The organism is Candidatus Hydrogenedens sp., from assembly GCA_035361075.1.
Classification (GTDB): domain Bacteria; phylum Hydrogenedentota; class Hydrogenedentia; order Hydrogenedentales; family Hydrogenedentaceae; genus Hydrogenedens.
Map to the genome: position 1 here is coordinate 57,672 of DAOSBX010000006.1, position 50,821 is coordinate 108,492.

50 protein-coding genes (1 of these 50 running past the window's edge) are annotated in these 50,821 nt (G+C 34.5%); 26 read left to right on the top strand and 24 right to left on the bottom strand.

What is annotated here, in order from left to right; genetic code table 11:
- The 3 genes in view from alaS to PLJ10_03155 are tightly spaced (at most 15 nt apart) and all read left to right on the top strand, a layout consistent with a single transcriptional unit that may run on beyond the window.
- Positions 1-1,823, top strand: partial view of an alanine--tRNA ligase gene (gene alaS, locus PLJ10_03145; protein ID HOK08636.1) — the 3' portion only. It extends 826 nt beyond the left edge of the window; 1,823 of the gene's 2,649 nt are visible here — the last part of the coding sequence; its start codon lies off the left edge, out of view; its stop codon occupies positions 1,821-1,823.
- Positions 1,777-2,712: a glycerophosphodiester phosphodiesterase family protein gene (locus PLJ10_03150; GenBank protein HOK08637.1), complete on the top strand. Its 936-nt coding sequence runs from the start codon at positions 1,777-1,779 to the stop codon at positions 2,710-2,712. Before alaS ends, PLJ10_03150 begins: the two co-directional genes overlap by 47 nt.
- Before the next feature lie 15 nt (positions 2,713-2,727).
- Positions 2,728-3,837: a hypothetical protein gene (locus PLJ10_03155; GenBank protein ID HOK08638.1), complete on the top strand. Its 1,110-nt coding sequence runs from the start codon at positions 2,728-2,730 to the stop codon at positions 3,835-3,837.
- 305 nt (positions 3,838-4,142) lie between these two features.
- Here the strand turns inward: PLJ10_03155 and zapA are convergent, their stop codons facing one another.
- From zapA to queG, 17 genes are all read right to left on the bottom strand, one after another.
- Complete coding sequence (zapA, locus tag PLJ10_03160) at positions 4,143-4,460, bottom strand: cell division protein ZapA (protein ID HOK08639.1); 318 nt, start codon at positions 4,458-4,460, stop codon at positions 4,143-4,145.
- A gap of 1 nt (position 4,461) precedes the next feature.
- Positions 4,462-4,752, bottom strand: coding sequence for a hypothetical protein (locus PLJ10_03165; protein HOK08640.1), 291 nt, complete (start codon positions 4,750-4,752; stop codon positions 4,462-4,464).
- Positions 4,753-4,758: 6 nt separating this feature from the next.
- On the bottom strand, positions 4,759-7,152 hold the full coding sequence (gene pheT / locus PLJ10_03170) for a phenylalanine--tRNA ligase subunit beta (GenBank protein HOK08641.1): 2,394 nt from the start codon (positions 7,150-7,152) through the stop codon (positions 4,759-4,761).
- Position 7,153: 1 nt separating this feature from the next.
- Entirely contained in the window at positions 7,154-8,170 is a 1,017-nt protein-coding gene (pheS, locus tag PLJ10_03175; GenBank protein HOK08642.1) for a phenylalanine--tRNA ligase subunit alpha, read from the bottom strand.
- A gap of 29 nt (positions 8,171-8,199) precedes the next feature.
- Positions 8,200-8,874: a YggS family pyridoxal phosphate-dependent enzyme gene (locus PLJ10_03180; GenBank protein HOK08643.1), complete on the bottom strand. Its 675-nt coding sequence runs from the start codon at positions 8,872-8,874 to the stop codon at positions 8,200-8,202.
- Between the two features lie 10 nt (positions 8,875-8,884).
- On the bottom strand, positions 8,885-10,321 hold the full coding sequence (locus tag PLJ10_03185) for a hypothetical protein (GenBank protein HOK08644.1): 1,437 nt from the start codon (positions 10,319-10,321) through the stop codon (positions 8,885-8,887).
- A gap of 14 nt (positions 10,322-10,335) precedes the next feature.
- Complete coding sequence (locus PLJ10_03190; GenBank protein ID HOK08645.1) at positions 10,336-11,178, bottom strand: ABC transporter permease; 843 nt, start codon at positions 11,176-11,178, stop codon at positions 10,336-10,338.
- Positions 11,162-12,133: an ABC transporter ATP-binding protein gene (locus PLJ10_03195; GenBank protein ID HOK08646.1), complete on the bottom strand. Its 972-nt coding sequence runs from the start codon at positions 12,131-12,133 to the stop codon at positions 11,162-11,164. The genes PLJ10_03190 and PLJ10_03195 overlap by 17 nt, the downstream gene beginning before the upstream one ends.
- A 119-nt stretch (positions 12,134-12,252) precedes the next feature.
- Positions 12,253-13,230, bottom strand: a complete 978-nt coding sequence (locus PLJ10_03200; protein ID HOK08647.1) for a hypothetical protein — start codon at positions 13,228-13,230, stop codon at positions 12,253-12,255.
- Positions 13,231-13,273: 43 nt separating this feature from the next.
- The gene (gene pssA / locus PLJ10_03205; GenBank protein ID HOK08648.1) at positions 13,274-14,155 is read right to left on the bottom strand and encodes a CDP-diacylglycerol--serine O-phosphatidyltransferase; all 882 of its coding nucleotides are present in this window, start codon (positions 14,153-14,155) and stop codon (positions 13,274-13,276) included.
- Entirely contained in the window at positions 14,152-14,814 is a 663-nt protein-coding gene (locus PLJ10_03210) for a phosphatidylserine decarboxylase family protein (GenBank protein ID HOK08649.1), read from the bottom strand. The genes pssA and PLJ10_03210 overlap by 4 nt, the downstream gene beginning before the upstream one ends.
- On the bottom strand, positions 14,811-15,515 hold the full coding sequence (radC, locus tag PLJ10_03215) for a DNA repair protein RadC (protein ID HOK08650.1): 705 nt from the start codon (positions 15,513-15,515) through the stop codon (positions 14,811-14,813). Before radC ends, PLJ10_03210 begins: the two co-directional genes overlap by 4 nt.
- Positions 15,516-15,537: 22 nt before the next feature.
- On the bottom strand, positions 15,538-16,386 hold the full coding sequence (gene prmC, locus PLJ10_03220) for a peptide chain release factor N(5)-glutamine methyltransferase (protein ID HOK08651.1): 849 nt from the start codon (positions 16,384-16,386) through the stop codon (positions 15,538-15,540).
- 8 nt (positions 16,387-16,394) lie between these two features.
- Entirely contained in the window at positions 16,395-17,486 is a 1,092-nt protein-coding gene (prfA, locus tag PLJ10_03225; protein ID HOK08652.1) for a peptide chain release factor 1, read from the bottom strand.
- 32 nt (positions 17,487-17,518) lie between these two features.
- Complete coding sequence (gene rpmE / locus PLJ10_03230) at positions 17,519-17,743, bottom strand: 50S ribosomal protein L31 (protein HOK08653.1); 225 nt, start codon at positions 17,741-17,743, stop codon at positions 17,519-17,521.
- A gap of 90 nt (positions 17,744-17,833) precedes the next feature.
- Positions 17,834-19,354 (bottom strand): 2-isopropylmalate synthase, encoded by a 1,521-nt coding sequence (locus PLJ10_03235; GenBank protein HOK08654.1) that lies wholly within the window; start codon positions 19,352-19,354, stop codon positions 17,834-17,836.
- 133 nt (positions 19,355-19,487) lie between these two features.
- A complete protein-coding gene (queG, locus tag PLJ10_03240) occupies positions 19,488-20,411 on the bottom strand; it encodes a tRNA epoxyqueuosine(34) reductase QueG (protein ID HOK08655.1) in 924 nt (307 codons plus the stop codon).
- A 79-nt stretch (positions 20,412-20,490) separates the two neighbouring features.
- Here queG and PLJ10_03245 point away from each other — a divergent pair, with 79 nt between their 5' ends.
- From PLJ10_03245 to PLJ10_03295, 11 genes are all read left to right on the top strand, one after another.
- Positions 20,491-20,874, top strand: coding sequence for a DCC1-like thiol-disulfide oxidoreductase family protein (locus PLJ10_03245; GenBank protein HOK08656.1), 384 nt, complete (start codon positions 20,491-20,493; stop codon positions 20,872-20,874).
- Positions 20,875-20,956: 82 nt separating this feature from the next.
- On the top strand, positions 20,957-21,430 hold the full coding sequence (locus PLJ10_03250) for a PaaI family thioesterase (GenBank protein HOK08657.1): 474 nt from the start codon (positions 20,957-20,959) through the stop codon (positions 21,428-21,430).
- Positions 21,431-21,452: 22 nt separating this feature from the next.
- Positions 21,453-22,502 (top strand): S-methyl-5-thioribose-1-phosphate isomerase, encoded by a 1,050-nt coding sequence (mtnA, locus tag PLJ10_03255; GenBank protein HOK08658.1) that lies wholly within the window; start codon positions 21,453-21,455, stop codon positions 22,500-22,502.
- A gap of 42 nt (positions 22,503-22,544) precedes the next feature.
- Positions 22,545-22,781, top strand: a complete 237-nt coding sequence (locus PLJ10_03260) for a hypothetical protein (GenBank protein ID HOK08659.1) — start codon at positions 22,545-22,547, stop codon at positions 22,779-22,781.
- Between the two features lie 137 nt (positions 22,782-22,918).
- Complete coding sequence (gene cmk / locus PLJ10_03265) at positions 22,919-23,620, top strand: (d)CMP kinase (GenBank protein HOK08660.1); 702 nt, start codon at positions 22,919-22,921, stop codon at positions 23,618-23,620.
- Complete coding sequence (gene recJ, locus PLJ10_03270) at positions 23,617-25,314, top strand: single-stranded-DNA-specific exonuclease RecJ (protein HOK08661.1); 1,698 nt, start codon at positions 23,617-23,619, stop codon at positions 25,312-25,314. Before cmk ends, recJ begins: the two co-directional genes overlap by 4 nt.
- 156 nt (positions 25,315-25,470) lie before the next feature.
- The gene (locus PLJ10_03275; GenBank protein ID HOK08662.1) at positions 25,471-25,848 is read left to right on the top strand and encodes a response regulator; all 378 of its coding nucleotides are present in this window, start codon (positions 25,471-25,473) and stop codon (positions 25,846-25,848) included.
- 102 nt (positions 25,849-25,950) lie between these two features.
- The gene (locus tag PLJ10_03280) at positions 25,951-26,523 is read left to right on the top strand and encodes a CDP-alcohol phosphatidyltransferase family protein (protein ID HOK08663.1); all 573 of its coding nucleotides are present in this window, start codon (positions 25,951-25,953) and stop codon (positions 26,521-26,523) included.
- Positions 26,504-27,859, top strand: coding sequence for a ribosome biogenesis GTPase Der (gene der / locus PLJ10_03285; GenBank protein ID HOK08664.1), 1,356 nt, complete (start codon positions 26,504-26,506; stop codon positions 27,857-27,859). Before PLJ10_03280 ends, der begins: the two co-directional genes overlap by 20 nt.
- A complete protein-coding gene (gene plsY / locus PLJ10_03290; protein ID HOK08665.1) occupies positions 27,856-28,464 on the top strand; it encodes a glycerol-3-phosphate 1-O-acyltransferase PlsY in 609 nt (202 codons plus the stop codon). The genes der and plsY overlap by 4 nt, the downstream gene beginning before the upstream one ends.
- A complete protein-coding gene (locus PLJ10_03295) occupies positions 28,442-30,352 on the top strand; it encodes a DUF2723 domain-containing protein (protein HOK08666.1) in 1,911 nt (636 codons plus the stop codon). The genes plsY and PLJ10_03295 overlap by 23 nt, the downstream gene beginning before the upstream one ends.
- A gap of 74 nt (positions 30,353-30,426) precedes the next feature.
- On the opposite strand, the gene PLJ10_03300 is transcribed toward PLJ10_03295, so the two are convergent.
- The 3 genes from PLJ10_03300 to PLJ10_03310 form a co-directional block, all read right to left on the bottom strand.
- On the bottom strand, positions 30,427-30,894 hold the full coding sequence (locus PLJ10_03300; GenBank protein HOK08667.1) for a hypothetical protein: 468 nt from the start codon (positions 30,892-30,894) through the stop codon (positions 30,427-30,429).
- A 125-nt stretch (positions 30,895-31,019) separates the two neighbouring features.
- Complete coding sequence (locus tag PLJ10_03305; GenBank protein HOK08668.1) at positions 31,020-34,457, bottom strand: MFS transporter; 3,438 nt, start codon at positions 34,455-34,457, stop codon at positions 31,020-31,022.
- 44 nt (positions 34,458-34,501) lie between these two features.
- Positions 34,502-34,993, bottom strand: coding sequence for a MarR family transcriptional regulator (locus tag PLJ10_03310; protein ID HOK08669.1), 492 nt, complete (start codon positions 34,991-34,993; stop codon positions 34,502-34,504).
- Positions 34,994-35,114: 121 nt separating this feature from the next.
- Between PLJ10_03310 and PLJ10_03315 the strand changes: the two genes are divergently transcribed.
- On the top strand, positions 35,115-36,020 hold the full coding sequence (locus tag PLJ10_03315; GenBank protein HOK08670.1) for a TIGR01777 family oxidoreductase: 906 nt from the start codon (positions 35,115-35,117) through the stop codon (positions 36,018-36,020).
- Here the strand turns inward: PLJ10_03315 and PLJ10_03320 are convergent.
- The 4 genes from PLJ10_03320 to PLJ10_03335 form a co-directional block, all read right to left on the bottom strand.
- On the bottom strand, positions 36,015-36,689 hold the full coding sequence (locus PLJ10_03320) for a hypothetical protein (protein HOK08671.1): 675 nt from the start codon (positions 36,687-36,689) through the stop codon (positions 36,015-36,017). The genes PLJ10_03315 and PLJ10_03320 overlap by 6 nt on opposite strands.
- A 24-nt stretch (positions 36,690-36,713) precedes the next feature.
- Positions 36,714-38,630 carry a redoxin domain-containing protein gene (locus tag PLJ10_03325; protein ID HOK08672.1) on the bottom strand — a complete coding sequence of 639 codons (1,917 nt, stop codon included), beginning with the start codon at positions 38,628-38,630 and terminating at the stop codon, positions 36,714-36,716.
- Between the two features lie 64 nt (positions 38,631-38,694).
- Positions 38,695-40,158, bottom strand: coding sequence for a serine/threonine-protein kinase (locus tag PLJ10_03330; protein ID HOK08673.1), 1,464 nt, complete (start codon positions 40,156-40,158; stop codon positions 38,695-38,697).
- The gene (locus tag PLJ10_03335) at positions 40,119-41,411 is read right to left on the bottom strand and encodes a tetratricopeptide repeat protein (GenBank protein HOK08674.1); all 1,293 of its coding nucleotides are present in this window, start codon (positions 41,409-41,411) and stop codon (positions 40,119-40,121) included. The genes PLJ10_03330 and PLJ10_03335 overlap by 40 nt, the downstream gene beginning before the upstream one ends.
- Before the next feature lie 718 nt (positions 41,412-42,129).
- On the opposite strand from PLJ10_03335, the gene PLJ10_03340 reads away from it, so the two are divergent.
- The 11 genes from PLJ10_03340 to PLJ10_03390 all read left to right on the top strand — a co-directional run.
- On the top strand, positions 42,130-42,891 hold the full coding sequence (locus PLJ10_03340; protein ID HOK08675.1) for a F0F1 ATP synthase subunit A: 762 nt from the start codon (positions 42,130-42,132) through the stop codon (positions 42,889-42,891).
- 25 nt (positions 42,892-42,916) lie between these two features.
- Entirely contained in the window at positions 42,917-43,243 is a 327-nt protein-coding gene (gene atpE / locus PLJ10_03345; GenBank protein HOK08676.1) for an ATP synthase F0 subunit C, read from the top strand.
- 9 nt (positions 43,244-43,252) lie between these two features.
- Entirely contained in the window at positions 43,253-43,684 is a 432-nt protein-coding gene (locus PLJ10_03350) for an ATP synthase F0 subunit B (GenBank protein HOK08677.1), read from the top strand.
- Complete coding sequence (locus PLJ10_03355) at positions 43,654-44,439, top strand: hypothetical protein (GenBank protein ID HOK08678.1); 786 nt, start codon at positions 43,654-43,656, stop codon at positions 44,437-44,439. The genes PLJ10_03350 and PLJ10_03355 overlap by 31 nt, the downstream gene beginning before the upstream one ends.
- Positions 44,440-44,448: 9 nt before the next feature.
- Positions 44,449-45,021, top strand: a complete 573-nt coding sequence (atpH, locus tag PLJ10_03360) for an ATP synthase F1 subunit delta (protein ID HOK08679.1) — start codon at positions 44,449-44,451, stop codon at positions 45,019-45,021.
- The gene (gene atpA, locus PLJ10_03365; GenBank protein ID HOK08680.1) at positions 45,011-46,531 is read left to right on the top strand and encodes a F0F1 ATP synthase subunit alpha; all 1,521 of its coding nucleotides are present in this window, start codon (positions 45,011-45,013) and stop codon (positions 46,529-46,531) included. The genes atpH and atpA overlap by 11 nt, the downstream gene beginning before the upstream one ends.
- Positions 46,532-46,549: 18 nt before the next feature.
- Positions 46,550-47,425, top strand: a complete 876-nt coding sequence (atpG, locus tag PLJ10_03370) for an ATP synthase F1 subunit gamma (protein HOK08681.1) — start codon at positions 46,550-46,552, stop codon at positions 47,423-47,425.
- A gap of 7 nt (positions 47,426-47,432) precedes the next feature.
- Positions 47,433-48,833, top strand: a complete 1,401-nt coding sequence (gene atpD, locus PLJ10_03375) for a F0F1 ATP synthase subunit beta (GenBank protein ID HOK08682.1) — start codon at positions 47,433-47,435, stop codon at positions 48,831-48,833.
- A complete protein-coding gene (locus PLJ10_03380) occupies positions 48,830-49,252 on the top strand; it encodes a F0F1 ATP synthase subunit epsilon (GenBank protein ID HOK08683.1) in 423 nt (140 codons plus the stop codon). The genes atpD and PLJ10_03380 overlap by 4 nt, the downstream gene beginning before the upstream one ends.
- Positions 49,245-50,375: a class I SAM-dependent rRNA methyltransferase gene (locus tag PLJ10_03385; GenBank protein ID HOK08684.1), complete on the top strand. Its 1,131-nt coding sequence runs from the start codon at positions 49,245-49,247 to the stop codon at positions 50,373-50,375. The genes PLJ10_03380 and PLJ10_03385 overlap by 8 nt, the downstream gene beginning before the upstream one ends.
- Before the next feature lie 255 nt (positions 50,376-50,630).
- The coding region (locus tag PLJ10_03390; GenBank protein HOK08685.1) for a hypothetical protein at positions 50,631-50,821 on the top strand (191 nt) is incomplete at its 3' end.

The following is a 50,821-nucleotide window of genomic DNA, read 5'->3' on the forward strand; positions in this document are numbered from 1 at the left end:
ACCACATTAGAGCATTGTCCTTTATGACTGCTGACGGAATTCTACCTGCAAATGAGGGGAGAGGTTACGTATGGAGAAGAATATTGAGACGAGCTGCACGCTTCGGCAGAGAGATTGGACTGACAAAACCGTTCTTATTCCAGATTTCAAAAGTTGTAGTAGAAAATATGGGAAAATACTATCCTGAGCTAATTGAAACCCAAACGCAAATTGAGAAAATCATTCACCTCGAAGAAGAACGATTTGGAAGTACTCTTGCAAGGGGAATGGATTTATTAAGAGAGCTGTTCGAAGACATGAATAGCAAAGGAGAAAAGCAAATAGCTGGAGACATTCTTTTTAAACTTCACGATACATACGGTTTTCCACTTGATATTGTTAAAGATATGGCAGAAGAACAAGGTTTTGAATTAGATGAAAAAGGTTATATAGACGCTAAAGAGAAACAACGCGAATTAACCCGCAAAACATGGGTAGGAAGTGGTCAACAAGAAATTTCTCCTATTTATCATCAAATTTTAACCCAATACGGCGAAACAGAATTTATAGGTTATCAACAACATACAAACGTTAGTACTATTGTAGCCATAATTAAGGAAAACAAAATTGTAGATGAAATACAAGAAGGGGAGGAAGCATACATTATTCTCAACAAAACCCCATTCTATGCAGAAAGTGGAGGACAGGTAGGTGATACGGGCTCTTTGACAGGGTTGGACGGGAAAACATTGATTGACATAACCGATACAAAAAAAGTGTTAGATAAATTATTTGTACACTATGGAAAAGTTATAAATGGTAATTTAAAAGTTGGACAGGAAGTGAATGCAATTATAAACATAAAAAGACGGCTTACCATACAAAACCATCACACCGCCACACATCTCCTTCAGGCAAGTTTGAGGGATATTTTAGGAGAACATGTCCATCAATGTGGTTCTTTAGTATCTGAAGAACGGTTACGTTTTGATTTTACCCATTTTGAAGCAGTAGGTTATGAACGACTTTTAGATATTGAAAAATGGGTCAATGAAAAAATACAGGCAGATTATGACGTTGAAATTTTATACCTTCCTATAGAAGAAGCTAAAAAATTGGGGGCTATGGCACTATTCGGAGAGAAATATGGAGACATTGTACGTGTTGTCAAAATTAACGAAATTAGTACCGAATTTTGTGGAGGATGCCATGTCCCAAAGACAGGTGTTATTGGAGGATTTAAAATCATATCAGAATCATCCGTCTCCGCAGGGGTTAGGAGAATAGAGGCTATATGTGGTGAGCCTTTTATACAATGGATACAAAAAACAGAACGAACAATAAAAGAGTTGGCAGAATCATTAAATACCACTCCTGAGCTACTATATGATAGAGTTTTTCAAATCATTGATGAAAATAAAAAAATAACAAAAGAATTAGAGAAATGGAAGCGTCAAGCTCTGTTAGGTGAGGGGAGAGATATATTGAAAAATCTTCGCACTATCGATGGCATAAATTACATCACCTTACAGATGGAGAATGAAGATATAGACCAGGCACGTTCCCTTGTAGACCACTTAAAAGATAAAATCAAATCAGGCATTGTAGTTATAGGAATAAAATATGAAGATAAAGCCACGTTTTGTGTCGGTGTAACAAAAGATTTAACGAATAGATTTAGTTCGTCAGAAATAGTAAATCAATTAGCCCAAATTGTAGGAGGTAAAGGTGGCGGTAGAAAAGATTTCGCCCAGGCAGGCGGTAAAAATATAGAAAAATTCAATGAGGCAATAGAAAATGTCCCTAAAATTATTAGCATCTATGCAAAACAAAATAAGTCTTAGTTTTGTTGCTATTATCTTATGTAACCTTGTACTGTTTCATATTTCCTTCAGCGAAACTTATGTATGTGCACATAGGGGAGACGTTAAAAATGCCCCAGAAAATACAATCCCAGCCTTTAAATCAGCAATAAAAAAAGGGGCACACATGATTGAGTTTGATGTAAGAATGACAAAAGATGGGCATTTAGTTCTAATGCACGATGCAACAGTAGACAGAACTACGAATGGGAGTGGTAAAGTCTCTGAACTTACAAGTGAAGAAATCTATAAGTTAGATGCAGGAATTAAATTCAATCCCTCTTTCGCAGGCACGAAAATACCTTCTATGGCAGAAGCAGTAAACGAAATACCTTATGGAACTCTTTGTAATGTTCACGTATATGGCGATGATTTTGTGACAGAAGTAGTTGCAATAACATTAAAACAAATGGGGCATTTAGGGCATTGCTTTATAGCATGTAATAATGAAGAACAAGTGCATTCCGCACGTAATAAAGTAGAAGACATAAAAACATGTTTAATACCAAAACCGAACGAGAAACGCAGTGATTTCATTGAAAGAGCAATTAAACTAAAAGTAAATTATGTGCAAATCAATATAGTTCAGGGGTTTGATGGATTAAAAGAAGATGTGGAAAAAGCACATAATAACAACATCAAGGTTAACTTTTTTAGTGCCCAAGATGAGCCAAACATCCGAAAACTTGCAGAAGCAGGTGTTGACTATATTCTTACAGATAATATCGATTTATGTTTTGAAGTATTAAAGAGTTATGGTACAAAACCGTTAATAATCGATAATGAAAAATCTAATAATAGTGCCCCTACTTTAGTGCCAACTCTCTCTTTTTTGAAATATTATCCTTTATATAAAATCAATGAAAAGTAAGAAGAGGTATTTAGTATGCCATATCCACAATTTGATAGGTTTAAGATTCATTTCAAGCCACTTAAAGAAAGAAAGGATAAAGTTTTTATTGAAAAAGACGCTGTTTATCCCGATAGCGACCCCAAAACACCATTAAATGAATTGTCATCAAAAATAATTAATCAAACCATTGACCGATTAATTAAAGCGAAGGAAGAAAACAAATCAAGAATGCTTGTTTTCGGAGCCCATACCATAAAAAATGGACTATCACCAGTAATTATGTGGCTATTAGAACATAACTGGGTTACTCACATCGCAACAAACGGTGCAGGTATCATCCATGATTGGGAATTTAGCTATCAAGGGCATAGTAGTGAAGACGTTAGAACAAATGTTAGTAGGGGAGAGTTCGGTATCTGGCAGGAAACTGGTTTTTTATTGAACCTATCTATTGTTGTTGGTGCATGCGAAGGTAAAGGTTATGGTGAGTCTGTAGGGGCATTTGTTGAAAACGAAGGATTATATATTCCATCAAAAGAAGAATTAAAAGCAATAATTTTAAATAATATTGATAGAAATCCTGATATTTGTGCTTCCGCATCAGACCTCTTATCAAAAATAAACGAGTTCTCAATCCAATCAGGTTTCATGAAAATACCTCATCAATATAAAAAATACGGCTTACAGGCATGTGCTTATCGGTTAAATATACCTTTTACTGCCCATCCTATGATTGGTCATGATATTATATATACTCACCCTATGAATACCTGCTCTGCTATTGGTAGAGCATCTCAAAGAGATTTTCTTACTTTTGCTCATTCCGTATCTAATTTAGAAAATGGGGTCTATTTAAGTATTGGTTCAGCGGTTATGTCACCAATGGTATTTGAAAAATCCCTTTCTATGTCTCAAAATGTTTCTATTCAAAAAGGTAAACCAATAACAAATCATTTCATTGTTGTTGTAGATTTACAAGAATCAAAATGGGATTGGTCTCAAGGTGAACCACCTATGGACAGACCCGAATACTATCTCAGATTCAATAAATCCTTCTCAAGAATGGGGGGGACCTTCCGCTATTTAACCATGGATAATCGCGATTTCCTACTTCATTTAGTTCATAAACTGAAAGAAAAATAGAAAATTCTTATTTCTGAAAACAGACAATGTCGATTAAGTACAAAACGTATTTAAATTGAGCATGATTTTTTATAATCCAAAAATATAAAAAATAAACCATAACAAACATTATAATATTTGTAAGTAATTGTTATCAAGTAGTTTATAATAATAATATAATATTATTATTTATATATTATATTGACATAAATAGGAATTTATAAAGAATGTCATGTTTTATTTAATTTGTTATAAATGAAACATAATATATATTATCAGACATTATTTATACCATAAAAATTAACATTTTATCATTCTTTTTCTCTTTAATCTTGGTCCTTTCCCATCCTCTCTTTAATTTTGTCTATAATCTCCGATGTTTTATCTGTCATTTCGTTCATAATATTTTCAATTTGTTTTTCATAACTTTTTATTTTCTCTTTTTGTTTTTCTAATTCTACCAAATATTCATAGGCAATTCTTAAAGCAAACATTTGAGTTCTTGTTAATTTATAATACGTTTTTAACTCCTCCATTCTATTTTCAATAGTTTTAATAAGCTCATTTGTTTTTTCTATATTTTTATAAACTGGAATTTCCACATCATTGTTATATATCTTTACTTTTATTAAATCTTCTTTCATATTAGTCTTTGAACTCCATCTCTAAAGTCTTTAAGATTCCGTCTATATTATTCAATTTTAATATAATATCTTTACAATGGTCAAAAATTAACTGTAATTCTTCATTTTTTTGAGAAAGTTGGTCAAGATTCGTTTTAAGTACATTTATTTCACTTTTAGCAGACCATAGGTTTTTCATCAAATCGGCATATTTTGATTGTAAATCTTCATAATCACGTAAAAGTAAATCAATTAGAGATGCAAGGTCAGAAAAATTATTGTAAAAATTATTTATAGAATCTTCTAAGGACATAAAAAATTAACGAATTTGAGCGTTTAATTTACTTTCTAACTGTTGTATTATTGTCTGCATTAATTGGTCAATTTCATTGTCAGTTAGTGTTCGTTCATCACTACAAAAGGTAAAACCTAATGCAATACTCTTTTTGCCTTGCGGTACCTGTTCACCCATATAAACATCAAAAATTTCTACTTTTCTTAATATCCCCTCCCCTACCGATTTAACAGTATTGATTATTTCTGAAGAAGATAAAGAACGGTCAACTAAAATTGCCAAATCACGGGATGTTGACGGAAACTCTGACACTGGTTTATATATCTTTCTTTTGGATGGAACCATAAATAATTTATCTAAACAAAATTCTGCAATATATGTATTCTCATTTATTTCAAGTTCGTGAGCAATTTTAGGGTTGATTTTACCTAAATGCCCTACATCCTCATTCTGAATAATATATTTCAATGCTTGTCCTGGATGAAAAATAGGAAAATCTGTTCTTTCAATACGATATGTTAAACATAATTCATTAAAAATGTCGTCAAAAATACCCTTTAAATCATAAAAATCATATAATTTGCGGTTTTGAAAACACCATAGACGGGGTTGAGCCATTCCAGATAATAAAATAGATAACATTTGTGGCTCTTTGGGTAATAGTTCATTTTCATGTGGTAAGAATACGGGACCTATCTCAAATACTGATAAACTCTCTTCTAAATGATTTTTCTGAGCAGTTAGTAGTAAATTAGGAATAATAGAGGTTCTAATAGTTGATAAATTTTTAGATAATGGATTTTGTAGTTCTATCATATTTAAATAATAGTCAGGAAATTTTAACTGAATCATGAGTTCAGGGTTTGAAAATGTCCAAGAAAAGCATTCCGTTAAACCTTTATGAACCAAAAGTGTCCTTATTTCATGTATTTTCTTAAAAGTAATATCAAATACTGCATCTGATTGCCGTATCTTAGGTAATGTGCTTGGAATTATGTCATACCCATAAAATCTTGCTATTTCCTCAATAAGGTCTTCTTCACGGGAAACATCATGTCGCCATGTTGGGACTTTTAGTTCGATTTTTTCATTAGTTTCACTTATTTTTTCAAAACCCAGGTCAATTAGTGTTGTCTTCTGATATTCCTTATCTATATCAACACCTAACCTTTTTTGGGTTTTTATATATCGAAGTCCAACTGATTTTTTTACTATCTTCTTTGGGTATTCGTCTAATATACCTTTTAATATTTCACCACCTGCCAAATCTTGTATAAGTTCTGAAGCTCTATCAATAGCCCAAATTACCATTTCGGGGTCTGCACCTCGTTGAAAATGTTGTGCCGCTTCTGTAAGAAGATTATGAGCACGAGCAGTTTTTCTTATGGACACAGGGTCAAAATAGGCACTTTCTAAAAATACATCGACTGTATTATCATCCACTTCACTGTCTGCACCTCCCATTATTCCTGCTAATGCTTGTGGATTATGAGCGTCTGCAATAACCATTTGAGAGGAATTTAATTGCCTTAACTCTCCATCCAAAGTCCGTATGGATTCATTATCTTTTGCAAGTCTAACAACTATTCGTCTTTCACTAAGTTTGTTTAAGTCAAAAGCATGTAGGGGATGTCCCGTTTCCAATAATACAAAGTTTGTTATGTCTACTACATTATTAATAGGTCTTTGTCCTGCACTTGTCAGTTTTCGAACTAACCAATCTGGAGAAGGTGCTATCTTTACATTTCTGATAACTCTTCCTGCATATCTCGGGCAAATATCGGGACATTCAATTGTTACACTTGAAACAGTTTTTACATCAATATCCGTTTCTCTTATATTTAACTTTGGTCGATTTACGGGAATTTTGTAATAGGCTGATAATTCCCGAGCCAAACCTAAATAACTTGCCCAGTCTCCCCTATTTGGGGTTACTTCTATTTCAAAAATGACATCATCTAACCCCAAAACTTTTTTAATATCCTCGCCAATAGGAGCAGTACTATCTAAAATAAGAAGTCCTTCCGAATCCTCCTCTATTTTAAGTTCTGCTCCTGAACACATCATTCCAAAAGATTCAACCCCTCTCATTTTCCGTCGTGTAATCTTAAAGCCTCCTGGCAAGACCGCACCATCTATGGCGGTAGGGACTTTATCCCCTACCTTCATATTTTTAGCACCACAGATAATTTGCAATGGTTCTCCTTTTCCTATGTCGGTTTTACAGACAACTAACTTATCTGCTTGTGGATGAGGTTGTATATCAAGAATCTTACCAACAAATACATTTTCAATTTCTTTGCCTGGTTCCTCAATACTCTCAATCTCCAAACCGAGCATGGTCATTTGCTCCGCTAATTCTTTGGGACTAACAGGGAAATCACAATATTCTTTTAACCATTTTAATGAGACTTTCATACTAAAATTGCTCCAAAACTTTCAGGTTATTGTCAAACAATAAATTTATCGAAGGAATGGCATATTTCAACATTGCCATTCTATCTATTCCGAAACCAAATGCATACCCCTGATATTTCTCATTATCATAGCCTGCATATTCAAAAACTTTTGGATGCACCATTCCACAACCCAAGATTTCAAGCCAACCACTATTTTTGCAAACCCTGCATCCTTTACCTTTACAAACAGTGCAGGATATATCCATTTCTGCGGAAGGCTCGGTAAATGGGAAATAATGTGGTCTAAATCTTACCGCTGTGTCCTCACCAAAGAACTTACGTACAAAATACATAAGAGAACCTTTTAAATCTGCAAATGTAATGTCCTCATCCACTAAAAGCCCTTCCATTTGATTGAACATTGGGCTATGACTCGCATCGTTGTCTACCCGATACACCCTTCCAGGAACAACTACCGCAACTGGTGGCTTCGTCTTTTCCATTACTCGCATTTGTACAGGAGATGTATGTGTCCTTAACACAACACCTTTCTTAACGTAGAATGTATCATGAACATCACGGGCAGGATGGTCTTCTGGGGTATTTAAACTTTCAAAATTGTAATACTCTGTTTCAACTTCTGGGCCACTGGCAACTTGAAACCCCATCTGCACAAATATACCAACAATTTCATTCATTACCTGATTGATAACATGCATGTGTCCCCTACCAATTGTTCTACCAGGCAGGGTAATGTCTATTTGTTCTTGTTCAATTTTTCGTTGTAACTCTTTTTCTAACAATACATTATGTTGATTTTCAATAGCCTCAGTAAGTATCTTTTTTACCTCATTAGCAACACTCCCTATTTTAGGTCGCTCTTCGGGGGGGATACTACCCAATTGCTTTAATACTTCTGTTATTTTTCCTTTTTTTCCAAGAAATTCGACTCGTATTTGTTCGAGTGCTTCTGTTGAATCTGCTGTTTTTATTTTTTGTAGTGCTGTTGCTTTAACTTGTTCCAGTTCATTTATCATTTTTCATTTCCTATAAAACTGTTTTTTATCTATCCAAATATGGCTCTACCTAAACGAATTTCTGTAGCACCTTCTTCTATGGCTATCTCATAATCATCACTCATACCCATAGAGAGAGTTTCTAATTTGTATTTATCTCCTATATCCTTTAACTTACTGAAAATGTTACGTAATGTCTTTTCATCTGCGTTCAATGGGGCTATGGTCATCAAACCTCGTATGATTAATGTATGATATGAACTTATTTTATCAAATATATCCTCAAAATCTGATACCCGAAAACCGTGTTTTGTATCTTCACCCGAAATGTTTAGCTGTATTAAGATAGGAACTTCAGTAATGCCTCTTTCCATCGCCTTTTTATGTAATGTTTCAGCTACTTCTATTCGGTCTACAGAATCAATATATTTACAACAATCTAATATACTTGGTATTTTTCTTCTCTGAATAGTGCCTATCATATGCCATTGAATTTCATTAGAAAGTTGTTTGGCTTTTTCTGAAAGGAGTTCTACCCTATTTTCTCCAAAATGTTGTATCCCCATTCCATATACTGTTTGGATGTCATCTATATCTGCTGTCTTTGTTACTGCGACAATAGTAATTTCATTTTTATTTGTTTTACGTTTTGACTTTGCTTTTTCTATCTTTTCTCTTATTATTTCTAAATTACACCTTATATTTTCATATTTCATACTGGTCATAAATTTGTTTTTATCCCTCATTTGGGATTTGTTCTGGCATACCCTGACAACGGTCACCTTCTGCTTTACGAAGAACTGCCTTCTTTTCAGAAACGGTTAGCGGTAACTTTGCTTCCTGTTTTATGCTTATTATCAAGTCCGATGCTTCATCAAAATTACTTGGACTTTCCCACCGTGCTTTATCAAGAACAGCAATAGATTCAAGATATCTTCCTTCATTATATAAGTCCATTGCATCCATTAGAAGAAGTCGATACATCCCATAAGGGTCATCTTCTTCATTAACTAACTTATTCCAAATTTCCTTTGCTTTATCTTTGTAACTTTTTGCCTCTTCTAATTTTGCTTGCTTTTCACTCGGGTTGTTTATTGCTTCCGCTTCTTTTATTATTTCCTGTGCCTTTTGTTCATAAATTTTCCCTTGATTCCTGAGAATAAAGCGTCCAGCAACGGGATTATCTGGAAATCTCTGTTTATAATCCTCCCAGCCTCTTAAAGCATCTTCATATTGCCCATTCAACTCTTGGCAGATGTATAACTGCCTTCTGACCCATCGTTCGTGGGGAACACGAACAGCCTCCGTTAGATAACGAACTGCATTCGGATAATCATTCATCTTATTTTTATAAATAGCAAAGCCGAGGTCGAAATACAACTTATAATCCCTGGGATTATGTCGTATTCCATTTTTTAAGAAATCAATTGCCAAATAATAAAAGGTCTCTTTTTCACCAACACATGCTTTATATTTTGGGCTCCATTTTTTCAATTGTTGGGGCGTATCGGTAAGTTTAGCAGTTGCATTATATGCAAGATGCCACGCACCAATAAGATAGGCTTCAACAAAATTGGGGTCTAATGCAACACAGGTTCTCATCAAAGGCACCATTCTATATAACAATCCTTGATGCCAATATCTGTCCACTTCTAACCAGATAAGGCTTGCTGCAATCTTTCGGAAACCGAAAAACAAATTGAATATGTTTACTCCACTTGCTTGAGCCTCTGCGTACCCAATTTCTCTGTTAAATTGAATTTTACCATCACGCAGACTTTTCAAAAATTCATTACGTAACTCTCCAAATTCCTTTGTTGATACTACCTGCCAAATGAGGGCATCATTTTCAATGTTTCCAATGATATTTGCAAAGTTTTCTTTTGCTGAGAGAGAAGCATCTATAGTGCTTTTTATAGTCTCGTTCTTAGAGAGGATGGGTAATGCTTTCTCGGATACATTCTCAAATAATTGCATATCCACATATTTGCTCGATTTGCTCTCCTCCTCGGAACTCTGGAAAAGTCTCTGCTGTGTGCCTACCGCAAGAACCCAACGATAAAAGGCTTCACACTCTCTCAAGTACTCAACTCTATTACCTTGAATTGAGCCTAATACAATAAAGGTTATAAATAAAATTAATAAAACAATATTTATGAGTTTATCATTCATAGTTATTTTCTACATTATACTTCACGTTTTCTGAAAATCCAGTATGCCAGAATATATCCACTTACAGCGTAGATTAATCCATACAACACCAATTGAGGAATTAATACATCTGTAGGTGGGTCGTTAGGTTGTGAATTAATAATTTGTGTTTTAAGGCTAAATCTTTGTAAGTCAGGGAGAATATTCCACAGCAGGTAAGCAATGTATCCAATAAGTGAGTCAAACCATTCTCCTGTTTGACCTGAACGATTGTATACATCTTTTAGATATTCTGTAAGGCTACCTGTTATATAAATAAAGAGTCCAGCAATTGTTGGTAAAACTGATGAACTTGCTGCACATGCTATTGCGAATGTTAGAGCGGATACAATAAGAAACTCAAAATAGGTTAAGAAAACAGACCATAATAACAATGTCGGAAGTATCCTTTGCTTAATATAAAGAGCAACGAAGAAGAGGCCTCCCATTAAGCAGAGATTCATAATAATAATTAATTGGGCACCTAAGAATTTCCCAAAAAGATACTGAAACCGACGTACAGGTTTTGAGAGGATGGTATAGATAACTCGATTCTCAATCTCTGAGGGGACAACAGATGCAGAAATGAAGATAGTTATCAATATTCCAAAAATAGATATTGTTGTTACACATATATCTTTAATTAATTTTAGGTCCATATCCGTAGTTACATCACCTACGGTTGCTTGATTAATAAATGATGTCATAAATGTAGCACCAAAAATAACCAACAAACTTAAAATTAAAAAACCTACTAACGTTTTGCGTCGGAGACCTTCTCTCCATGTGTAAATGGCGATAAACCATGGACCTTTTATAAAATCAATCAACATGTTCATTGTTTTTGCTCCGTTCTAATTTTGCAGTGTTAACAACACGAACAAATAGTTCTTCAAGGGTTTCTCTTCTTGGCGTTATACTTACTAATTGAAGTCCTACTGTTTTTCCCAATTCTATTGTATTGTAGAGTTCCTGGTCATCTTTAACCTTCAAATATATTCTATCTTCAAGGTTATCTACTACATCCCCTCCCCTATCTTTAATTTCTTGAATCCTTTCATCGGTTGCATTAGCAAATTCAAGGATACGTTCTTTTGAAATTAACAATTCATCTAATGTCCCTGAAACCCGTAGAATTCCGTTGTATAAAATACCCACCCGATTTGTAATCATCTCGACCTCTAATAATTCATGACTCGAAATAAACAATGTTTTACCTGCATCTCTCAAACGAGAAAGAATATCCCTTATCTCTTTCCGAGCAATAGGGTCCAACCCTGTGGTTGGTTCGTCTAATATTAATATTTGTGGGTCGCTAATGAGGGCTTGAGCCAAACCTATCCGTTGACGCATTCCTTTAGAATACCCTTTTAGCATTCGACGTCGTGCATGTTTCATGCCCACTATTTCTAAAACTTCATCAATACGTTTGTTTAATTCCTTCCCTGTTAAACCATAAAGTTGGCCGTAAAACTTTAAGATTTCCTCACCTCTTAAAAAATCTGGATAATAAGAACCCTCGGGAAGGTAACCAATATTCTTTTTAACTTGCGGGGAATAAATATCTTTTTTCCCCATGATTTTTATTTCACCTGATGTCGGAAAAATAAGACCTAATAAAAGCTTGATGGTTGTTGTTTTACCAGAACCGTTAGGTCCTAAGTAACCAAATATTTCAGAGGGGAAAACTTCTAAGTTTAATTGTGTTAAGGCAGAAACTTGTTCACCTCTGAAACCCGTATCATATACCTTTGTTAAATCTTTTGTTTGAATAACAGGTTCGGGATTTGACATAAAAACAGAAAACCTTTTTAATTATTTTAGCAGGGGTACAAAATAAATAATGATGTTAAATGATACTCTAAATACCCCTTTCTTTTCAAAAATAGACCATTGATGATTATATTAAAATATCAATTGAACGATGCTGATTTCTTATCCTCAGCCTTTCTGATTTCTTCTTCTAAAACCTCAGGATTAGGTAAATCATAGTCCCAATACTTTACAATTTTGCCATTATTTAAATAGACAAGTCGTGGTGGCTCTTTTCCAATAAGACTAAAAAACAAACGAACTTTATCCCCAAGTGAATATATTGGGAAAATAGGCTGGATTTTAGTTATAAACTCTTCTTTCTCCTCCTGAGATTCTTCGAGACATAATGCAATAAGAGGTGGTAAATTTCCATATAAAACATATTGATTTAATTTTGGAGCCTCCTCTAAACAATGGTCACATCCAAAACTAACTAATGCTATTAGATAGTCACCTTCTCCTAAATTATATGTTTTGTTCTCTATTTCCAAAACCATCCCAGCATAAGGGCTGAGAGAGTCGCTCTTATTATTTTGTGTTTTTATCTTTTCCTGATTTAGTTTGTTAATACTGACAGACAAGGTAAGACCCCAAATAATCAAAAGGGGTATCACAAAACGTAGGCTATACTTCTTATCTTTGACTATTTCACCATGTTTCACACCAGTGAAACATAGAATAGTAAAAAAAATAAACATTAAATTTTTTAAGACGGATGTCCCTGGACCAACTTCAATCCGTCCAAAACATCCACAGTCTTTTAAGTCGTTAAATATCCATCCATAAAGAATTAAACATGTAAAGATAAATAACAAGGCTAAATTAGCCCCCATTGAGAGTTTTCTATATGGAAATGCTAATAAAAACAATACCCCTATCGTAATTTCAATAAGTATTGTTACCACAGCAATAAAAGGTAGTAGTTCTTTATTGGTAATAACTCCATACGCATATATCTGCACACAAAACCGATTTATCTCTATAACTTTAAGTACTGCACTGGTTATAAATATAAGCCCTAAAATTATTTCTATATAACGCAAAAAATTATATTTATATATGTATGATTTAAGCATAGCCGTATAAAATCCTGTTTAAAATAACAACATCAGAATTCGCTTATAAATTCTTTGGGAGGGGGTCTTTTACTATTTTTGCTTCTTTTTCTTTGTCTTTTTCAGAGGTTGTGGACAAATACTGATATAAAGTATCGCCAAGTCCAAAGCCGACATAAGTCAACATAATAGGGAACAATACAATTGCAATTGAAGTAGTCATTGCATAATGAATAATTGCAATAACAAATGCAGTGATTGCTAAAGTAATAAATGCTGGTTTAGGTGAAAATATAAAATATTTTAATCGGTCTTTGGGATACCTTACAGAACTAACCATTAAAAGAGCTAGAATAACTGCTACTGGGCCTAATGCATAGAAAGCAAATGGTCCCAATTTATGAAGTTCAAGACGTGGTTCAAAATAATTAATAAACAGAACAAAAGCGGCTAATGTTCCTCCTGCGGCGGGAGACGGTAACCCTCGGAAAGAATCTCGAAATTCTACTTCATACGTGTTAAACCTTGCTAATCTCAAAGCAGCACATATTACATAAATGATGGCCATATATGAACCCGTTTTACCGATGATAGATTCAGCTCTTGGTGATATAGGTAGGTGAAATTCTGCTGGTAAATATGCCATAAATACCAATATCCCAGGGGCGACTCCAAATGTAATTAAGTCACTAAGACTGTCATACTGTTTTCCAAATTCGGAAACGCTGTTGGTTAACTTTGCAATTGTGCCATCGAGGGAATCAAAAATTATTGCTAACAATATAAAATATGAAGCTTTTTCAAATTCAGAGCCAATACTTGCAAAGATACTCGCTATCCCTAAGTAAAGGCTTATCGTCGTAAAAACGCTTGCCAGAACATTTATAGGTCTACGAGTTTCTTTTTTTACTCCATTTTTTTGTTTCTTCTTCTTTGGGTTCATCATAATTTGTTAAACTTTCCTATAATAGTGGCACCAGCATATACTTTATCATTTATTTTAACATATATTTTGACATTTTGCGGTAAGTATAGTTCTACTCTGGAACCAAACTTTATCATGCCAAATTTTTGACCTTTCTTTAGAAACATTCCTTCTTTTACAGGACATACAATTCTACGAGCAATTTTCCCTGCAATCTGTCGAATAGTAATATACCCTTCTGATGTTTCTAAAAAGATAGCATTAGACTCATTCAAATCTGAAGCCTGACTTTTCATGGCATTCATAAATCTTCCTTCTTTATAACGTATCTTTTTAATAACTCCGTCAAAAGGAACACGGTTTACATGGGCATTAAAAATAGACATAAAAATGGCTACCCTTAAACATTTGCCATCATAATATTCTGTATTTTCGATTTCTTTAATTTCTACGACAGTCCCATCAGCAGGGGAAATAAATTCATTGTCGGCTGATACGATACTTCTTGGAAAATCTCTAAAAAAAGATAGTATAAAGCCTGAAATTATAATCAAAATTACTCCGATAATAAATAAAGGCTTATACGCTATATATCCAAGATATAAAAGTGAGCATCCAATAAGGAAACAAGGGATATAATATTTGGCTCCAACAATCCATGCATTAATTGTATTATTCAAAAGATGCCCCTTTCTTTTAAGCTTAGATATTTTCCATCACCAAAAATGATGTGGTCTAACAGTTGAATTCCTAAAATGTTTCCAGCGTCTACAAGTTGTTTTGTTATGTCTATGTCTGCTTGACTCGGTTCTACATCCCCAGAAGGATGATTATGAGTCACAATAACATTAGAAGCACCTATCCGCACCGCGTCACGAAAAACATCTGACGGGTTTGCTATAGTATTATCTAACCCACCATGTGACACTTCTACAACTTTTAAGACATCATTCCTTATATTTAACAAAATACACTTAAAATGTTCTGTTTCGTAATTTTTATATTCATTCATTAATAAATGTGCAACATCCTCAGGCTTTTTGATTCGTTGCACAGGTCCACGTTGATACTCAACAAGTCTTTTTCCTAATTCTAATGCTGCTTTCAATTCTATAGCCTTTACTTTCCCAATGCCCTTTACTTTTGTTGTTATTTCTTCAATAGATGCTTGAGAGAGTTTTTGTAAATTCCCAAAGGTATTTATTACCGCCTCTGCAAGTGCAACTGCACTTAATTCTCGTGTACCTGTTCGAAAAAGAACTGCGATTAACTCCGCATCTTTCAAAGCTTTCGGTCCTAAACGCGCTAAACGTTCACGCGGTCTTTCCTCTAACGGCATATCTCGGATAGTTTTGCTGTAATGAAATGATTCTTTTTCCATAATTACTTAGAACCTGTTTCTTTTAGTAATTCCATTTTCCTATAACAACCCTTGGTAGTGATTGCAGATCTAATAAAGTATTTATTTCTTCGTAATTATTAGTACTTAATAAATTCTCCACATTATCGTTTTGATTCTCTCCTATTTCCATTAAAAGATAACCACCTTTGTGTAGGTAATAAATACTTTCTTGAATTATATGCTTAATTATATCTAACCCATTATCCTTACTGAAAAGTGCTTTCGAGTCCTCAAAATCTTTTACCGTTGGCGGGAGTTTTTCACGGTCATTCTCTGAAATATAGGGTGGATTGGCAACAATAAGGTCATATTTTTCCTTCCGGTTCAAGGACTGAAATAAATCTGCAACGATAAAATAAATATTTACTTCATTCATTTTTGCATTGTCTTGTGCAAGTTCTACCGCCTCATGATTGATGTCAAGGGCAAAAATATTGGTTTCTTTTCTTATATTCTTGGCAATAGCAATCGAAATACACCCAGTCCCAGTGCAAAGTTCTAAAATTCTGACTTTATCCTTTCCACCTTTTTCTATGAGTTCTAATGATTTTTCTACAAGGAGTTCAGTTTCGGGTCGCGGAATGAAGATAGGTGGAGATGTTTTTATTTTTAGTCCAAAAAATTCAGTGAAGCCAAGAATATAGGCAAGTGGCTCGTGTTTTTTTCTACGTTGGACCCAATCTTCAACTATGGGTGGAATTTTTATGTTCTCCTTAATTTTTACTAATAGTTCTGCCCTGCTTATATTTAAGGACTGCGACAAAAGTAACTCTGCTTCAAATCGTGGATTATCAGAGATTGATGATAACTCGTCTGTAATTTTTTTTAAACTTTCCCAGAGGGGAGTCATGATAATTTTTATTTGGTAGTAGAGATTTCAGTTTCTGTTATTTGAGCAAGTCGTTCTGCCTGGTCCGCAGCGACAAGTGCATCAATAATGGGTTGCAGTTCACCATCTAAAATTTGGTCAAGCGAATACAAAGTTAAGCCTATACGATGGTCTGTAACTCTATTTTGTGGAAAGTTATATGTTCGAATGCGTTCGCTACGGTCACCAGAACCCACCTGTATTCTTCGATGCTCTGACCTTGTAGTTTGTTCCTGATGAATTTTAATATCCAATAGTCGAGAACGTAGGACTTTCAATGCACGTGCTTTGTTTTTATGTTGTGACCTTTCATCTTGACACGTAACTACAATACCCGTCGGAATATGGGTAATACGGACTGCGGAATCAGTCGTGTTTACTCCCTGACCACCATGCCCAGAGGAGCGATACACATCAATATGCAAGTCTTTAGGGTCAATTTGAATATCTATTTCATCTGCTTCTGGAAGAACTGCTACTGTTACAGCGGAGGTATGAATACGACCTTGAGCCTCTGTTTCTGGGACACGTTGAACTCTATGAACGCCACCCTCATATTTTAACTGGCTGTAAACCCGAAATCCTGAAATTTGAAAACATATTTCTTTATATCCACCAAGTTCTGTCGGATGTTCATCTATAAGTTCAACTTTCCACCCTTTCTTTTCTGCAAATCGTGTATACATACGGTATAAATCGGCAACAAACAGTCCTGCCTCTTCCCCACCTGTTCCTGCTCTTATTTCAATAATTGTATTTTTTTCATCATTCGGGTCTTTAGGTAATAATAAAATTCGTAATTTTTTCTCTAATTCTACTAATTGCTCCTGCAAACTATTCTTTTCTTCCTGGGCAAGTGAAATTAATTCTGGGTCTGTTTCTTCTCTTAATATTTCCTCGGCATGATTAAGGCTTTTTTCACATGATTCATACTGTTGAAAACTTGTTACAATTTCTTCCATCTCTTTTTGAGCACGAACAAGTCGCCTATAGGCTTCTGGGTCGCTTACTATTTCAGGTAAAGCCATTTTCTCATGAAGCCGTTCATATTCTTCATTGATGGCGCGTAATTTATCGCGCAAAATGGTATCCATATTATATAGGGGGGCTATCTTTAATTAGATTGGGGTTTTTGTGCTGACTTTTTAGCATATTTCTTTTGAAATCTCTCTACTCTTCCTTCACTATCAACAAATTTTTGTTTACCTGTGAAGAATGGATGACAATTTGAACATATTTCTACATTGATATTAGGTTTTGTGGCTCGTGTTTTAAATGTATTGCCACAAGCACATTTTACAGTTGCTTCAACATAATTAGGATGGATACCTTCTTTCACTTTTTAATCTCCTTTATTATATTTGGTTACCCCTCAAAAGAGAACATATTATACCATTATTATAACTATTTTATCAAAAGGTTGATATGACTAATATTCACCTAAAGCACCTTTGATGGCAAGATACTTATTCACTGCGTTTAAGTATGCTTTTACTGCCGCCTCAACAATATCCGTGCTTGAGCCATTACCCGTAATCTTTTTACCATTAAATTTTACGACCAATGTCGCTTCACCAATAGCATCTTTCCCCGGTGTTGTTGCACGAATATCGAATTGTTCTAATTGTCCCAACACCCCTGTAATTCGTTCAATTGCTTTACATGCAGCATCCACAGGACCATCTCCAATAGCAGTGTCCATAAATACTTCTTCACCTTTTCTCAATTTTACTAAGGCTGTATAAGGGTCATGTCCCGCTGTTCGTACTTGCTCTAAATGATATGTTTCAATCTGCTCTTGTTGTAGTGAAACAATTAACAACAATATATCTTCATCATATATTTCTTTCTTCCGCTCAGCCAACACCATAAATTTTTCATACAGTTTATCTAATTCTTCCTTGCTTAAATTATAGCCCAGTTCTTCACAACGTTTTGCCAGTCCTGCCCTACCAGAATGTTTGCCCAAAACAAGGGTTGAACGGACATTACCAATTAATTCTGGTGTTATTATTTCATACGTTTTCGTATTTGCAATTACACCATGTTGGTGTATCCCCGATTCATGAGCAAAGGCATTCCGTCCCACAATGGGTTTATTATATGGCACTTTTAAACCTGTTAATTTTGATAACAAATTGCTGGACGGCATAATCTCTGTGGTAATGATATTACATGTGTATGGGTAAATGTCGTGCCGTGTATGTATAATCATTACTAACTCTTCCATAGAGGTATTACCAGCTCTTTCGCCGATACCGTTTACTGTGCATTCAATTTGACGTGCCCCACCTTCTAATGCTGCTAAAGCATTTGATACCGCTAAACCTAAGTCATTGTGATTATGACATGAAAAAATAACATGCTCAGGAGGTTGGACTTTTTCTATAACATAGGCGAACATCTCTTTTATCTCGTTCGGAGTTGTATAACCTACGGTGTCTGGTAGATTTATAACATCTGCACCCGCATCTATTGCCGTTTTTGCCAAATCCACTAAAAAATCCCAACGTGAACGGGTAGCATCTTCTGCTGAAAATTCAACCCTTTGTATGGCACTCTTCGAAAGTTTCACTGCTTCCTTTGCTCTTTGCAAAACTTCCTTCGGTGTCATCTTTAGCTTATATTCCATGTGTATTTCAGAACTCGCAATAAAGGTATGGAGTGTCGGTTTTTCTGCATGCTTCAAAGCATCTATTGCACATTTAATATCTGCATCAAGTGCCCTTGCAAGTGCAGCTACACGACATTTTTTTATTGCACCTGCTATTTTTTGAACTGATTCAAATTCCTGTTTCGACGCTATTGGAAATCCTGCTTCTATGGTATCTACACCCAGCTTTTCCAGTTGCAATGCCATTTGATACTTTTCTTGAGCATTCATACTGGCACCAGGTGATTGTTCACCATCTCTTAATGTTGTGTCAAAAACTTCAAATTTAATACTCATATAACAAATCTCCGATTTTGTTTCAGGTAGGTTCGAAAGCTAACAAGTAATTATTATAACATAAAAATTTTTGTTTATTAAATTAATAATTTTATAATAAATGCTAAATTTATAAACTTATATCAGGATAAAATTATTCCTTGTTTTTTTGATAAATAGCAATATTTCTCTTAAATCCATTAAATTCTATCCTTTTGATTGGTAATTCCGAAAATAATTCAATGAATTCATGTTCACCAATTTTATATAAATCTTTTTCTTTAAGGCATGTTGCTAAATTACAATCATAGTTTGTTTTTATCTTTCGTTTTTTATTCCAAGGGCAAACTCTCTGACAAATATCACAACCAAAAATAGTAGTTTTTATTTTGCTTTTGATAATGTCAGGTATTTCACTCTTATTTTCAATAGTATGATATGATATACATTTGTTACAGTCTAAAATCCCTTCTCTGTGGATAGCTTGCGTAGGGCATGCTTCAATACAAATAGAACAATTTCCACATTCATAGGTTACTATTGGGTCAGGCTTTAACTTAATATTCGTTGCCAATATCCCAATTAAAAACCACGAACCTAATTCAGGATTAATGATAAGTGTATTCTTACCCTGCCATCCTAATCCAGCACGAATAGCCCACGATTTTTCATGTATCGGTCCTGTATCAACTGATATTTTATACTCAAACCTATCTACAATAGTTGATATAAAAGTTGCCAAATTGTTTAATTTACTTTTTATATCTTCATGATAATCTTTTGTGTGAGCGTATAGTGCAATTTGAGAAATATCACAGTTATGATAATAATCCTTCCCCACAACAATAACTGATTCGGCATTAGGATACCATCTTTTTATTTCCGCCCTTATGTCAACACTTTTTTCAAACCATGACATTTGTGCATGATAACCAAAGCTCACCCATTTTCTTAAATGCTCAACAGTATTTACCTCATTAACCATTGCAATACCACACAAATCTAATTCCAAATGTTTTGCTTTTAACTTAATAATTTCTTCGAGAGGTTTCTGAAATTCATTAGTTCTTGGGGTCATATATGCTCCAAAAATAGCTATATGGAAACAATTAGGCTGTATCTATTGTTTTATTGTTATAAAATGGATTATTTAAATTATGAAACCTATATTAATTTACGATGATTCTTGTGAATTATGTAATAATCTCGTTAAGTATTTAAATAAAAAAGACAATCAGTTATCCACAAAAATTGAGTTATTAGAATCATCAAAATTAAGAAGTCACTCAACTCGTATTTTAACTAATAAAGATAATGTTAATAAATCCATTCACTTTATTGTAGATAACAATACTATTCTGACACAGATACCTGCAATTCAAAAAATATGTAGCACAGTGGGTATATTTCCTTTTTTCTCTTCTATCAAATCACCTTTTTTGATTGCAATACTTAATGTATTTTATCGTGGAGTTGCATATTTTAGAAAAACACATGTAATAAGTTTATTGGGACGTCTATTGTTTAGGGTTTTAAGATAATATTGTAGTTTTTCATAATTTTTTTTATAATACTCCCGTTATAATTACCTTCCAATGTTTTCAATTTACAAGGAGAAGTATTATGGACTTAAAAAAATTACCTACCTATCCATATTGTTTTGTTTGTGGAACAAAAAACGTATCGGGTCTACAATCTCAATTCTTTATAGATGGTGAATATACGTTATTACCAGTAAAATTTACAGATAAACACACTGGGTACCCTGGTTATGCACATGGAGGAGTTGTATCCTCAGCTATTGACGAAACGATGGCGTGGTCTTCAGCACGTCACTTCAAACGAATGTGTGTTACTGCAGAATTTACAGTCCGATTTTTAAAAAGAGTTCCTTTAAATAAAGACCTACTTGTCAAAACATGGATAGTAAAAGGGCATCGACTTTTAGCATATACAGAAGGTGTTTTAATAGATATCGAAAATAACGAAATATATGTCAAAGCCTCTGGAAAATTTATGCCAATCACAGAAGATGAAACACAGATGGTAGATGAATTTTTATGTTATGATGAAAATACAGAAAGAGTATTCCTTTAACTAATAGAAAAGTGGAATCAAAATGAAACCGAGAATAAAACCGATTATATGGGACAATCGCAAATTAAAAATTATAGACCAAACCTTACTTCCAAACACCCTTGAATATATAGAAATTGAAACAATAAGTGATGCAGAAGTAGCTATAAAACAATTAAAAATTCGCGGGGCACCTGCATTAGGTATTTTTGCTGGATTTACACTTTTTTCAATTCTATATCACCAAAATCCAAAAAGTGCAGAAGAAGCTTTAGCAATACTGTTTCCATTAGCGGATAAGATAAAAAAAACAAGGCCAACTGCTGTCAATCTATTTTGGGCAACCGATAGAATGTTAAAATGTGCAGAATTTCATAAAGAACAAGACATCAATGAATTTATGGCAATATTAGAACAGGAGGCATTAAGCATATATGAAGAAGAGACAAACGCCTGTAAACAAATTGGTATAAATGGAAACACATTAATTGAAAACCATGCCAATATATTGACCCATTGTAATGCGGGTGCACTTGCCACAGGCGAGTATGGGACTGCTCTATCCCCTATTTACATTGCTTTTGAAAATGGAAAGGATGTTCATGTCTATGCCGATGAGACACGACCTCTACTCCAAGGGGCACGACTTACAGCATGGGAACTACACTATTCAGGAGTTCCAGTCACTCTTATTTGCGATAATATGGCAGGACAAGTTATGAAAGAGAAAAAAGTTGATTTAGTTATTGTCGGTGCAGACCGCATTGCTAAAAATGGTGATACCGCTAATAAGATAGGAACATATTCCCTTTCAATTTTAGCCAAACATCACAATATTCCTTTCTATGTATCTGCTCCTATATCAACTTTTGATTTAAATATTTCTAATGGTTCACAAATACCAATAGAACAACGTGACGCAAAAGAGATTTATCTATGGAAAAACGAGATAATTGCACCCCAAAATATCCAATTTTACAATCCCGCTTTTGATGTTACGCCCGCAGAGAATATAACTGCATTTATAACAGAAAAAGGACTAATATATCCGCCCTTTGAAGAGAATATCGCAAAAACAATAAATATTTTGTAGATATGCTAAGTTAGTTAGGGTATAATGTATCAAGGTGGTTATATGACAAGTAAAAAAACAGTTTTTGCTACAATTGGTTTCGTTTCAAGTTTGACCTCCCTTACAACAATTACAATACCTGCCTTGAGTTGTATATTGGTTATTATTGGCTTTATATTTGCACTACTTGGCAAAGGCGGTATTCATAAGGGGATGACAATCGCCAGCATTGGAATGTGTCTATTTGCATTTATTTTTGATATGATTTATTTGTATATTGTCCTAATAGGAAAAGCATAAGAACCATCAGTTTTAAATTAATTTTTTTATGGATTAAAGGTTAATGTTCTTGTTATAATATGAGAGGATTTATATAAATAAATATTATTGACATTAATTTAAATTATGAATAAAACAAAAATAAGAAAAAGGATAACATGGAGATTGAACAAAGAGCATTATCTGAAATAGAAAATGTTGTTGCCATAGACGGACCTGCTGGTGCAGGAAAAAGTACCGTTGCTCGCCTTTCAGCGAAGGAATTAGGATTTCAATATTTAGACACTGGGGCGATGTATCGTGCAGCGACATGGTGGGCTTTAAATTCTAATGTCGATATAGACAATCCCAATGAAGTTGCAGAACATACTAAAAAAATGGAATTGGATTTAATACCATTTGAGGAAGGGTTAAAGGTTATAGTCGGTGGTATTGATATAACAAAAGAAATACGAACCCCTGAGATTACAAGATTTATCTATAAATTAGACGAAAATCCACAAGTAAGAGAACACCTCGTTTATCTTCAACAACTTTTCGCTATAAAATATTCAACTGTGGCTGAGGGCAGAGATATGGGCACAGTTGTTTTTCCCAAAGCCAAATGTAAAATTTATATGGACGCAAATCAAGAGGTTCGTGCACACCGAAGACAAAAAGAATTAGAGAAACGGGGAATTTTTATTTCCATCGACAAATTGTTAGAAGAAATTGCAGAGCGAGACCGCCGTAACATGGAGAGGGAACATTCCCCTTTGCGTAAAGCCGATGATGCTGTCTACTTAGACACATCTAATTTAACAATTGAGGAGGCAACCAATTACGTTGTCCGTTTAGCACGAGAACGATTAATACAATGAACAGTCTTGAACAAAATATTGTTTGGAAAATAAACGAATGGAATCACGAAAAGGTTCAAGAGATTTCGAACCAATTAGAGATTCCACCAATTATAGCTCATCTTTTGATTAACCGTGGTATTGATACACCAACTAAAGCAGAGGAGTTTTTCAAACCATCCGTTAATCAAATTATATCTCCATTCTCTTTGAAGGGTATGGATAAAGCAGTCGAAAGAATTATTCAGGCTAAAGAAAAAAATGAAAAGATTTGGATTTTTGGTGATTACGATGTTGATGGTATTGCAGGAACTGCCATATTAACTCGTGGGTTAAAGCGATTCGGAATAAAAGAAGTTTATCCGATACTCCCTGAAAGAATATCAAATGGTTATGGTCTAACTCCTGAAATCGTTGAAGACGCTAAGATTAAATCTATAAATTTAATTATAACGGTAGATAATGGTATATCAACTATTCCAGCAAGTTTAAGGGCTGAAGAATTAGGGATAGACATTATAATAACCGACCATCATATGCCAGCAGAAGAATTACCGAAAGCAAAAAGCATTATTAACCCCCGTCTGGAAGAACCTGACCATCCGAGTATAAATCTATGCGGTGCAGGCGTAGCTTTTAAGCTGGCATTGGCTCTTAACGGTTCTCCCAATGACCTTGATTTAGTTGCCCTTGCGACAGTTGCTGATGTCATGCCATTAACAGGAGAGAACCGAACCTTAGTGGCTCTTGGATTAAAACATCTATCAAAATATAAGAGGACAGGACTCCGGGCTCTTGCAGAAATGTCAAACATATCATTGGATGATATGGATGTTGAAAAAATCTCTTATGGGTTGGCACCACGAATAAATGCAGCGGGTAGATTGGATAACGCATTTAAATCTTTAGAGTTATTGCTATGCGATGACGAACAAAAGGTTATGGCGTTGTCTCAAGAATTAATTGAAGCAAATGAAGAGCGAAAAAATATAGAAACAGAAATCCTTAAAGACGCAATTTCAGAAATAGACGCATGTGTAGGAAAGGATGCCCATGCCATTGTCCTAACCAGAAAAAATTGGCATCAAGGCATCATTGGACTTGTCGCAAGTCGCCTTGCCAATCGGTATTCTGTGCCAGTGGCTCTCATTACAGTAGATGATAAGGGTATTGCCAAGGGGTCTATAAGAAGTATTTACGGAATTGATATTATACAGGTGTTAAATCAATGTAGACATGTCTTAGAACAATATGGTGGCCATAAATTAGCAGCAGGATTTACCCTACTTGAAGAAAATATTCCTATCTTTACAGAACTTGTAAAAGAGTTGATTGCACAAGAACGTAAAAAAGAAAAAGAATTGTTAGTGTTAGAAATCGATAGTATATTAAATTTTTCTCAGATTGATTCTCCTTTTCTTCAATACTTACAACGGTTTGAACCAACGGGGTACGGAAATTCGCCTCCCCTATTTTGTACTACAAAAGTTGAAGTTATCCCTCATACCGTTCAAATTTTTAAAGACTTACACATTCGTATGGCTTTGAAACAAGATAACAAAATATTTTATGGCACGGGATATTTCCTTGCAGAACGTTTCTTTAGAGAAACCTCCACAAAATTTTTAGATATTGTTTATACACCTAAAATATCTACATCTAAAATTTATGGCGGTTGTCAATTGATTATCAAAGATTTCAAACCGTCCGAATAAATATTTGATTGATATAATTATTTTAATTATAATAATAATAGTATGTAATTTAGATTAAAAAGAAATTGTTTTTTTGTAAAAACAGTTCAATTAAGTAACGTTTATATAAAATAAAGTGTAATTTATGATATTATATTAAATGAATGGAGAAAGATAATGGACAAATATAAGATTTTAGTTGTGGATGATGAGCCTGATGTGGTCGAATTTTTGGAAAAAACCTTAAAAGGTGAGGGCTATCACGTAATTACTGCATACGATGGAATATCGGCTTTAGATTTAGTTTCAACAGAGAAACCCGATATTGTTTTATTAGATTTAATGATGCCAATGATGAGTGGTTATGAAGTATGTGAACAAATAAAATCTAATCCTCAAACACAAAATATACCTGTTATATGTGTAACCTCTGCTCATACACCTGATGCTCGTGCTCATAGTCTTCAAGTAGGAGCGTCGGATGTGATTACCAAACCATTTTACCCCAGCGAACTATTAGTCCGAATTAAACGGCATCTACAACCAAATAACTAATATTCATAATGCAGGGTATGTTTTCACAATGTTATTTGACGGATATAAATCATTTAAGATAATATGAAATGTTTAAAATAAACTTTTATAAAGGTTAGATAGGTGACGATACCAAATCTTATTACATTTTTTAGAATACTGCTAATACCTTTTTTCTTAACAGTAATAACGTTCTATACGCAAGAACGAGACTATCTACGTTACATTGGCTTTATTATTTGTGTTATCGCCATCATTACCGATTTGTCAGATGGCTATATCGCAAGAAAATTTAATCTCCGTTCTGAATTAGGTGCTCGTCTGGATCCTCTTGCAGATAAACTTGCAGTAAATTTAAGTCTTGCCTTTATTTCTGCTAATACTTCCTTTGAATATCCTATCCCATTGTGGTTCCCTCCACTTGTTTTATTCCGAGATATCGTTATTGTTTTTGGGACATACCTGATAAGTCAGAAACTAACTAATATTAAAGTAAAACCAAGATTTTGGGGCAAAATTACTTCTTTTTGTTTGTCGCTACTAATCGCTTTCGTGTTATTGCAAATAAAACAACTAATATTTTTATTTCTTATTGTAGGAACATCTCTTACTATCATTTCTTTAATAGACTATTTTTTTATAGGCATTCAGTTTGCATTAAAGTATAAACATACCCATGAAACAGCAAGCCATTAATCTACCCATTGTTGCAATTTGTGGCAAACCTAATGTAGGTAAATCTACCTTATTTAATAGACTTGCAGGTAGAATGCAAGCTATTGTTCTTGACGAATCAGGTATTACACGAGACCGATATGAAACCATTGTGTCTTACAAAGATAAGGATTTTATTTTAGTTGATACTGGTGGAATTATTGACGAATACAAAGATTCCATAACCGAAAAAGTCCAAAAACAGGTTTGGAGGGCTCTACAAAGTGCCCATATAGTACTTATGGTGACTGATGGAAGAGAAAATTTAACCTCATTAGATTATGAAGTCCGTGATACAGTTATTAAATTAAACAAACCTGTCTTGCTAATTGCTAACAAAATAGATGATGAAAAACATGCATCAAATATTGTGGAATTGTATTCATTAGGGCTGGGAGAACCGATACCAATATCCTCCATACATGGAATTGGTATTGATAAATTATTAACTGATATTTATAATTTGCTCCCTGAACAAGAAAATAACTTTACTGAAGAAAAAGAAATCGAGAATACTTCTATAAACATCGCTATAATTGGTAAGCCTAATGTTGGTAAATCCTCACTGGTAAATGCTTTGTTAGAGGATGAACGAGTGATTGTTGACGAAACCCCAGGGACAACCAGAGATGCCATTGATATACCCTTTATACGAGGTGATAAGCAATATACACTCATTGATACTGCGGGAATGCGTAGGAAAGCACATCTTCGGCATGCTGTGGAGTTTTACAGTGTGCACAGGACATTAAAGGCAATAAGAAGGTCAGATGTTGTACTTGTTCTTATTGAAGCATTAGAAGGTATAACAGACCAAGATAAGAAAATAATCGGATATGCAGTGGAACAAGGCGTGGGAATTATTATAGGTTTTAGCAAATGGGATTTGGTTCCCAACAAAAAAAAGCATTTTATTGATTTGAACGCCCAACTTCAAAGGGAGATACCTCAATGGGATTATATTCCTGCAATAACTCTATCAACAATTCAAAACCAAGAAAAGTATTTCAAAGAACTATTTAAGATAATAGATAAAGTTGAGAAGAATACATTATTTCGTATTCCGACATCAGAATTTAATCAATTCATCAATGAAATCAAAATGAAACACCCTGCACCAACCAAAGGTGGTAAAAGAGCAAAAATTTATTACGGTGCTCAAGTAAATGTCAAACCAACAAAATTTTTACTGTCGGTAAATCAAAGTCGTCTATTTCATTTTAGTTATCTTCGTTTTATTGAAAATTCTATCCGCGACAAGTATGATTTTACTGGTGTCCCTATCAAAATACAACTTAAAGAAGGTGATGAAAAATGATGTGGTATCTCAGTACTTATTGGATTTACCCTGTAGCTATTCTAATAGGATATGTATTGGGTTCTGTTCCTACAGGTTTATGGATTGGAATTGTTTTTTACAAAAAAGATATTCGTAAATTTGGTAGTGGAAATATTGGTGCTACAAACGCATTCAGAGTATTAGGCAAAATTCCTGGAATTATATCCCTTGCGATTGATGTATTAAAAGGTTTTATCCCTGTTTTATTAGCCAAATTAATATTAGTTAATTACCCTTACTTACCGTTAATGGTCGGAATATCAGCCATTTTTGGTCATCTCTTTTCGATCTTCCTATTATTCAAAGGTGGTAAGGGTGTCGCTACAGGCACTGGCGTTTATCTCGCATTGGCACCAATACCAACTCTTATTGCAGGCATTGTTTTTTTGGTCATGGCGTTTTCCACACGGATGGTCAGTGTAGGTTCGATAACATCAGCAATAGCATTGGCTATCCTCGTTTCAATTATTCATTCGAATGATGTTATATTTGTAATAATTACTCTTTCCATTGCTATTTTGGTAATCTATAAACATCGCTCCAACATACAAAGAATTATCCGTGGTGAAGAAAATAAATTTTAGATTACATCAGAACTCAAGTATTCTCATTCTTGGAATATTAGTCTTTTTAATATCATTTTTTACTTATCTTTTAACATTAGCACCTACGGTAACGGCTGAGGATAGTGGTGAACTAATCACCGCATCCTATTTTCTCGGGATTCCACATCCCCCTGGCTATCCAACATGGTGTATTCTCTCCCATCCATTTACTTACATTCCTATGAAAAACATTGCATGGCGAGTTAACTTATCATCTGCTTTCTTCGCATCTTGCACCGTATTCTTTTTGTTTCTTCTTATTTACCAAATATCAAAAAGCAAAGTAGCCAGTGTCAGCAGTTCTCTACTTTTTGCGTTTTCCTCTGAATTTTGGGAGCAATCCGTTATCACAGAGGTTTATACGTTAAATACCTTATTTCTTATTCTTTGTTTATATCTGTTATGGCACTGGAAAGAAACTCGCTTTAAAACATATCTTTACTGGTTTTCTTTTATATTCGGGATAAGTTTGGGAAACCATTACACAATGTTTGTTGTTGGTTTGTTGTTCGCCGTATTTGTTTTATATACAGGTATAAAAAATCAGGAACATTGGACTGTATTTGTCCACTGCTTATTAATAACTTTTTTATCATGGTTAGTAGTCGTTATTTATTTGCCTATTCGTTCCATTTCAAATCCTCCTATTGATTGGGGAAATCCTGAAACGTTAATAAATTTTATCCACCTAATCCTAAGAAAACATTACTCTTTTATGCTTACCCAATATCCAAGGTCTCTTGAACGATTTTTTAAACAATGCTACCTCTTTTTTGGAATGAGCACAGACCAATTTGGAATACCTTTACTTCTTGTTCCCATTTTGATTTCTTACATTTTCATAATTTTTAGGTATGCATCGTTTGGAATTCTTGTAGTTTCTATTGGCTTGTTAACGAGTTTAGCAGGAATTTTAGTTCAAAACTTCAATTTTGATTTAGAATGGCTTGAAGTTATGTCCGTTTTTGCTATTCCTTTATATGTATGCTATTGCATCGCATTTGGCTTAACAACTGGGGTATTGCTGAATTGGTTAAAATATAGTTTCAAAAAAATTGCTTATATTATAGTCGTCCTCTTCTTATTCATCCCATTAATACCTTTATACTGCAACTATGAAAAAAATGACTATTCTGATTATTGGTATGCTCATGAGTTCGGAGTTAATATTCTCAATTCCCTGAGCAATAATGCTATTTATATCCCTTATACTGACCATGCAAGTTTCCCTATCCTCTACCTACAACAAGTAGAGGGCATCCGTAAAGATATTAAGATTGGACGTATCTGTGGCTATCTAAATCCAGAATTATTCCAAAACATGGATAGAAATCAGTGGGCAAAATATGCCCCATTTCCTAAAGCAAAATATGAGCCTGAACTTATTGGTTGGTTGGTTGATAACACAGAATACCCCATTTATTTAGAAAAAAAGGTAGATATAAAATCAAGCACAAAAGGCACATGGGTTCAAGCAGGTATTATCTACCGTTTCCTTAGAGAAAACGAGTTTTCCCCTCCATCAGAAGAATATTGGAAGAAATATAAATGGGATAAAATAAAGCCAGAAAATATCAAAGATTTAGCCTCTGGGCTTATTTGGTTAAATATTCAATGGGCAAAAGCAAGGCAATACTATATAAAAAATGAAAGTGAAAAAGCAGTTATATTTATAAATGATGGTATTAAATACTATGGAGATGGTAAGGATGAAGTGATTTTTAATAATGCAGGGGTTTTATGTGCTGAATATGGAGATTTTACACATGCCAAAGAATTTTTCGAAATGGGTATCAAAATCAACCCAGACAATAAAGTTTTGATTAAAAATCTTCAGAAGGCAAAACGGAAATTGATGTTACAATAAAAAATGCCTGTCAGCCATTACTGACAGGCATAAACTTTTAATCTTAGACTAAGAATAAAGGTGTTTCAAAAATATTATAAAACTTGTAATTGGCTCTTCGAACCGACGGGAAGATTCTCAAAATCATCTTCGGCATTACCATCACCACCACCTTCAACAGTTACTTCCTCTACTAACAGTGCATTGGCTTGCTTGAATAACTTACCGATAACCTTCACTGTTTTCCCTCTCATCTGGTCACCAGAAATAACTTTATCCGCTGACTTTGTAGGTATATAAAATACAATCTTATCTTTCAAATCATCTAACGATTTGCCGTCAACATCTTTTGCTTCGGTTACTTTCAATGCATTTAACTGAGCAATGGAGTTGTTTGCTGATGCTGTTTCACCTTTGGCTAATGTCGCAACAACACCGACATTCACACCGTTTATGGTTACACCTACTGGCTGTTCAACACCCTTATTCTCATCCTGAGCCGTAACTAAAAATGGAACCGCTAAAAAGATAGCACAGAATACTAAAATACTTTTTCTAAACATAAATACACTCCTTATAGTAATTAATTGTTTAAGTTACATTATTTCCTCTTCTCTATACTACGTATTATTATACTAAAATATTTACTTTTGTTTCAAAAACTTTTACAAACTACTCTTTTCATACCTTAGTTATTGTTGTTTGAAATGCTCATAGCCATTTTCTTAACAGCACGGATATCTAATTTTCCTGTGCCAAGTATAGGTATCGAATCTACTTTATAAAATGAATTTGCTCTGGGTTTCCACAAATTAGGCAACTCCGATTTTTCCAGTAATTCTAAAAGTGTTTTGACTTGCTCCTCTTCCAATGTATGCAAAACAACCAATCGTTCTCCTTTTTGTTCATCAGGGACACCTGTAACTGCCATACTCAAGTCAGTCAATCCTAATAATTCATGCAAAACCTCCTCAACACGGGTATGCGAAATCATTTCTCCTGCAATTTTACTAAACCTTGCAAGCCTATCTGTAAGCGTTATATACCCATCCTCATCTATTTTTGCAATATCACCTGTGCGATACCATTCACCACGTAAAGCCTGTTCTGTCTTCTCTGGCAAATTCAGATAACCCAACATAATATTAGGTCCCGTAACTTCAAGCATTCCTTCCTCACCCACAGGTAAAATTTCACCTGTTTCAGGATGTGTAATCCTTACAGAAACACCTGGTAAAGGTCGACCAACAGTCCCGACTTTATTGAACTGATTAAAAAAGCCAGGAGATGCAAAGTCAGGTAAATTTGCTGAGACGAGAGGTGAACATTCTGTCGCACCATATCCTTCTAACGGCTCAATTCCAAATTTCTCATAGAATCCTTTTCGTATACGGTCGGGTAGTTTTTCTGCTCCTGCTAACGCAAGATATAACGTTTTAAATTCCTCAGGTAAACTTTTTCGTATAAAACCTTGTAAAAATGTGCTCGTTGCCAATAAAAAATGAGCCCCATACTTTTGAGCCAACCCACTAATGATTTTAGGTTCAAGAGGATTAGGATGATATACACAACGAACCCCGTTAGTTAATGGAAGCCATAAGGTAACTGTGAAGCCAAATGAATGGAAAAATGGAAGAAAACCTAAAACACAAGTATTCTTATCATGCCAGACAATTCTACGGATACATTCGGATTGGCTCATAATATTTCTTTTTGTAAGCATAATTCCCTTCGGATTCCCTTCACTACCACTTGAGAAAATAATAGTGGCTAAATCCTCTTCTTTATTCGAAGGTGCTCCCAATAATTTCTCAATAATTAAAATAGGAAGAAATATAGCAGATAATATACCCCATACTTTATCCCATGTATTTATTTTCTCCCGAACTTCTTCAAGGTAAATAGGCGTCTCTGGAACAGTTATATTGACCCTTTCTAAAAATTTCTTCGATGTTAAAACATGCTTGATACCGCAGGTTTTTGCACAAGAAGCAATAATTTCTGAACTTTGTGTGTAATTCAAGTTAACAGGTACCTTCCCCATAATTTGTAGTGCTATATTGACAAGAGCACCGCCAACTGTAGGCGGAACAAGTATTCCTACCATTTTTTCATTGCCTAATATTTGTTTTAGTTTCCTTCCCAATATTAATGTCCCCATAAACGCCTTAAAGTAATTAATATGACCTGTCATTGCATCTGCCATACAAAAATGGAATGGATTTCTTCTCACCGCACTGACAAAAGCACGATGGAGTATTGAATTGAACATATAAGGTCGTCTTTTGTAAGAGTGAGTGCTTAGCAACTGAATAGACTCACGAATTTGATAACCATCTCTTGGGTTGTTGATAGGGTCACCTATCTCTACATAGATAGGAAAGAGTAATGACTCAGGAATTATCCAATGAATCTTCCCGTCACGAATACGATAAACCAGTTCTGTAATACGATCCATGTATATCGGGATAATAGGGATCTCCAAACTTTGGGTAAGAATTCCATAATCCTTATGCCATGGCATTTCAGGACCATTTGGATGAAACCTCTTTTCCCATGGGATACATACCCAATTACCAAGGGCAAGTTGCTGTCTTATCTTAACAATTACTGCTTCTATATCCTTAGGTGTTGCATCATTTGGAAGAATAATGATATTCATAAGTTTAGAAAACCATCGCATCCAACGAACTTTTAATATGTCCTCACCAACAACGAAGTATACCTTCTTGTCAAAAACATAAAAAAGGACTAAAACATCTACAAATGAGACATGATTCGAAACTAAAAGAGCACCCCCTTTTTCAGGAAGTTTATTCCTATTTGAAACATATACACGATATAGGGTACTGTCCAAAATCCATAAGAAGGCTCGTAATATCATTTCTTTTTCTATCATTGCCATAGTTCCCAATATAAATAATGATAAAATTCCAGTTACAAGAAATATAAACCGTGGCGGACAATGTAAAATACTAAACAATAATAAAAACAACCCTGCTGATATAGTCATTCCTCCAAAGGTAACAAGATTACTGGTTGCTATCATCGTGCCACGAACCTGATTTGGACTTTGCCGTTGTAAAAGGCACGCAACTGGAACATCAAAGATTCCCGCACCAAAACCCAAGAAAAACATCAACACGGTAATTTGTATTAAACTCAAACCTGGTATAGATAAAAGAAAACACAACATAATCATCAAGATACTACCAATCGGTACTAACCCTAACTCAATTTTGCCTCGAGATAAATACCCAGCTATTACACTGCCAAGGGCTATACCTACCGCAATCAAAGCTAATAATATTCCGATTGCACTCCCACTTGAAAGTTCAGATTTCCCATATTCCACAATGTTTTGCATAATCAGTGCACCTGCAAACCAGAAATAGGCAATACCCAACATGGCAAGTAAAAGTTTCTTATCTTTGAAAAAAATCTTAAGGTATCCTAACTGTCCAGCAAACGGGTTTATCTCGATTTTTCGTTCAGGCTCAATAGGTGGTGCCTTGGTTACAAATAGAGAACTAATCAAACCCAACGTGGACAAACCCACCATAGAAAACATGGCTATATAAAGATTGTTTTTGAACAGCTCTATCATAACACCACCGACAGCGTTTCCGAGAATGATAGCGATAAAAGTCCATAAATTTAGTAAGCCGTTTCCCCATGATAAACGTGTTTCAGGAAGTATCTCTGGCAAAATACCATATTTTGCAGGGCTAAAAAATGCACTCTGCATCGCCATTAAAAACAAGGTAAACATTAATAGAAGTGGGCTCCGTAAAAATACAGAAAATGCACCCATCACCATCACACCCAATTCCCACATCTTTGTCCATACCGTAACTTTCTGCTTCGAATAACGGTCTGCAAGCGAACCAGCTAACGCAGGGAATAATAACCAAGGTAAATTAAATAAAGCAGTGCAAACAGGTGTTACAAAACGATGCCAAAAAGAATCTTGGGCTAAAAAGATAGGAACACTTAAAATGATAATCAATTTGTAAACATTATCACTAAACGCCCCCTGAAACTGTGTCGCAAGAAGAGCAAAGAAACCTAATTTATTAAAATGTTCTTCTTCATATACTTTTGTTGTTTTTACACCTGTATTCATATATAGCAACAACCTTCGTGAATTCTTGTTTTAATTGATGAAAATCAATCTGTTTCTTTTATGGAGTACTGGATGTTTTTTAATTGTTGACGGATTGTTTCCATGTATTTGATAATTTCTGAACATTGCTTGTCTGTAAAACATGATAATAAACGATGAATATTTTTTCGGTATATCGGCTCCATTTTTTTAATCAGTGCCAATCCTTCTGGTGTCAATTCAACATGTCTAATTCGACGATTACCCTTTACCGAATTCCGTATAACAAGTCCTTTTATCTCTAATTTGTCCAATATGGATGTTATACTGGCACGGGTAACAACCAATCTCCTACCCAGCTCAGACTGTGTCCATTTTTTCTTCTTATATTTCAAGGCGAATAGCACATTAAATTGGGCTTCTGTAATCCCATACTTTCTAAAAAATGCTTCACCTTTTACAGACAAAACAGACACAGTTCTCACAATGTTAAGTAGCGTTTCATGTCTTAAATCTTGAATAGGTTGCTCTAACTCTAATTCTTTATTAATTGACATTGAAAAATAATCCCTTATTTATGTAAGATTTTTTTATGGAGGCTTGAATATCTAAGTATTTAATTGTAAAATAATTAACTGTTAGATGTCAATCATTCTAAACACCATATAGGAATACATCATGCAACTTGTTATTTCAGGTGCCTCTGGTTTTGTCGGTAGCCGTTTATATTCATATCTTTCAGAACAAGGACATATATGCTACACATTAGTTCGACATCAACCCAAAAATGCTTCTGAAATATTCTGGGACCCATATAATAAAATCATTGATATAAATACCATAAAACACGCAGATGTCTTTATTCATCTATCTGGCGCTAATATAGCGGATTCTTTCTGGACACAAAAAAGAAAAAAAATTTTATTTGACAGTAGAGTAAAAACAACAGAATTTCTCGCTCAATCTATCGTACAACTCAACGACATTAATAAGAAATTTTTCGTTGCATCTGCGATAGGCTATTATGGGGCAAATCCACTTCCAAACACGGATGAAACAGGTGTCAAAGGAGTTGGATTTTTATCTGATTTGTGTGAAGCATGGGAAAAAGCAGGACAATCAACAATTAATTCTCACATTAAAACTGTATTTATGAGATTTGGTGTTGTTATGGGTGGCTCGGGTGGATTTTTGCAAAAAATGGCTAAAATTTATAAATGGGGATTAGGCGGAATTCTCGGAAACGAAGATGCCTATATCAGCTGGATAGCAATTGAGGATTTATGCTCTGCAATACACTTCCTTCTGTTAAAAGAAAATATAGATGGGGTATTTAATTTCGTTTCTCCTCATCCCCTAACACAAAAAGAATTAGCAACTTATTTATCAAAGACATTAAGACGTCCATCTTTTTTAAGAGTACCCTCATTTATTTTAGAATGGCTTTTAAGAGATATGGGACGTGAGTTATTTCTTGCTAACCAAAATATATACCCAGCACGTCTTATAAAAGAAGGATTCCAGTTTTCATATTCGCATCTTCATGAATACATCGAATATCTGTATAAAGAACAGATGTTATAGAAGTGAAATGGCTAAAAAGGAAATCCCTGCCAAGAATAAGATTAAAAGAAGGAACAAACCCCAAACAAGTACGCCACCAACAGGAAAAACTTCGTGAAATCTCCTGACCTGAACTATTGTCTTTGGTAGGCTTAAAATATCTTTTATGCCAAACTTTTCCTTATCACCAACAGCAATCCAGAACTTTCCTTCTCGGGGTTCAGGCAAATAAGCCACAAGATAATAACTATCTGTCTTCGGAAGAACATATTCTTTTATCGGAAATATCCATGAATCTGTCCCTGTAAATTCTTCATGAAATACCTCTGGTTTTATCCCCTGAGTTGAGTATATCTCGCCTCCAAATCCCTGAGGTATAGAAAATGGTAAAGAAACTGTTGGCATTCTATTCCCAATAATTGCAACTGCTGGAAAATAGACAGGTTTTGAATTATCTAATTTTGGGGAACCTAATTGGATTTTTATTTTTTCATTTTCCTTTCCTGAAAACTTTAGCCAGATTTCAAGGTTCCCCTCTTTGGCTGTGTGATAAGCCACTTGCGAGATGTTTATGTCCTTAATTATGTATGGATTATCAGGACCAGATGGACCTCCGTCTATAACAATAGGTTTGTGAGCATAAGTATTGATACTAACCAATAATAAAAAGAGAACTATCCATCGCTTCATTTATTAAACCTTTCATTTTTTATATCAAAACAACGTACCTTTAACTTTCATTCCTTTCTCTACTTTTGCATCCTGTTTTGTTAATGTAATAGTACCTGTTGAGTATTCATCTTCCACATCTTGAATTTCAACTTTGCCAATCGGTATTTGTCGGTATCCTACTTTTTTACCATTAATTTCAACAGGGTCACCTTGTTGGAGTAATATCAGGCTACACCCCTCTTTAATTCCATGTAATTTCCCTAAGTTAACCGTTACTGAGTTATCACTTACTGAAATAACAGTTCCTCTAACATTTTTGTTTGCTTCCTTAAAGCAATTCTCCATCTCTTCTATGATTTTTTGAATAGTTGCTAAAATATCATTTTCATTTAGAGTGCTCGAACATTGCCCAATGATTTCTGTAGTTTCCGTATCCACCAATCGGACATATACCATCGGAGATTTTCCTAAGGAAGCAAATTCGATAAAGGCTAAATATTTTGCGGATAGAACTTTCCCAAGTTGTCGTTGTGTCTCTGCGGAAGCAAGGTTCGAACTTCCTATTTGTAGTTCTTGGAGTAATTTATCAATCATATCTCGTTCGACCACCTGAACAGGTGATAGTTTACTTCTGACCAACTTTTCCAGTTCCCTCTGAAAGGCACTATCTATTCCCGCCCTTTCAAACATTATAGCATTCGATAAATTATTACCCCTCAAAAAAGCAACTACAGGCGGTTTAGTATCCCATGTATCTCCTGTTATTGCTCCACTCTCTTTAAGTTCTTTAAATTGCTTTGTTAATTGTGTTATCTGCTCCTGTATGACCTTCTGCCTCTCAACATCATTACTTTTCTGAATTTGCTCTGTTATCTGTTGTAATAATAACTGAGTTATCTGGTCATTACCTCTTTTAGATGCTTCTGTGAGAACCTCTTTGGCTTTATCGAGTTCACCTTTCTTCTCATGTATTACAGCCTTATTGCTCAATGCAACCACATTAAGCGGGTCAAGGGATACTGCTTGTTCAAAATTTTGTAAAGCCTTCGTATCATCACCTAACTCCTGTGAAATACGTCCTTGAGCATTCAAATTTTCTGCTTTCATCCAATCGTATTTTGTTTTATCCGTACTACTTTCTAAGATTGCTTTTGCTTCCTCTGTTTTACCTAATTTTGCTAAAGCCATACCTTTAATGGTTTGTGCATAACCGTCTGTCGGTGCCTGGTCTGCATATTCAATCGCTTTCTGATAATCCCCTTTCAAATATGCTACTTTTGCAAGTCCAGCGGGTACATTTATCGCCCCGAATTCCTTTTCCGCTTCTTCTATTTTGCCTTGTTCAGAAAGAATATAACCTTTTAATTCTTGTAAATCTTTTGATTCATTCACACTTGGTTCTGCTGGAATATTAGTCTTCATAACCAAACTTGCAGTATCAAAATCCTTTTTTCTGTAGAAAAATTCTGTTGCTTCTTTTAGTAAACTTAATTGGTGCCCACCTCCACGAATAACACGTTCTATTACCATGCCAGGAGGAGCAACAAATAAAATCATTGGCAGAACATCTATCTTTTCGAGCCAAGAGGTATCAGATATTTTCTTGTCTGGAATAATTTTATACTTTAGGTCTAACCTTTCAGCAAACTGTTTTAACTCCTCTTCCGAATCTCTAAATCCGATTCCTAAAATTTCAATCTTCTTACCACCAAATTGAAGGTCTAAAACAGAAAGTTTGGTAGCCATTTCCTCTCCCGTTTTTGTAGAGAAAAGGAAAATAATGAGCACAGGTTCGCTATTCTGATATAACGAAAGGTCTACCGTGCCTCCATTTATATCTTGTGCAGTAAATACAGGAAACTTGTCATTTTTTACAAATGTATCCCCGTATGTTTGCTGTACATAAATAGACAAGAATACGAACAACACGATTGTTAAAATATTCATTCTCTTTTTCATAACTTTTCTCCTATATAAACAAACCATTACTTTAATTTTACCATGTTTTTATAATTTTTGCTCTTTAATTTTTTCGAGGTGGTAATAAAATATGTTTTGCCACAGTTTCACCTGCTTCTTTTGGCTTTAGGGACGGGGGTAATTCACCCGTTATCACATCCTCACCATTTCGGATTATCCATGATATAGAATTGGGTTCTCCTTTTAATTGAATTACATCACCTGCTTGATATTTTTTATTTTGATATATAATCTCAGAAGATTGATTTCGTATTTCTACCTCAACCTGTCCATCAAAAGGTGTAATAAAATCAGAGATTCTCTTCAAATCAAGATAATTTTGGTAATCTTCGTAAGCCTCTTTTGTACTTGCCTGCCATATATTAAAAATAACTTTTCCAAAATAAGCAATATTCTGTTGTGCAGTTGGTTGTGTTACAACTCCCTGCTTATTACCTTCTTTATTTGCAAAAAACACTCCCAAAAGAACAATAATTGCAAAAACAACAACAATTCCTATCACAATCGGAAGCACCTTTTTTTTGCTTGTACCAATTATTATTTTTTCTTTATCTTCGTGTTCGGACAATTCTTTTACACTTATCACTGTCGGTGCTTCTGTATCTGAACTTTCAGTAGGTTTTTTGGGTTTGCTTTTTTCTACACATTCATTTAATGCTTTAGCAAATGCCTCCATATCAGGGTAACGGTCATTTGGGTTTTTGCTCATGGCTTTTAGAAGAACATCATCCAACGCTTTTGGAATAGAAACATTTAAATCTGAAGGTGGCAAAGGCTGTATTTTTAGTACTTTGTGCATAATTACACCAAACTCTTCCCCTGTAAAAGGTTTTTCCCCAGTAATAAGTTCATAAAGGACAACAGCCAAAGAGAATTGGTCAGACCTCCCGTCAATTTCTCCTGCTGTAAATTGTTCGGGACTCATATAATGTAGAGTTCCTATTAATGTTCCATCTTTAGTTAACGTAGACTCAGGTAATTTTGCTATTCCAAAATCTGTAAGTTTAATTTTCCCATCTTTAGTCATAAGAATATTAGACGGTTTAATATCTCTGTGAACAATTCCATGCTGATGGGTAACATATAAAGCACTGCATGTTGCGTTTGCTATTTTTAACACCTCTTCTAATGGCCATTTCTTTTTCTTACCCAACAATGTTTTAAGGTCGTCTCCCTCAATATATTCCATAACAATATAGGCAAGACCTTCTTCATCACCCATATCATAGATAGTCACCACATTAGGATGCTGTATCTTACCAGCCATAACCGCTTCACGGGTAAATCGGATAAATATCTCATCTGCAACGCTTGAACTAACAGACAAATCTTTTCTGGCAGTTTTAATAGCCACTTTCCTCTCAATTAACGGGTCATACGCTTCATATACCACCCCCATTGCTCCCCTCCCTATCTCTTTTATTATTTCATATTTCGCTATCTTTTTGGGAACTTTCGAATCTTCGATTATTGTTTCGTCTTTTGGTTTCTCATCTCGTTTATCCATCGTTGAACTTTCTCCTTACCAGTAGTTTCATTGGTATAGTCCAAATACTTCGTAAAATAATGAATGGCTTCTTCTTCGTTCTCTTTTTCAAGTTGAATTAATGCAAGATTGTAATATGCTAATGCATATTGAGAATCTAATGTTATCGCCTTATTAAAATATTCTTCTGCTTTGTCTAACTGATTCATTCTTCGTAATGTTTCTCCTAAATCATTATACACCTGAGGGCAATTACTGCATAAACTAACAAGGCTTTCAAATGTTTCTTTTGCTTCTTCTAACCGATTCATTTTTAATAATAATCGTCCTAAATTCCTTTTCGACTCTATTGACTGGTTATCGAGTGTTATTGCTCGTTTATATGCTTTTTCTGCCATTTGATAATCACTTAAATACTCAGAAACAACTCCCAGATTAAACCATGCCTCAAAAAATTCTGGAAATAATTGTGCCGATTTTTTGTAGTATTCATATTTCTTTTTCATATCATCGCTATTAACGCCCTTATTATAGAACTCAATCGCTAAAAGAACCGTTCGGTCTATATTCGGTAAAGGTATAATTTCTGTTTCCAACATATTTAATTTATCCGTTTGACTCTTTGGTATTATTTTTTCATAAATTGGAGTCGTCTCTAAATATTTTCGTATCTCTTCAGAAGAAATTGCCAATGAGAAAACAGTCCCTTCTAATTTACCTATTATCATCCCAATAAAATCACCCTTATGGTTAAACACAGGTGCTCCACTTGCACCTGGGTCAGCATACATGGTTAATTGAAATACTTTATTCCCTTTGTATAACCGATTTGGATTTGAAACTGTCCCTGTAATAACTGAAAAAGCCAGATTATCTGGCGATGCCAAAGTAAATACACTTGTCCCTGCATTTACATTAACATCAGCATTAATGTCTACCCATGAAGAAAAATTGCGATTCGCCTTAAGGATGGATACATCTTTCTCCTTCGAATAGTAAAGTAGAGTCAAGGAGAAAATCTGACCATCAATAAGTTTACCTTGAATCTCTTTCGCATTTTTAACCTGATGTGCTGATGCAATAACGTAACCATCGGCTGAAATCACAAAACCACTGGCTTGTATCACATCATCATTGGTATCTGTACAATTGATAAGAAGTACTGAACCTTGTTTTTGCCGAACAACATCCTCAAGGTTTTCAGATAACAATAACCTTGCTGGAAACAGTATAATAAGAAAAATATATATTAGTTTAAACTTCGAATTACTCATGAATCGACACATCGTTACCTTTATTTGTGGTTATATATTAGTTTATATAACATTTTATCATGAAATCCGTAAAAATGGTTTACAATTATGGTACTAAATAATGAAAGTTGATAAAAATTTTCTGAACACATTAAGTACAGTATCCAATTTAGGGTTTTCATTAACTATCTTTATATTATTAGGTTTCTTTATCGGAAACAAATTAGATAATTATTTCCAAACTAATGGTATTCTTCTTGCAGTTTGCGTTTTAACATCTATAATTTTAGGTTTTGTTAGCTTTTTTATCACAATTTTTAAGAAACTAAAATGATTGAGCAAAAATTTCAAATAACTTATTTTATAACATCCCTGCTGGTTATTCTCTTTCTTTTTATTCTCCTTTATCCTTTCTTCGGAAAAAACACATTAATTTTTGTTACAACGGGCATCTTCAATGTTAGTCTAACTATGATTTCATGGAAAAGTCTCTATCATTGCTTGAAGAATAACTATGTTGCACCAGTGATATTTTTAGGTGTTATCAAAAAATTAGTTTTAATCGTTTTTGTTTTATACCTCTTCACTACTATGGAACATAAAATCTCAAACATTTTTTTGTTAAGTTCTGGTTTAATTATTGCACCCATTGTAGTTAGAGTATTATCATATTTTTCAGTATAAAACAAGGAACCATATCTGAACAACCGCATAGAAAAAAGTATAAATAGGATTAGGCATGGAAGAAATTGGAAAAAGGTGGGTTTTGTACTACATTCCAGGTACGGATATTCCGATACCCTTAGGGGGACTCCATGTCTATACCGTCATCACCTCATTTTTTGTTTTATTTCTTTTACTAATCATTAGTTATTGGTTTTCGCACCGATTCCAATTTATTCCAACAAAAACACAATCCCTCCTTGAAATCATAATATTATGGTTTAAGTCTTTAATTGAACCAATTATTGAAAACTCCAATATAGACATTCTTTATGAGATATTACCTTTTGTATCATCTTTATTTTTATTTATATTTTTTGGCATCCTCTTATCACTTATACCTCTTCCCTATCTCGAAGAGCCTACAAGTGACCTAAATTGCACAATAGCCCTTGCACTAACCTCCTTATTTTACAGTTGGATAACCGCATTACGATTTAGAGGCTTCCACGGCATAATAAAGGAGTTTCAAGGACCTTTATACAGTGAAGGGATAGAAGGTCAAGACAAAACATTAATTCAAAAACTCTCAGTTCTATTCTTCTTCCCTTTCAAAATCATAGAAGAAATTTCTAAAATTATCTCCTTATCATGTCGTCTTTTTGGTAATACTCTTGGTTCTGGAATTGTTAGTATTGTTATTTCGACCTTAACCTTTTATATGTTTGTTCCAATTTTAATTGATGTTCTGTTAACAGGTTTTGAAGCGTTTATTCAGGCTTTTGTATTTGCATCACTGAGTACAGTATATATCTCTTCATATTTTGCTGAACATTAAATCTATAACTATAAAGGAGTGTTTTATGGACACAAATTCATGGCTCAACGTACTTCACTTTATAACAGCACAAACTGCTTCTACTACTGGAAATAGCAGTTCACTTATCAGCGGAGAAGATTATAAAATCATCTTTGCATGCATTTCCGCCGCAATAACTATGGGTTTGGTAGGTGTAGCAGCAGCATTATCAGAAGGGTATGCAGCCGCAAAGGCATGTGAAGGAATAGCACGCAATCCAGAATCTTCAGGACCTGTTACTCGAACTATGATTATCGGACAAGCAGTAACAGAATCTGTTGCTATTTATGCACTTGTGATTGCCATTATCATTCTTTTCCTAATGGTTTAATTACTATATATGATTACCATCAATTTCACAATAATTATTGAATTATTACTATTTGTTATATTCTTTATTGTGTTAAGAAAACTCATTTGGTCACCTCTTTTAAACACCATCAAACATAGAGAAGAGTTCTTTGAAAAAAAGAAAAGGGAAGTAGAAACATATAAGAGCAAAGCCAACCAATTAAGAATCGATTACCAGAAACAAATTGAAATGATTCAAAAAAATTATGAAACTGAAATTGATACTATTGTGCGTAATGCATATAACCAACAAAGAAAAATCATAGAACAAGAGCAAACACGTGCCCGAGAATTACTAAATCAATACCACAATGAATTAGAAAAATACTTTTATATAAATAGAAATTCTATCGAACCATACGCAACAGAATTAGCAGAAAAGATACAGCAATGCTTAGCCAGTCAAAAGAAACTTTTTTAAAGAAACATAAAAGATTTTTCGTAATAATTTCTGTTCTATATATTACAGGTGCTTGTGTCGGGATTTATTTATTTCACTCACCCAATTTATCAAAAGAATATTTATCCAAATACTCAGAAGAGCATTTTAAGTATAGAGAAATTATCAAGGATACGGATTACTTTAAATTCAGACAAAGACCCCACCTTTACATAGGCACACCTGAAAAACAAAACCTGTTCAATTATGCTATACATTATGAGAATAAACCTGACTATCAATCTGAAATTAGAAGAATTAATTATTATTTACTCTGGTTTAAATCTCTTAATACAATCACCATAATATCAATATTCATCCGTTTAGGGTGGTCTCCCCTATTAAGATATATCGATAAATATCAGAGAAACATTTTAAATCAACGAAACGACTTGGAAAAAATGCTTCAATCCTCTACCTCCGAACTAAAAGAAGCAGAGGAAATTTATCGAACATTGGAAAACTATAAAAAAGAAAAAGAACAACAAAAAGAAAACATTATAAAAACGAAACTTCAAGAAATCGAAAGACAAAATCAATTGGCAAAAGAACAAATTGAGTTTCTATTAGAAACTAAGAAGAAAGAAGAGATTTTGAACTATGTAAATAATATTAAACGGTTACTAATTGAAGAATCCATTAGAAAAATAGAAATGGAATTATCAGAAACAGAAACATCCGAACGCCTTGCTCAAACAATAAGCAAGTTCAATTTCTTAATTAACATGCTGTCGTAGGTATAAAACATGAATTATACAACAAGAAATAAATTAGCCACCCGATATGCAGAAGCGTTAAAGTCTCTAATACATGATGAGCAAGAACTATTAAAGGTTAACGAGGCATATCAAACTCTTTCTGCAGTTATGAGAAAAGAACCTCGCTTTATGTCTTTTTTAAAGAACCCTTCTATACCTTATGAAAATAAAATACTATTACTAAATAAAATCTTAGAGACTGTTAATCCCCCTGATTACTTTATAAAATTAGGGGAATATTTAATCAAACGACAACGAGTAGATTTAATCCCATATATAGCCGATGTTTTCTTAGATAAAATTGACCCATGGTTAAACCGTATTGAGGTGGAAGTTATAACAGCAACACGTATAACCCCCGAATCTGAAAAATCGTTGATTAAAACACTTGAACATTTTACAGGTAAGACAGTCCGATTAGTAAAACAGATAAACCCACGAATATTAGGCGGAATTATCGTCCGCTTCTACGGTTTTTCTTTTGATTTCAGTTATAAAACACAATTAGAAAAATTAAAAGAAGAAATTATGAAAAAGGAAATAGATGTCCATGTCATATAACCCACGTATTGATGAAATAACAAATCTGATAAAACAACAAATTAGTTCATATTCAGGAAGTATCGAAGTCTCAGAAACGGGAACTGTTATCCAAAGTGGTGATGGTATTGCACGAATTTTCGGATTAGAAGATGCCTTTATGGGAGAACTTATTGATTTACCCCATAATGTCAAAGGAATGGTTTTTAATTTAGAAGAAGACCACATAGGAGCAATATTATTAGGTGATTATGAAACAATAAAGGAAGGTGATTTAGCCAAACGCACATGGCGAGTCGCTTCCGTTCCCGTAGGTGAATCCTTAATAGGTCGTGTTGTAAATGCATTAGGTGAGCCTGTCGATGCAGGTGGTCCTATCCAGGCGGTGGAACATTACCCTGTAGAACGAATTTCGCCAGGCATCATTGAACGCACACCTGTAAATATTCCATTGCTTACAGGTATTAAAGCCATTGATTCGATGGTACCAATCGGGAGAGGGCAAAGGGAACTCATCATCGGCGACAGACAAACAGGTAAAACCTCTTTGGCAATTGATACAATCATCAACCAAAGCGATAAAAATGTAATCTGTATTTATGTCGCTATTGGTCAAAAACGTTCCACTGTTGCCCAAATTGTCAATGACCTCACCAATTTTGGGGCTATGAAATATACTATCATCGTATCAGCCACCGCTTCGGAACCAGCACCGATGCAATACCTCGCACCCTTTGCTGGATGTGCTATGGGGGAATATTTCCGAGATAAAGGAGAACACGTATTAATCATATATGATGACCTATCAAAACATGCATCCGCATACCGCCAAATCTCCTTACTTCTAAGACGTCCACCAGGAAGAGAAGCTTACCCTGGTGATATTTTTTATCTACACAGCCGATTATTAGAAAGGTCTGCATGTCTACATCCATCAAAAGGAGGAGGCACCCTTACAGCCTTACCTATCGTTGAAACACAAGAAGGAGACGTCTCCTCTTATATCCCTACAAATGTTATATCCATCACAGATGGACAAATCTATTTAGATTCTCCCCTATTTTATTCAGGTATACGCCCTGCAATAAATCCTGGAATTAGTGTCTCAAGAGTTGGTGGTTCCGCTCAAACCCCTATTATGAAAAAAATCGCTGGAACCCTACGTATCTTAATGGCACAATATCGAGAATTAGAAGTTTTTAGTCAATTCGGAAGCGAGTTAGACGAATCGTCAAAAGCTCAATTAGAAAGAGGTAAAAGACTGACTAAAATATTAACTCAAGACCGATTTAAACCCTGCGGATTATCAGAACAAATCATTATCATCTTCGCAGGAATTTATGGATTCACTGATAAAATTCCCCTAAACGACCTAACACGCTTTGAAACTGAACTCACTGCATATATTAAAAATAGTCATCCTGACCTCTATGTCTATTTAGGCTCTAACTCAAAGTGGGATGATACGAAACATAAGGAGCTTGAAGATACAATCCAACTATTCTTAGAAAAACACTGGCATGACAAATAGATACAATAGGATAAAACAATGAGTAGCATTCAGGAAATACGCTCAAGAATAAAAACCATTAAAAATACACAAAAAATAACAAAAGCAATTAAAATGATCGCCACAGTAAGACTTAAAAAAGCACAAAATAACCTACTGATTAGTCGAGTTCTCCCTTCAAAACTCGAAATGGTATGGAACATTTTAAATCAATTACCAGAGTTTAGTCCGACTCATCCACTATTAATTCAAAAAACACCTGCCAATAAAATAGGACTACTCGTTATAACCAGTGACCATGGACTCTGTGGCGGTTTCAATACCCGCATTATTCAAAAAACAAAAGAAGTACTAAATACCACTTTTAAAAATAACACCGTACAAATAATCTCAATAGGAAACAAAGGAAAGGAAGCCCTTAAATATCAAAAAATTCCTATTCATCATTCTTTTGAGAATTTCTTTGAGACGTACTCGTTAGATAAGGTATCTTCATTAGTTCATACCTTATCTCAACACATTCTATCAAATGAACTTGATTGTATATTCGTGATTTATACAAAACTTGGACTCTCATATAACACAATAGTTGAGTTAGAAAGAATATTGCCATTACCTATAGAGCAAATTAGCAAGAAAGATACAAAAACAACAAAAAATGTTTGGATTTTTGAGCCCAACATAGAAGATATTATTCAGAAAGTTTGTGAGATGTTCCTCTTATCAGAATTACATCGTATTTTTCAGGAATCATTAGCATGTGAACAGTTAGCCCGTATGCAAGCCATGGAACTTGCTACAAAAAATGCTGATGAAACATTACAAAATTTGACGTTAGTTTTTAACAAAACACGACAAGAACTTATAACAAAAGAAATGTTAGAAGTAATTAGTGGTGTTGAATCGTTGGAGTAATCAAACCATGAACAAAGGACAGATTGTTAAAATTAGTGGACCCGTCATCGATGTTCGTTTTAATGAGGGCGACTTACCCGCAATATATACCGCATTAGAGGTTAAAGTTGAAGAAGGAAAAAGAATTATTTTAGAGGTTATGCAACACCTCGGGGATAATATAGTTCGTACCATTGCTATGGATAGCACAGATGGTCTCTCTCGGGGTATAGAAGTATCAAACTTAAATATACCCATAAGTGTTCCTGTTGGTAAAGAGGTGCTTGGTAGAATACTAAATGTCATAGGTGAATCTGTCGATGGAAAAGGTGAAATCAATACGAAAGAACTATGGTCTATTCATAAAAAAGCCCCTGAGTTTAGAGATATAAATCCAAAAATGGAAATTTTTGAAACGGGGATTAAGGTTATCGACCTATTAGCACCATTTCCAAAAGGAGGTAAAATTGGCTTATTTGGCGGAGCTGGCGTGGGCAAAACAGTATTAATTATGGAATTAATCCGCAATGTTGCTATAAATCACGGTGGTGTCTCTGTATTTGCTGGGGTTGGTGAACGAACACGGGAAGGAAATGATTTATGGCTGGAAATGCAACGTTCTGGTGTATTAGATAAAACAGCCTTAATTTTTGGTCAAATGACAGAACCACCAGGGGCAAGGGCACGTGTAGCATTAACTGCCCTGACAATTGCAGAGTATTTCCGCGATGTAGACCAACAAGATGTCTTATTATTTATTGATAACATTTTTAGGTTTACACAAGCAGGTTCAGAGGTCTCCGCTCTATTAGGCAGAATGCCCAGCACCGTAGGCTATCAACCGACATTAGCCACAGAAATGGGCGAACTTCAAGAACGAATTGTCTCAACAAATCGGGGTTCAATTACGTCTGTTCAGGCTGTTTACGTCCCTGCTGACGATTTAACTGACCCAGCACCTGCAAATACATTTACCCATTTAGATGCAACTATTGTCCTTTCCAGAAAAATTGTAGAGACAGGAATCTACCCAGCAATAGACCCATTAGATTCTACAAGTAAATTATTAGACCCTCGATATATTACAGAAACACACTACCGTATTGCCAGAGAGGTTCAACGCATCTTACAGCGATATAAAGATTTAGAGGATATTATTGCTATCTTAGGGATGGAGGAACTGTCCGACGAGGATAAACAAATCGTGAACCGTGCACGGAGAATACAACGTTTCTTCTCTCAACCCAACTTTGTTGCTGAAGAGTTTACAGGAATTCCTGGCAAATATGTAAAAGTAGAAGAAACAATAGAAAGCTTTAGCGAATTATTATCAGGGAAATATGACCACTATCCCGAATCTGCCTTTTTATATTGTGGAACTATCGAAGATGTGAAAGAAAAAGCAAAACAATTAGGGGCAGAGACATGAGTAAAAGAAATCTCACCTTTGAACTATGCTCGATTAATACTCAACCTATAAATATTGAATCCGTATCAATATCATTACCTACTCAAAATGGGATAATCACCATTCTACCAGGACATACTCCATTAATTACCTCACTTGAAATGGGGATTGTTTCAGTTCAAATTGCCGACGATAAAAAACGTTTTTTTGGAGTTATGGGAGGAATTGCACAAGTCTCTCAAAATGGAGTCTCTATCTATACCAACGCTTATGAGGAAGGTATCACTTTACCAGAGACAGACAAAGGATTTACTCAATGGACAAAGGAAATTGCGTACACAAAGAAACATGAAGAAGAACAAATAAAATTTTACCTACTCAAAACAATAAAAAAATGGAAAACAACACATCAACTCAGTGAAAAGACTATTCATGAGTAGTACAGTCCCATCAATTAACATAAAACAAAATGAAGAAAAACGAATCTTAAGAGGGCATTATTGGATTTTCAAAAACGAAATATCAAAACCATACACACTTCAAGATGGAGATATCATTGATATTTTAACATCCAATGGCAGGTTTCTATGTCGGAGTTTTTACCAATCTACGGGCAACATTTTTGCACGTGTGCTCAGTTTCCACCAGGAAGATATTAACACTACCTTCTTCAAAAAAAGATTAAAAATAGCCTTAGATTTACGTCAACAACTTTTTCGCAATTCATCCGTTTTCCGATGGATACATGCAGAAAGCGATGGACTACCAGGCTTAATTATAGACCGATACGACTCTGTAATCGTTATTGACTCAAATTGCCATTTCTATAAACAACACGGGCAGGAACTTATAACAGCCCTAAAAAGCTTCGATGGAGTTAAACATATTTACTTCAGAACAGCAGAAGAACTATCAACAGATTTACCAGACAAGATTATTTGTGAAATTAACAACTTAAAAACAGTTATCCCTATTAAAACAGGACAAAAAACAGGTCTCTTTCTTGACCAAAGATTTAATTACCTCTACTCACAAAAATATTTTCATAATGCTAACATCCTCGACTGTTTTTGTTATGTCGGACTTTGGTCAAACCATGCGGTACAAGCAGGGGCATCTTTCGTAACAGGTATCGACTCCTCAAGTGAAGCAATCCGATTAGCACAAAGGAACGCAGAATTAAACACCTACTCCTCAAAAATAAAATTTATAGAAACAGATGTCGAAAAGGCATTGATAGACAAGAAAGAATACGACGTTGTAATATTAGACCCACCTGCTTATGTAAAAAGAAAAGAAGATACAAAAAAAGCCTTCGCTAAATATCAAAAAATAAACACATTAGCAATACAATGCCTTAAAAAAGAAGGCATCTTAATTACATGTTCCTGTTCCCACTTTATTTCACAACAAGACTTCAAAGAAATTATAAAAAGGTCGGTAAGAAACACCTCACGGAAAGCAAAATTACTCGAATTTCATGGGGCTTCACCTGACCATCCCGAAATCCTATTAATGCCCGAACTATCATACCTAAAATGTGCCATCTTACAAATACTATAAAAAAACTCTATCCAAATATATCCTGCTATTGAGTTGAGACAGATAGTAAACAACGATATGCTATGGTGATGACAGAAATACCAGCTATATCCATAAAACCAATATAACAAATATACCTTCCCCAGAAAACAAACACTTCTCCCTGTGTCTTTTACTTCGCAATTACACAAGTAAAAGAACATTTAACCACAGAGTTTTCTCAATTCCTTCCTCCGTGTCCTCTGTGGTTTATTTCTTTTCTAAAGGTATAATGTAGTGGGAGCATCCCTGCTCCCCAAAAAAAATAACCATCAACATCCAATCTATCAATTCGTGAGCAAGTCTGTCCCCGCTATATTATGTAATAATTTCCCACAGGCAAAAATATCTGTGCTACTTTATAATTCCTGGACAGTAGCCGTCTTCACCATCAGGGCAGGGATGATAACCACTCATGTTAAAGAATT

Bases quoted from the DNA above. Each gene is read 5' to 3' on its own strand.
- PLJ10_03355 (HOK08678.1), top strand. From the start codon at position 43,654: ATGCTTAGCCAGTCAAAAGAAACTTTTTTAAAGAAACATAAAAGATTT.
- atpH (HOK08679.1), top strand. From the start codon at position 44,449: ATGAATTATACAACAAGAAATAAATTAGCCACCCGATATGCAGAAGCG.
- pheT (HOK08641.1), bottom strand. From the start codon at position 7,152: ATGAAAGTCTCATTAAAATGGTTAAAAGAATATTGTGATTTCCCTGTT.
- atpA (HOK08680.1), top strand. From the start codon at position 45,011: ATGTCATATAACCCACGTATTGATGAAATAACAAATCTGATAAAACAA.
- PLJ10_03300 (HOK08667.1), bottom strand. From the start codon at position 30,894: ATGTTTAGAAAAAGTATTTTAGTATTCTGTGCTATCTTTTTAGCGGTT.
- PLJ10_03275 (HOK08662.1), top strand. From the start codon at position 25,471: ATGGACAAATATAAGATTTTAGTTGTGGATGATGAGCCTGATGTGGTC.
- der (HOK08664.1), top strand. From the start codon at position 26,504: ATGAAACAGCAAGCCATTAATCTACCCATTGTTGCAATTTGTGGCAAA.
- PLJ10_03235 (HOK08654.1), bottom strand. From the start codon at position 19,354: ATGAGTATTAAATTTGAAGTTTTTGACACAACATTAAGAGATGGTGAA.
- PLJ10_03155 (HOK08638.1), top strand. From the start codon at position 2,728: ATGCCATATCCACAATTTGATAGGTTTAAGATTCATTTCAAGCCACTT.
- PLJ10_03320 (HOK08671.1), bottom strand. From the start codon at position 36,689: ATGAAGCGATGGATAGTTCTCTTTTTATTATTGGTTAGTATCAATACT.
- PLJ10_03190 (HOK08645.1), bottom strand. From the start codon at position 11,178: ATGAACATGTTGATTGATTTTATAAAAGGTCCATGGTTTATCGCCATT.
- PLJ10_03340 (HOK08675.1), top strand. From the start codon at position 42,130: ATGGAAGAAATTGGAAAAAGGTGGGTTTTGTACTACATTCCAGGTACG.
- pssA (HOK08648.1), bottom strand. From the start codon at position 14,155: ATGATGAACCCAAAGAAGAAGAAACAAAAAAATGGAGTAAAAAAAGAA.
- pheS (HOK08642.1), bottom strand. From the start codon at position 8,170: ATGATAAATGAACTGGAACAAGTTAAAGCAACAGCACTACAAAAAATA.
- PLJ10_03200 (HOK08647.1), bottom strand. From the start codon at position 13,230: ATGCTTAAATCATACATATATAAATATAATTTTTTGCGTTATATAGAA.
- cmk (HOK08660.1), top strand. From the start codon at position 22,919: ATGGAGATTGAACAAAGAGCATTATCTGAAATAGAAAATGTTGTTGCC.
- PLJ10_03260 (HOK08659.1), top strand. From the start codon at position 22,545: ATGACAAGTAAAAAAACAGTTTTTGCTACAATTGGTTTCGTTTCAAGT.
- PLJ10_03245 (HOK08656.1), top strand. From the start codon at position 20,491: ATGAAACCTATATTAATTTACGATGATTCTTGTGAATTATGTAATAAT.
- PLJ10_03385 (HOK08684.1), top strand. From the start codon at position 49,245: ATGAGTAGTACAGTCCCATCAATTAACATAAAACAAAATGAAGAAAAA.
- atpE (HOK08676.1), top strand. From the start codon at position 42,917: ATGGACACAAATTCATGGCTCAACGTACTTCACTTTATAACAGCACAA.
- PLJ10_03315 (HOK08670.1), top strand. From the start codon at position 35,115: ATGCAACTTGTTATTTCAGGTGCCTCTGGTTTTGTCGGTAGCCGTTTA.
- PLJ10_03250 (HOK08657.1), top strand. From the start codon at position 20,957: ATGGACTTAAAAAAATTACCTACCTATCCATATTGTTTTGTTTGTGGA.
- PLJ10_03380 (HOK08683.1), top strand. From the start codon at position 48,830: ATGAGTAAAAGAAATCTCACCTTTGAACTATGCTCGATTAATACTCAA.
- zapA (HOK08639.1), bottom strand. From the start codon at position 4,460: ATGAAAGAAGATTTAATAAAAGTAAAGATATATAACAATGATGTGGAA.
- PLJ10_03185 (HOK08644.1), bottom strand. From the start codon at position 10,321: ATGAATGATAAACTCATAAATATTGTTTTATTAATTTTATTTATAACC.
- atpD (HOK08682.1), top strand. From the start codon at position 47,433: ATGAACAAAGGACAGATTGTTAAAATTAGTGGACCCGTCATCGATGTT.
- PLJ10_03195 (HOK08646.1), bottom strand. From the start codon at position 12,133: ATGTCAAATCCCGAACCTGTTATTCAAACAAAAGATTTAACAAAGGTA.
- queG (HOK08655.1), bottom strand. From the start codon at position 20,411: ATGACCCCAAGAACTAATGAATTTCAGAAACCTCTCGAAGAAATTATT.
- atpG (HOK08681.1), top strand. From the start codon at position 46,550: ATGAGTAGCATTCAGGAAATACGCTCAAGAATAAAAACCATTAAAAAT.
- mtnA (HOK08658.1), top strand. From the start codon at position 21,453: ATGAAACCGAGAATAAAACCGATTATATGGGACAATCGCAAATTAAAA.
- radC (HOK08650.1), bottom strand. From the start codon at position 15,515: ATGGAAAAAGAATCATTTCATTACAGCAAAACTATCCGAGATATGCCG.
- plsY (HOK08665.1), top strand. From the start codon at position 27,856: ATGATGTGGTATCTCAGTACTTATTGGATTTACCCTGTAGCTATTCTA.
- PLJ10_03325 (HOK08672.1), bottom strand. From the start codon at position 38,630: ATGAAAAAGAGAATGAATATTTTAACAATCGTGTTGTTCGTATTCTTG.
- PLJ10_03165 (HOK08640.1), bottom strand. From the start codon at position 4,752: ATGTCCTTAGAAGATTCTATAAATAATTTTTACAATAATTTTTCTGAC.
- PLJ10_03310 (HOK08669.1), bottom strand. From the start codon at position 34,993: ATGTCAATTAATAAAGAATTAGAGTTAGAGCAACCTATTCAAGATTTA.
- PLJ10_03305 (HOK08668.1), bottom strand. From the start codon at position 34,457: ATGAATACAGGTGTAAAAACAACAAAAGTATATGAAGAAGAACATTTT.
- recJ (HOK08661.1), top strand. From the start codon at position 23,617: ATGAACAGTCTTGAACAAAATATTGTTTGGAAAATAAACGAATGGAAT.
- PLJ10_03350 (HOK08677.1), top strand. From the start codon at position 43,253: ATGATTACCATCAATTTCACAATAATTATTGAATTATTACTATTTGTT.
- PLJ10_03335 (HOK08674.1), bottom strand. From the start codon at position 41,411: ATGAGTAATTCGAAGTTTAAACTAATATATATTTTTCTTATTATACTG.
- PLJ10_03180 (HOK08643.1), bottom strand. From the start codon at position 8,874: ATGACCAGTATGAAATATGAAAATATAAGGTGTAATTTAGAAATAATA.
- prmC (HOK08651.1), bottom strand. From the start codon at position 16,386: ATGACTCCCCTCTGGGAAAGTTTAAAAAAAATTACAGACGAGTTATCA.
- PLJ10_03150 (HOK08637.1), top strand. From the start codon at position 1,777: ATGTCCCTAAAATTATTAGCATCTATGCAAAACAAAATAAGTCTTAGT.
- PLJ10_03330 (HOK08673.1), bottom strand. From the start codon at position 40,158: ATGGATAAACGAGATGAGAAACCAAAAGACGAAACAATAATCGAAGAT.